47 protein-coding genes are annotated in these 57,671 nt (G+C 70.5%); 21 read left to right on the forward strand and 26 right to left on the reverse strand.

The genetic code is table 11. From position 1 onward, the window contains the following. Positions 1 to 135 precede the first annotated feature (135 nt). Together ABZ370_RS04035 and ABZ370_RS04040 are read right to left on the reverse strand one after the other, a co-directional pair. Positions 136 to 513 (reverse strand): RNA polymerase-binding protein RbpA, encoded by a 378-nt coding sequence (locus tag ABZ370_RS04035; protein WP_009713547.1) that lies wholly within the window; start codon positions 511 to 513, stop codon positions 136 to 138. 256 nt (positions 514 to 769) lie between these two features. Then, on the reverse strand, positions 770 to 1,402 hold the full coding sequence (locus ABZ370_RS04040; protein WP_358617398.1) for a hypothetical protein: 633 nt from the start codon (positions 1,400 to 1,402) through the stop codon (positions 770 to 772). Between the two features lie 211 nt (positions 1,403 to 1,613). On the opposite strand from ABZ370_RS04040, the gene ABZ370_RS04045 reads away from it, so the two are divergent. Continuing rightward, the gene (locus tag ABZ370_RS04045; RefSeq protein ID WP_358616112.1) at positions 1,614 to 3,164 is read left to right on the forward strand and encodes a PLP-dependent aminotransferase family protein; all 1,551 of its coding nucleotides are present in this window, start codon (positions 1,614 to 1,616) and stop codon (positions 3,162 to 3,164) included. 24 nt (positions 3,165 to 3,188) lie between these two features. On the opposite strand, the gene ABZ370_RS04050 is transcribed toward ABZ370_RS04045, so the two are convergent. Together ABZ370_RS04050 and ABZ370_RS04055 are read right to left on the reverse strand one after the other, a co-directional pair. Beyond that, on the reverse strand, positions 3,189 to 4,793 hold the full coding sequence (locus ABZ370_RS04050) for a hypothetical protein (protein ID WP_358616114.1): 1,605 nt from the start codon (positions 4,791 to 4,793) through the stop codon (positions 3,189 to 3,191). Position 4,794: 1 nt separating this feature from the next. After that, entirely contained in the window at positions 4,795 to 4,989 is a 195-nt protein-coding gene (locus tag ABZ370_RS04055) for a hypothetical protein (protein WP_039936790.1), read from the reverse strand. Between the two features lie 211 nt (positions 4,990 to 5,200). Between ABZ370_RS04055 and ABZ370_RS04060 the strand changes: the two genes are divergently transcribed. From ABZ370_RS04060 to ABZ370_RS04075, 4 genes are all read left to right on the forward strand, one after another. Continuing rightward, positions 5,201 to 5,620, forward strand: coding sequence for an ankyrin repeat domain-containing protein (locus ABZ370_RS04060; protein WP_358616117.1), 420 nt, complete (start codon positions 5,201 to 5,203; stop codon positions 5,618 to 5,620). A gap of 190 nt (positions 5,621 to 5,810) precedes the next feature. Continuing rightward, entirely contained in the window at positions 5,811 to 6,656 is an 846-nt protein-coding gene (locus ABZ370_RS04065) for a glycoside hydrolase family 16 protein (protein ID WP_358616119.1), read from the forward strand. A 41-nt stretch (positions 6,657 to 6,697) separates the two neighbouring features. Next, positions 6,698 to 7,984, forward strand: coding sequence for an amidase (locus tag ABZ370_RS04070; protein ID WP_358616121.1), 1,287 nt, complete (start codon positions 6,698 to 6,700; stop codon positions 7,982 to 7,984). Positions 7,985 to 8,020: 36 nt separating this feature from the next. Then, positions 8,021 to 8,329 (forward strand): hypothetical protein, encoded by a 309-nt coding sequence (locus ABZ370_RS04075; RefSeq protein ID WP_358616123.1) that lies wholly within the window; start codon positions 8,021 to 8,023, stop codon positions 8,327 to 8,329. A gap of 77 nt (positions 8,330 to 8,406) precedes the next feature. Here ABZ370_RS04075 and ABZ370_RS04080 read toward each other — a convergent pair whose 3' ends face one another. Beyond that, positions 8,407 to 9,609: an ROK family transcriptional regulator gene (locus tag ABZ370_RS04080; protein ID WP_358616125.1), complete on the reverse strand. Its 1,203-nt coding sequence runs from the start codon at positions 9,607 to 9,609 to the stop codon at positions 8,407 to 8,409. Positions 9,610 to 9,782: 173 nt separating this feature from the next. On the opposite strand from ABZ370_RS04080, the gene ABZ370_RS04085 reads away from it, so the two are divergent. The 7 genes from ABZ370_RS04085 to ABZ370_RS04115 all read left to right on the forward strand — a co-directional run bounded on the left by ABZ370_RS04085 (position 9,783) and on the right by ABZ370_RS04115 (position 18,097). Further along, entirely contained in the window at positions 9,783 to 10,694 is a 912-nt protein-coding gene (locus tag ABZ370_RS04085; protein WP_358616128.1) for a sugar ABC transporter permease, read from the forward strand. Positions 10,695 to 10,704: 10 nt separating this feature from the next. Then, the gene (locus ABZ370_RS04090; protein ID WP_358616131.1) at positions 10,705 to 11,652 is read left to right on the forward strand and encodes a carbohydrate ABC transporter permease; all 948 of its coding nucleotides are present in this window, start codon (positions 10,705 to 10,707) and stop codon (positions 11,650 to 11,652) included. A 9-nt stretch (positions 11,653 to 11,661) separates the two neighbouring features. Continuing rightward, positions 11,662 to 13,083, forward strand: coding sequence for a sugar ABC transporter substrate-binding protein (locus ABZ370_RS04095; RefSeq protein ID WP_358616134.1), 1,422 nt, complete (start codon positions 11,662 to 11,664; stop codon positions 13,081 to 13,083). A gap of 11 nt (positions 13,084 to 13,094) precedes the next feature. Further along, positions 13,095 to 14,291 (forward strand): Gfo/Idh/MocA family oxidoreductase, encoded by a 1,197-nt coding sequence (locus tag ABZ370_RS04100; protein ID WP_358616136.1) that lies wholly within the window; start codon positions 13,095 to 13,097, stop codon positions 14,289 to 14,291. Between the two features lie 75 nt (positions 14,292 to 14,366). Next, positions 14,367 to 14,822: a peroxiredoxin gene (locus tag ABZ370_RS04105; RefSeq protein WP_358616138.1), complete on the forward strand. Its 456-nt coding sequence runs from the start codon at positions 14,367 to 14,369 to the stop codon at positions 14,820 to 14,822. 231 nt (positions 14,823 to 15,053) lie between these two features. Beyond that, a complete protein-coding gene (locus ABZ370_RS04110; RefSeq protein ID WP_358616140.1) occupies positions 15,054 to 16,103 on the forward strand; it encodes a rhamnogalacturonan acetylesterase in 1,050 nt (349 codons plus the stop codon). 41 nt (positions 16,104 to 16,144) lie between these two features. Then, the gene (locus tag ABZ370_RS04115) at positions 16,145 to 18,097 is read left to right on the forward strand and encodes a DUF2264 domain-containing protein (RefSeq protein ID WP_358616143.1); all 1,953 of its coding nucleotides are present in this window, start codon (positions 16,145 to 16,147) and stop codon (positions 18,095 to 18,097) included. Positions 18,098 to 18,233: 136 nt separating this feature from the next. Here the strand turns inward: ABZ370_RS04115 and ABZ370_RS04120 are convergent, their stop codons facing one another. The 8 genes from ABZ370_RS04120 to ABZ370_RS04155 all read right to left on the reverse strand — a co-directional run bounded on the left by ABZ370_RS04120 (position 18,234) and on the right by ABZ370_RS04155 (position 28,760). Continuing rightward, positions 18,234 to 21,155 carry a glycoside hydrolase family 2 TIM barrel-domain containing protein gene (locus ABZ370_RS04120; RefSeq protein ID WP_358616145.1) on the reverse strand — a complete coding sequence of 974 codons (2,922 nt, stop codon included), beginning with the start codon at positions 21,153 to 21,155 and terminating at the stop codon, positions 18,234 to 18,236. A gap of 12 nt (positions 21,156 to 21,167) precedes the next feature. Beyond that, positions 21,168 to 21,983, reverse strand: coding sequence for a carbohydrate ABC transporter permease (locus tag ABZ370_RS04125; RefSeq protein WP_358617400.1), 816 nt, complete (start codon positions 21,981 to 21,983; stop codon positions 21,168 to 21,170). A 41-nt stretch (positions 21,984 to 22,024) separates the two neighbouring features. Further along, positions 22,025 to 23,011, reverse strand: a complete 987-nt coding sequence (locus tag ABZ370_RS04130; RefSeq protein WP_358616148.1) for a sugar ABC transporter permease — start codon at positions 23,009 to 23,011, stop codon at positions 22,025 to 22,027. 20 nt (positions 23,012 to 23,031) lie between these two features. Beyond that, on the reverse strand, positions 23,032 to 24,306 hold the full coding sequence (locus ABZ370_RS04135) for a sugar ABC transporter substrate-binding protein (protein ID WP_358616151.1): 1,275 nt from the start codon (positions 24,304 to 24,306) through the stop codon (positions 23,032 to 23,034). 195 nt (positions 24,307 to 24,501) lie between these two features. Next, the gene (locus ABZ370_RS04140; RefSeq protein WP_358616154.1) at positions 24,502 to 25,731 is read right to left on the reverse strand and encodes an ROK family transcriptional regulator; all 1,230 of its coding nucleotides are present in this window, start codon (positions 25,729 to 25,731) and stop codon (positions 24,502 to 24,504) included. A gap of 203 nt (positions 25,732 to 25,934) precedes the next feature. Beyond that, entirely contained in the window at positions 25,935 to 27,536 is a 1,602-nt protein-coding gene (locus tag ABZ370_RS04145) for a penicillin-binding transpeptidase domain-containing protein (RefSeq protein ID WP_358616157.1), read from the reverse strand. Positions 27,537 to 27,575: 39 nt separating this feature from the next. Continuing rightward, entirely contained in the window at positions 27,576 to 27,767 is a 192-nt protein-coding gene (locus ABZ370_RS04150; protein ID WP_009713521.1) for a hypothetical protein, read from the reverse strand. A 204-nt stretch (positions 27,768 to 27,971) separates the two neighbouring features. After that, a complete protein-coding gene (locus tag ABZ370_RS04155; RefSeq protein WP_358616160.1) occupies positions 27,972 to 28,760 on the reverse strand; it encodes a DeoR/GlpR family DNA-binding transcription regulator in 789 nt (262 codons plus the stop codon). Positions 28,761 to 28,833: 73 nt separating this feature from the next. Here ABZ370_RS04155 and ABZ370_RS04160 point away from each other — a divergent pair, with 73 nt between their 5' ends. Both ABZ370_RS04160 and ABZ370_RS04165 read left to right on the forward strand, forming a co-directional pair. After that, complete coding sequence (locus tag ABZ370_RS04160; protein ID WP_358616162.1) at positions 28,834 to 30,057, forward strand: MFS transporter; 1,224 nt, start codon at positions 28,834 to 28,836, stop codon at positions 30,055 to 30,057. Next, the gene (locus tag ABZ370_RS04165) at positions 30,054 to 30,935 is read left to right on the forward strand and encodes an aminoglycoside phosphotransferase family protein (RefSeq protein WP_358616164.1); all 882 of its coding nucleotides are present in this window, start codon (positions 30,054 to 30,056) and stop codon (positions 30,933 to 30,935) included. Before ABZ370_RS04160 ends, ABZ370_RS04165 begins: the two co-directional genes overlap by 4 nt. 5 nt (positions 30,936 to 30,940) lie before the next feature. Here the strand turns inward: ABZ370_RS04165 and ABZ370_RS04170 are convergent, their stop codons facing one another. From ABZ370_RS04170 to ABZ370_RS04230, 13 genes are all read right to left on the reverse strand, one after another. Next, on the reverse strand, positions 30,941 to 31,648 hold the full coding sequence (locus ABZ370_RS04170) for a haloacid dehalogenase-like hydrolase (protein WP_358616166.1): 708 nt from the start codon (positions 31,646 to 31,648) through the stop codon (positions 30,941 to 30,943). A 355-nt stretch (positions 31,649 to 32,003) separates the two neighbouring features. Continuing rightward, positions 32,004 to 32,525 (reverse strand): S1 RNA-binding domain-containing protein, encoded by a 522-nt coding sequence (locus ABZ370_RS04175; RefSeq protein ID WP_358616168.1) that lies wholly within the window; start codon positions 32,523 to 32,525, stop codon positions 32,004 to 32,006. A 5-nt stretch (positions 32,526 to 32,530) separates the two neighbouring features. Beyond that, positions 32,531 to 32,917: a hypothetical protein gene (locus tag ABZ370_RS04180; protein ID WP_358616170.1), complete on the reverse strand. Its 387-nt coding sequence runs from the start codon at positions 32,915 to 32,917 to the stop codon at positions 32,531 to 32,533. 20 nt (positions 32,918 to 32,937) lie between these two features. Beyond that, a complete protein-coding gene (locus ABZ370_RS04185; RefSeq protein WP_358616172.1) occupies positions 32,938 to 33,327 on the reverse strand; it encodes a hypothetical protein in 390 nt (129 codons plus the stop codon). Next, entirely contained in the window at positions 33,327 to 37,967 is a 4,641-nt protein-coding gene (locus ABZ370_RS04190) for a putative T7SS-secreted protein (protein ID WP_358616174.1), read from the reverse strand. Before ABZ370_RS04190 ends, ABZ370_RS04185 begins: the two co-directional genes overlap by 1 nt. Further along, positions 37,967 to 38,554 carry a hypothetical protein gene (locus tag ABZ370_RS04195; RefSeq protein ID WP_358616176.1) on the reverse strand — a complete coding sequence of 196 codons (588 nt, stop codon included), beginning with the start codon at positions 38,552 to 38,554 and terminating at the stop codon, positions 37,967 to 37,969. Before ABZ370_RS04195 ends, ABZ370_RS04190 begins: the two co-directional genes overlap by 1 nt. Positions 38,555 to 38,662: 108 nt before the next feature. Beyond that, positions 38,663 to 39,334, reverse strand: a complete 672-nt coding sequence (locus tag ABZ370_RS04200) for an LUD domain-containing protein (RefSeq protein WP_358616178.1) — start codon at positions 39,332 to 39,334, stop codon at positions 38,663 to 38,665. After that, a complete protein-coding gene (locus ABZ370_RS04205) occupies positions 39,331 to 40,812 on the reverse strand; it encodes a lactate utilization protein B (RefSeq protein WP_358617403.1) in 1,482 nt (493 codons plus the stop codon). The genes ABZ370_RS04200 and ABZ370_RS04205 overlap by 4 nt, the downstream gene beginning before the upstream one ends. 29 nt (positions 40,813 to 40,841) lie before the next feature. Further along, positions 40,842 to 41,594, reverse strand: a complete 753-nt coding sequence (locus ABZ370_RS04210) for a (Fe-S)-binding protein (protein ID WP_358616180.1) — start codon at positions 41,592 to 41,594, stop codon at positions 40,842 to 40,844. Further along, positions 41,585 to 43,123, reverse strand: a complete 1,539-nt coding sequence (locus ABZ370_RS04215) for a rhamnulokinase family protein (protein ID WP_358617406.1) — start codon at positions 43,121 to 43,123, stop codon at positions 41,585 to 41,587. Before ABZ370_RS04215 ends, ABZ370_RS04210 begins: the two co-directional genes overlap by 10 nt. A 258-nt stretch (positions 43,124 to 43,381) precedes the next feature. Further along, positions 43,382 to 45,421 (reverse strand): bifunctional aldolase/short-chain dehydrogenase, encoded by a 2,040-nt coding sequence (locus ABZ370_RS04220; protein ID WP_358616183.1) that lies wholly within the window; start codon positions 45,419 to 45,421, stop codon positions 43,382 to 43,384. Positions 45,422 to 45,495: 74 nt separating this feature from the next. Beyond that, positions 45,496 to 46,656, reverse strand: coding sequence for an L-rhamnose isomerase (gene rhaI / locus ABZ370_RS04225; protein ID WP_358616185.1), 1,161 nt, complete (start codon positions 46,654 to 46,656; stop codon positions 45,496 to 45,498). A 32-nt stretch (positions 46,657 to 46,688) separates the two neighbouring features. Continuing rightward, the gene (locus ABZ370_RS04230) at positions 46,689 to 49,898 is read right to left on the reverse strand and encodes an alpha-L-rhamnosidase (protein WP_358616188.1); all 3,210 of its coding nucleotides are present in this window, start codon (positions 49,896 to 49,898) and stop codon (positions 46,689 to 46,691) included. Positions 49,899 to 50,088: 190 nt separating this feature from the next. Between ABZ370_RS04230 and ABZ370_RS04235 the strand changes: the two genes are divergently transcribed. The 7 genes from ABZ370_RS04235 (at position 50,089) to ABZ370_RS04265 (ending at position 57,595) form a co-directional block, all read left to right on the forward strand. Further along, positions 50,089 to 51,606 (forward strand): sugar ABC transporter ATP-binding protein, encoded by a 1,518-nt coding sequence (locus ABZ370_RS04235; protein ID WP_358616191.1) that lies wholly within the window; start codon positions 50,089 to 50,091, stop codon positions 51,604 to 51,606. Then, positions 51,603 to 52,637 (forward strand): ABC transporter permease, encoded by a 1,035-nt coding sequence (locus ABZ370_RS04240; protein WP_358616194.1) that lies wholly within the window; start codon positions 51,603 to 51,605, stop codon positions 52,635 to 52,637. The genes ABZ370_RS04235 and ABZ370_RS04240 overlap by 4 nt, the downstream gene beginning before the upstream one ends. Before the next feature lie 17 nt (positions 52,638 to 52,654). Then, positions 52,655 to 53,599 carry an ABC transporter permease gene (locus ABZ370_RS04245; protein WP_358617408.1) on the forward strand — a complete coding sequence of 315 codons (945 nt, stop codon included), beginning with the start codon at positions 52,655 to 52,657 and terminating at the stop codon, positions 53,597 to 53,599. A gap of 86 nt (positions 53,600 to 53,685) precedes the next feature. Beyond that, entirely contained in the window at positions 53,686 to 54,774 is a 1,089-nt protein-coding gene (rhaS, locus tag ABZ370_RS04250; RefSeq protein WP_358616197.1) for a rhamnose ABC transporter substrate-binding protein, read from the forward strand. Between the two features lie 15 nt (positions 54,775 to 54,789). Continuing rightward, positions 54,790 to 55,110, forward strand: coding sequence for an L-rhamnose mutarotase (locus tag ABZ370_RS04255; protein WP_358616200.1), 321 nt, complete (start codon positions 54,790 to 54,792; stop codon positions 55,108 to 55,110). 31 nt (positions 55,111 to 55,141) lie between these two features. Continuing rightward, entirely contained in the window at positions 55,142 to 56,557 is a 1,416-nt protein-coding gene (locus ABZ370_RS04260; protein ID WP_358616202.1) for a BNR repeat-containing protein, read from the forward strand. A gap of 3 nt (positions 56,558 to 56,560) precedes the next feature. Next, positions 56,561 to 57,595, forward strand: a complete 1,035-nt coding sequence (locus ABZ370_RS04265; protein ID WP_358616205.1) for a LacI family DNA-binding transcriptional regulator — start codon at positions 56,561 to 56,563, stop codon at positions 57,593 to 57,595. Positions 57,596 to 57,671 lie beyond the last annotated feature (76 nt).

Here is a 57,671-nt window from a genome sequence, read left to right on the forward strand (position 1 = left end):
AACCCCCCACCCCCCCAAACCCACAAAACAAACAACGGCCCTGGTGTCCCGCCTTTCCCACTCCCCCCCCCGGGCCGGGCCCCCCCCCGCCCCCGGCCCCCCGGCCCTTGTGCGTCAGTACTGCCGTTTAACGGATCAGGCAGACTTACGGCTCGTGTCGCGCGGATGCACGGCGATGTTCATGGCACCCGAGCGCAGGATCGCCAGCCGCTCGGCCAGCACCTCCTCCAGCTCCTCACGGGTGCGCCGCTCCATGAGCATGTCCCAGTGTGTGCGCGCAGGCTTGCCCTTCTTCTCCTCAGGACCCTCGCCGTCCACCAGGAGTGCCATGGCGCCACACGCCTTACACTCCCACTCCGGCGGGATCTCCGCCTCTACCGAGAACGGCATCTCGAATCGATGGCCGTTCTGGCATGCGTACTCCACCGCCTGGCGCGGTGCCAGATCGATGCCGCGGTCGGTCTCGTAGCTGGTCACCACGAGTCGCGTGCCGCGGAGAGCTCGCTCACTCATGAATCGTGCCTCCCGGGCTTCTCGCCCACAGGACAGGTGTCGCTGTCGTCGTCATCCGGTCAACGTCCGGTCGGCGGTGAAGATTCCCGTTCTGGGACATGCGTCGCCCGTCGTGCCGCCCCGTTGTTGTACCCACAGGCGCCCGGTTTGTCACATCTGGCAGTAGATGTCACCCAGCGTTTCTCATGCTTTAGCGCGCAGTAACGGTCCGCCTGGTGGGCCAAAGGCGTACACTACCGCTCCGCGTGCACGAGGGCTAAATCAGGTCACGGATCGGACTCCGTGGACCGCCCTGTGCCACCACCGGTGAACCCTCCGTCGTCGGGCCGGGGGCGCCGCCGACCGTGTCGTCGGCCGCATCGCCGGTGGCCGAGGGTATCGCGAACAGGCCCAGGAAGTACTGCGAAAGCGGCCCGATGGCCAGCGCGTACAGAACCGTGCCCACCCCCACCGAGCCGCCCAGCGCGAACCCCGTGGCCAGCACCGCCACCTCGATCCCGGTCCGCACCAGCCGGACCGACCGGCCGGTGCGCTGGTGCAGCCCCGTCATCAGGCCGTCCCGCGGCCCCGGCCCGAACCGCGCCGAGATGTACAGCCCGGTGGCCGCGCCGCCCACCACGACCGAGATCACCAGCAGCGGAACGCGCCACGCCAGCGCCTCCGGCTGTGGTACGAGCCACAGGGTGGCGTCCACCGTGACCCCGATCACCAGCACGTTCGACACCGTGCCGAGCCCCGGCCGCTGCCGCAGCGGAATCCACAGCAGGAGCACGGCGGCCCCGACGATCATCGTCACCGTGCCGAACGACAGCGGGGTGCGCTTGACGAGCCCCTGGTGGAACACGTCCCACGGGTCGAGCCCGAGCGCGGCGCGCACCTGGAGCCCCATGCCCACGCCGTACAGCACGAGCCCTCCGTAGAGCTGGACGAGGCGACGGGTGAGGTGGCGGGAGCCCCCCGAGGGTTCCTTGGACAACGCGTACTCCTGTGGTGAGTGGCCACTTCTGGGTGGACTGGTGCCATTGGCCGGTGGCATGTCACTCTGATGCCTGGAAACAGTCCAGTTCCATGGCCAATCCGGGAAAGGTGGACCGCATCCGATGAGTCCCTGGACCTCCGCGGTGGGGGCACCTCAACTGGCCCGGCTGCTCGGCTCCCAGCACACCCGCGACGCCACGGCCGCGAGCCCGGCCGACGGCGCGGCGGCGAGCGGCCCGGTCGCGGTACTCAACGGCGGCCGCCGCGTCCCCGCCTACCGCGCGCTCGCCGACGGCGTACGGCTGCTCCTGCTGGAGGGCCGGGTCCCGGTCGCGGCCCGCCTCCCCGCCGAGCGCGAACTCGCCGCGGCGCTCGCCGTCAGCCGCACCACCGTGGCCGCCGCCTACGAGGCGCTGCGCGGCGAGGGGTTCCTGGAGTCGCGGCGCGGCGCCGGGAGCTGGACCGCCATGCCCGCCGGAAGCCCGCTGCCCACCCGCGGACTCGACCCGCTGCCCCCCGAGACCGCCGCCTCCGTCATCGACCTGGGCTGCGCCGCGCTCCCCGCCCCCGAGCCCTGGCTGACCCGTGCGACGCGCGGCGCCCTGGAGGAGCTGCCGCCGTACGCCCACACCCACGGCGACTACCCCGCGGGCCTGCCCGCCCTGCGCCAGGCCCTGGCCGACCGGTACACCGCCCGCGGCATACCGACCATGCCCGAACAGATCATGGTCACCACCGGTGCCATGGGCGCCGTCGCCGCCGCCTGTCGGCTCATGGTCCGCCCCGGCGAGCGTGTCGCCGTCGAATCGCCCAGCTACGCCAATGTGCTGCAGCTGATGCGGGAGGCGGGCGCCCGGCTGGTGCCCGTCGCGATGTCCGACAAGCTCGCGGGCTGGGACATCCCCGCCTGGCGCCAGGTCCTCGGCGCCGCCGCGCCCCGTATGGCCTACGTCGTCGCGGACTTCCACAACCCCACCGGCGCGCTCGCCACCGAGGAGCAGCGGCGCGGCCTCGTCGACGCCGCCCGCGCGGCCGGGACGGTCCTGATCGCCGACGAGACCATGACCGACCTGAGGCTGGACGACGACGTCGCGATGCCCCGCCCGGTCGCCGCCTTCGATCCGGCGGGCAGCACCGTCGTCACCGTCGGCTCCGTGAGCAAGTCCTTCTGGGCCGGGCTGCGCATCGGCTGGGTCCGCGCCGCGCCCGATGTCATCCGCAGCCTGGTCGCCGCCCGCGCCTACGCCGACCTGGGCACACCGGTCATCGAACAGCTCGCCGTGGCCTGGCTGTTCAACACCGGCGGCTGGGAGGAGGCCATCGAGATCCGCCGCGCCGACGCCCGCGACAACCGGGACGCGCTCGTGGCCGCCGTACGACGCCACCTTCCCGACTGGGAGTTCACCGTCCCGCACGGCGGCCTCACCCTCTGGGCCCGCACCGGCGGCCTCTCCGGCTCCCGGATCGCGGAAACCGGCGCCCGGCTGGGCGTCCGCGTCCCCTCGGGCCCGCGGTTCGGCGTGGACGGCGCCTTCGAGGGCTACGTCCGGCTCCCGTTCACGGTGGCGGGCGCGGTGGCCGACAAGGCCGCCGCGCGTCTGGCGGCCGCCGCGGATCTGGTGGCGACGGGCGCCACGGCGGAGGCGGAGACCCCGCGCACCTGGGTGGCCTGACAGAGTGACCCGCCGCGCGCGGGCTCACGTGGTCGTGGCCACCGCCGGCTCGCCCGGGGAGCCCGGCTCCGGGGCGGGCAGCAGCCGCAGCACCGCCCGCCGCTGTCCCTCGCTCGTCGCGTCGTCGTACGGATCGGGCGTGGCCGGGACCTGGAGCCGGTGCACCGGGCCCGCGCCGAGCCGGGCGTACCCCCGGCCCGCCGGAACCTCCGGCACCGGGGTGGTGGGCGGCGGGGCGCCCAGCACGGCGGTGGTCTGTTCGAGTGAGGCCGGGCCGAGGACCACCCGGGCGCGGGTGTGGAACCGTACGGCCTCGCTCAGGCCCTCCGCCGCGTCGAGCTGATCGGCCACCACGACCCGTACGTTCGCCGCCCGCCCGTGCCGCAGCGGCACCTGGAGCAGCTCCTGGGGGTCCGTACGGCCGTCCGCCGCCGCCACATGGCTGAGCGCCGACGGCCGGTCCAGCACGATCCACAGCGGACGCTGGACGTCCTCCGGCGGCGGGTGGCCGAACTGGCGGGCGCGGTTGGCGGCGAGCAGCCGCCGTTCCGTCTCATGCCCGGCCCACTCCAGCGTCGCCAGCACCCCGGCGAGCCCGCATTCGACGGCGAGCACCCCGGGGCGGCCGCCGAGGCACGCGTACTCGCCGGTTCCGCTTCCGTCCACCACCAGCACATCGCCGTGCGGCAGCGCCTGCAGCAGGATGGAGCGGAGCAGAGTGGTGATGCCGCTGCCGGGGCGGCCGAGCGCCAGCAGATGCGGTTCGGTGGAGCGCGGACCGGTGCGCCAGACGACGGGCGGCACATCCCGGGGCGTCGCCGCGCCATCCGTCCCGCTCGCGTCGGCGCCGTCCTCGGCCGCCTCGTCGTCGGCGCCCTCCAGCACCGGCAGGGTGCGCCGCACGGATGACGCGTCCGTGAAGCCGAGCACCGTCTCGCCCGGCGCGGTCACGAAGCGCTGGGCGCAGATCGTGGTGGACAGGGCGGGCAGCACCGCGAGGGTGAGCCGGTTCGCCTCCTCGTCCCAGGTGAACAGGTACTCCCGGTCGCGCCCCGACTTCGCGTACAGCAGCTGTTCGATCCGGGCCTGGCACTCGGGCTCGCCGTCCGTGAAGTACGCGGGGTACCGCAGCAGCAGCCGCGTCAGCCGCCCGTCCTCGTCGAAGGCGAACGACTCGAAGGGGCGCGACCACTCCCCGCCGTGGCTGTAGAGCGGGTCCGGGTCCTCGGCGGCGGCGAAGTACGGCACCAGCGCCTCGTAGAGCAGGCGCAGCCGCTCGATCTCGTCGGCGCCGGGCCCGGGGGAGGAGGGGGCGCGCACCCGCCCGGCCCAGCCCGCGGCGCCGAGCAGGCCGATCACCGAGGCCAGCGGCCCGTACGGCAGCAGGAAGACGACGAACACGCAGGCGGCCGCGACGAAGAACGCGGGCCCCCGCTGTTCGCCCGGAAGCTCCACCCACCGGCGCCGCCCGCCCACGGCGAGCACCCGCAGCCCGCGGGAGAGGGCGAACAGCGGGTGGAGGACGTCGGCGGCGCTGTCGGCCGCGGTACGGGCGAACTCCCGGCCGCGGCGGAACGGGGCGCGCCCGGCACCGCCGATGCGGAGCCGGGGAAGCGGTAGCCGGCCCACGTCAGATCTTGATCCCGCCCAGCAGACTGGCGAGGCTCGCGCCACCGGCCTTGATGCTCGGGGCGATGGCGGTGCTCGCGAGGTAGAAGCCGAAGAGGGCGCAGACCACGCCGTGGGATGCCTTGAGGCCGTCTTTGCGGAAGAAGATGAAGACGACGATGCCGAGCAGGACGACACCGGAAATGGACAGGATCATCTCGGTCTCCTGGCTGGGTGGGGACTCTCACCGTGAGTCATTCCAGGGTCACAGCATGTATCCATCCAGGGAAAGGTGCAAATGGGGGGAACGATGACGCAAGCCCCACAATGGTCACGTGCCGGTGATCACATGCACAGATGGCGCGTGCGGGGGTAGCGGCATGCACAGGCAGTGAACGCACAGCTAGCGAAGCCGGAGGCGATACGCGATGAGCGCACCGAACCCCGAGAGCGAGCCCGCTCACGACCCGGAGGTGCTGCAACTGGCGGCCAAGGTCTTCGACCTGGCCCGGCATGGTGACACGGACACGCTCGCCGCCTATGTGGACGCGGGCGTACCGGCCAACCTCACCAACGACAAGGGTGATTCGCTGCTCGTGCTGGCCGCCTATCACGGCCATGCCGCGGCCGTCTCCGCCCTGCTGGAGCGCGGGGCCGACCCCAACCGCGTCAACGAGCGGGGGCAGACGCCCATCGCCGGGGCGGCCTTCAAGGGGGAGGTGGAGGTGCTGCGGGTCCTGCTGGCCGCCGGTGCCGACCCGCGCGCGGGCTCGCCCTCGGCGGTCGATACGGCGCGGATGTTCGGGCGGGAGGACCTGCTCGCGCTGTTCGGGCCCACGAGTTCGTAGCGGCGCGACGGGACCGGTCCGGTGTGCGCCGGGGCCGGTCCCGTACGCGTTCCGGGAGTTGGCCTGTACCTATTTGGTCCAGACCTGTTGACATGAACTGTGCAGCGCTGGAGATTATGCCGCGCACCTTCCCACCCGGCCCGGTACACCCGCCGCGCCGGGACCCCCACACAGGAAGGCAACCGGCGCCATGCGAAGGACGCTGCGCACCACCCTGATCGGCCTGCTCTCGGCGACCGCGCTCGCCGCCACTCCCTGGTTCACCGCCCCGGCCGCCGCCGGGCCGAGCGCCCCCACCGCGGCCTTCACCGAAAACTTCGACGGTCCGGCGGGCGGCGCGGTCGACGGCGGCAGATGGGGCTACGAGACCGGCGACAACGTCAACAACCATGAGCGGCAGTACTACACGGACGGTACGAAGAACGCCGCGCTGGACGGTCAGGGCAACCTCGTCATCACCGCCCGCAAGGAGAACCCCGCCAACTACTCCTGCTGGTACGGCCGCTGCGAGTACACCTCCGCCCGCCTGTCCACCGCCCGCACCTTCACCACCGCCTACGGCCATGTCGAGGCCCGGATGAAACTGCCGCGCGGCCAGGGCATGTGGCCCGCCTTCTGGATGCTCGGCAACGACATCGGCAGCGCGGGCTGGCCCAACTGCGGCGAGATCGACGTCATGGAGAACGTCGGCTACGAGCCCAGTACCGTCCACGGAACGATCCACGGGCCCGGCTACTCCGGCTCGGGCGGCATCGGCGCGGGCTACACCCTGCCGGGCGGGGCGAAGTTCGCCGACGCCTTCCACACGTTCGCCGTCGACTGGTCGCCCAACAAGATCACATGGTCGGTGGACGGCAAGGTCTACCAGACCCGCACCCCCGCCGACCTGGGCGGCAACCGCTGGGTCTTCGACCACCGCTTCTACCTCATCCTCAATCTCGCGGTCGGCGGCTACTGGCCCGGCGACCCGGACGGCAGCACCACCTTCCCCCAGCAGCTGGTGGTCGACTACGTGAGGGTGACCGGCGGCAACTGACGCCTGCCCCCGGTCTCCGCGCGGCCGTAGCCTTGCTGTTCATGGAGACTGTGCTGCCCAGGCAGACCGTGCCGCCCAGGGAGATCTGTGACCGGATCGAGGCCGCCGACGGCCGCCTCCACGCCTTCGTCGACGAACCCGGCCGCCGGATACGGCTGCGGGACGAGGCGCGGGCGGCGGCCGAGCGGTGGCCCGATCCGGCCGACCGGCCGCCGCTGTACGGGGTGCCGGTGGGCGTCAAGGACAACGTGCGCGTCGACGGGCTGCCCACGCGCGCCGGTTCGGCCGTCCCCGCCGAGGTGCTGGCCGGTCCGCAGGCGTCCCTGGTCGACCGGCTGCGGGCGGCGGGCGCGCTGGTGGCGGGCAAGACCGTCACCGCCGAGTTCGCCGTCACCGCGCCCGGCCCGACCCGCAATCCGCACCATCCGGAGCACACCCCCGGCGGCTCCAGCAGCGGTTCGGCGGCGGCCGTCGCGGCGGGCATGGTGCCGCTCGCCCTCGGCACGCAGACGATCGGCTCGGTGATCCGCCCGGCCGCGTACTGCGGGGTCGTCGGCTTCAAGCCGACCCACGGCCGCATCCCGGCCGACGGCGTCATCCCCAACGCGCCGACCTTCGACACGGTGGGCCTCTTCGCCCCGGACATGGCCGGGCTGAGCGCCGCGGCGGGCGTGCTGTGCGACGACTGGCGGCCGGTCCCGGACGGCGGGGGCCCGGCAGAGGGGCGGCGTCCGGCGCTCGCCGTGCCGACCGGCCCGTACCTCGACCGGGCGGACGCGGAGGCGGCGCAGGCCTTCGAGGAGCAGGCGCGGCGGCTGGCCGACGCCGGATTCCCGGTCCGCCGGGTCCCCTTTCCGGCCGACTTCGACGACCTCGTCGCCCGGCAGCGGGTGATCAACCGCTACGAGGTCGCCCGCGCCCACGCCGAGTGGTTCCCGCTCCACGGCGCGCTGTACCGGGAGCAGACCGCCACGGCGATCCGGCAGGGGCAGCGGATCGGCCGCGAGGAGTACGCGTCGGCCCTGCGCGACCGCGACCGGTATCGGGACCGGCTGCTGGTGGCGATGGACGAGGAGGCCATCGACCTGTGGATCACGCCGGCGGCCACGGGCCCGGCGCCCCACGGCCTCGCGAGCACCGGTGACTCGATCATGTCCCTCCCCTGGAGCGTCGCCGGGACCCCGGCCCTCGGCCTGCCCGCGGGCCGGGCGGCCAACTCGCTCCCGCTGGGTCTGCAGTGCGTGGCCCGGCCGGGGGCGGACGAGCGGCTGCTGGAGTGGGGCCGCGGAATCGAGTTGGTCCTCGGCGGCCCTTCCGCACCCGTATGATCGATATCCAGTCCCATGTACGGAGTTGGGGGCGCGATGACTGCCACATGGCGGCTTATGCAAGGTGAGGCCACGGTCGGCGAATTACGGCAGTACGGGGTCGACCAGCCGGTCTTCCTCTGTCACTTCACGCCCGGACCGGCGTGGGAGAACGCCCGGGACAAGTTCGAGTCGTGGTCGGCGCTGCGCGGCCCGGACCCTGACGGGAGCCGTACCGCCCAGGTCATCAGGTCCATCATGGATCTCGAACTGCGGCTGGTCCCCACGGACGGCAGCCCCTCGATGGCGCTGTTCACGGAGTGCATCCTGCGGATCGACGGCCATACGGCCCGGCTGCGCTGTTGACCGTTCCCGCTGCTGACCGTTCGCGCCACTGATGGTTTGGACCACTGGCGGTTTGGGTCGCTGACCGTTTGGGCCGCTCAAACCCCCGTGCGGCTGGAGTGGTTTGGTGACCAGCCGTCCGTCTTGCCGAGGACCAGGACCTGGATGGCCAGCACGGCGGCCCCCCGTGCCCAGTCGTTGAAGTCGGAGACCTTGGTCTCCAGGTCCACCGGCTCCGCCAGCGGGTGGCGATGGGCGGCGATGGTCTCCTGGATGGTCTCGCCCGCCACGTCGACCAGGCCGACCCCCTCCCCGGCGAGCAGGATCTTCTGCGGCATCGCGAAGTTGGCGATCTGCGCCACCAGGACGCCCAGCCCCCGTGCCGCCTCGTCGATCACCCGGCCGGTGACCGGGTCGCCGGATGCGGCGAGGGCGAGGATGCCGGGGTAGTCGATCTCGCGGCCCAGCGCGGCCCGCACCTGGTAGCGGATGCTGGGGATGGACAGCAGGGCGACCGCGCTGCCGCGCTCCCCGTCCGGGGTGAGGGGGCCGTTCGGATTGATGATCCAGCGCTTGCCGAGACCGTGGCCGTCCTCCGCCCCGCGGACCAGGGTGCCGCCGATGACCAGGCCGTATCCGATGCCCGCCCCGATCGTGAGCACGACGAAGCGGTCCAGCCCGCGCCCCGCGCCGAACCAGGTCTCGGCCTCGGTGAGGGCCACCACGTCGTTCTCGACCACCACCGGCAGCCCGGTGCGCCGCTCCAGGAGCTCGGCGAACGGGACGTCGTCCCAGTCCAGGAAGGCGGAGTCGACGACGGTGGACCGGTCCCGGACATGGCCGCCCACGCCGACGCCGATCCCGGCCAGCCGGGGGAAGTCACGGCTGAAGTCCTGGACGAGTGCCTGGAGGAGGTCCGCGACCTCTTCGGGGGCATGGGTGCCCAGCGAACGGGTCCGCTGGGCCACGACCTGGTTCTTGAGCGTGGTCACCACTCCGTAGACCGCATCACCGGTGATCTTGAACCCGGCGAAGTAACGGGACTCGGCCACGATGTCCAGCGGCTGGGAGGGGCGCCCCTGCCCGGTGGGCCGGGCCGGACGGGATGAGGCCGGCCACGCCTCCTCGACCAGCAGCCCGGACTCGATCAGCGGTTTGGTCAGCCGGGTGAGGCTGCCGGCCGACAGATCCAGCCGTCTGGCGATCTCACCGCGGGAGAGCGGGCCGTGCGTCAGCACTTCGATCGCCACCGCCCGCTCGGCGGGACTCAGCGGTTCCCAACTGGCCGCAAGCGCACTCATCGAGCCCTCATCATCCACATCCGGAGCCTATATATCTTCCTCGACGAAAACAATGCCGGGGTCCGAGGCTGTGGACAACAGGTTTTCCCCACCTTGTGCACGGGTCTTGACAGGTCTATTTTTTCGTCACGAAACTAATCGGCCATGGACCACGTCATGGACAAGGGAGTCTTATGGCCATCGCCTCACCCCGTCGCGAGGGCGCCCACCGCGAGGGTGCCCGCGGCGACGGGCCACTCGCGGCAGCGTTCATCGCCCCCGCCCTGTTCGGGTTCCTCGTCTTCCTCCTCTGGCCGACCCTGCGCGGCATCTATCTGAGCTTCACCCGCTTCAACCTGCTGACCCCGCCGGAGTGGGTGGGCCTGGACAACTACGTGCGCATGGTCAACGACCCCATCTTCTGGGACTCGCTGCGCGTCACCGTCCTCTACGTGGTCATGAACATTGGGGTGCAGACGGTGGTGGCCCTGCTCATTGCCGTCCTGATGCAGCGGCTGACGCAGTCGGCGCTGGTGCGCGGCATCGTGCTCACCCCGTATCTGGTCTCGAACGTCGTCACCGGCATCGTCTTCCTGTGGATGCTCGACACCCAGCTCGGCATCGGCAACCAGCTCCTCGGCGCCCTCGGTCTCGGCCACATCGCCTTCTTCGGCAGCCAGGCGTGGGCCATCCCCACCATCGCGTTCGTCAACGTCTGGCGGCATGTGGGCTACACGGCCCTGCTGCTCTTCGCCGGGCTCCAGGCGATCCCGAAGGACATGTACGAGGCGGGCCGGATCGACGGGGCGGGGGAGTGGCGGATGTTCTGGCGGATCTCGCTGCCGCTGCTGCGCCCGATCCTCGCGCTCGTGCTCATCATGACCGTCATCGGGTCGTTCCAGGTGTTCGACACGGTCGCGGTCACCACCACCGGGGGCCCGGCCAACTCCACCAACGTGCTGCAGTACTACATCTACGGCGCCGCCTTCGGACGCTTCCAGTTCGGCTACGCCTCCGCGATGTCCGTCGCGCTGCTGATCGTCCTCAGCGTGATCACCATCATCCAGTACCGGCTCACCAAGGCCGGCCAAACGGACCTCGGTTAGGGAGCCCGTCATGGCACTGGCGACATCCACGAAAGTCGGCGCCCCCAGCCCGGCCACCACCCGGCCCGCGCTCACCGTGCGGCGCAGGCCCTCGCCCGGCCGCATCCTCGCCTGGGTCCTCATGGGCGGGGTCATGGTGGTGACGCTTTTCCCCTTCTACTGGATTCTGCGGACCGCGCTGTCCACCAACACCGCGCTCGCCGCCCACCCCTCCTCCCTGCTGCCCGTCGACATCAGCCTGGGCGGCTTCGCCCGGGTCTTCGGACTGCAGAGCACCAAGGACGCCCTCGCCCAGGGCGGCTCGGGCGGCAGCCTCAACTTCTGGCGCTATCTGCTCAACTCGATATTCGTCTCCACTCTGGTCACCGGCTGCCAGGTGCTCTTCTCCGCCATGGCCGCCTACGCCTTCGCCCGCCTCCGATGGCGCGGCCGGGACAAGGTGTTCGGGCTGGTGCTCGCCGGGCTCATGGTGCCCGCCGTCTTCACCCTGCTGCCGAACTTCGTCCTCATCAAGCAGCTCGGCCTGGTCGACAGCCTGCTGGGCATAGCGCTGCCCACGATGTTCATGACGCCGTTCGCCGTCTTCTTCCTCCGCCAGTTCTTCCTGAACATCCCCGCCGAGATCGAGGAGGCCGCTCTGCTGGACGGGGCGGGGAAGGTGCGGGTCTTCTTCCGGCTCATCCTGCCGATGGCGGGGGCGCCGATCGCGACCCTCGCCGTCCTCACCTACATGACGTCCTGGAACGACTACTTCTGGCCGCTCATGGTGTCCTACAGCGACAGCTCCCGGGTGCTCACCGTCGCTCTGAGCATCTTCCGCGCCCAGTCGCCGCAGACCGGGGTGGACTGGGCCGGGCTGATGTCGGCGACGCTGGTCGCCGCGCTCCCCATGCTCCTGCTGTTCGCCGCCTTCGCCCGGCGCATCGTCAACTCCGTCGGCTTCACCGGAATCAAGTAGGAGGCAGCGATGGCAACGGCACGGACCCCCCGGGCATCCCGCGCGTCCCGGACACCTCGCGCACCCCGCGCACCTCGCGCCCTCCGCACAGCGGTCGCGCTCGGCGGAGCCGCCGCGCTCACCCTCGCGGCGGGCTGCGCACCGCAGGGCGCCACCTCGGTCTCCGCGCAGCGGACCGTCAGCTACTGGCTCTGGGACGCCAATCAGCTGCCCGCCTACCAGGCTTGCGCGAAGGACTTCGAGAAGGACAACCCCGGGCTCACCGTCAAGATCACCCAGATGGGCTGGGACGACTACTGGACCAAGCTCACGGCCGCTTTCATCGCGGGCACCCAGCCCGATGTCTTCACCGACCATGTCTCCAAGTTCGCCCAGTTCGCCGACCTCGGCGTACTCGCCCCGCTCGACGAGCTGCCCGCCACCAAGGGCATCAGGAACGCCGCCTACCAGCCCAGTCTTGGCGCCTCGTGGATCGGGCAGGACGGCCACCGCTACGGCGCCCCGAAGGACTGGGACACCGTCGCCCTCTTCTACAACAAGAAGATGGCCAAGGCCGCCGGGGTCTCCGCCAAGGATCTCAACTCCCTGGCCTGGAACCCCCGGGACGGCGGCACCTTCGAGAAGACCGTCGCCCATCTCACCATCGACAAGAACGGGGTCCGGGGCGACGAGCCCGGCTTCGACAAGAACCACGTACGCACCTACGGCCTCGCCACCAACGACGCGGGCCAATCGGACGGCCAGACCACGTGGAGCGCCTTCGCCGCCTCGGCCGGCTGGCACTACACCAACAAGCGGCAGTGGGGCGATCACTACAACTACGCCCAGCCGGTCTTCAAGGACGCCATCCGCTGGTACTTCGGGCTCGCGAAGAAGGGATACCTCGCGCCGTTCACGGACTTCTCCGACTCCAACGGCCCCGAGGTGCAGCTCGGTTCGCGCAAGGCGGCCATCGCGATGCACGGCTCCTGGATGATCTCCACCTTCGCCGGGCTGAAGGGCATAGACGTCGGCACCGCCCTGACCCCTGTCGGCCCGTCCGGCCACCGCGCCACCATGATGAACGGCCTCGCCGACTCCATCAGCAAACACGCCAAGAACAAGAAGGGCGCCGAGAAGTGGGTGGCCTACCTCGCCTCGAACGCGTGCCAGAAGACGGTCGGTGAACACGGCATCGTCTTCCCCGCGACCAGGGCGGGCACGGCGGCGGCCACGGCCGCGTACAAGAAGGACGGCATCGACACCACGGCCTTCACCAAGCCGGTCGCCGACCGCACCACCTTCCCCTTCCCCATCACCGACTACGCCGCCGACGTCAACGCCCTGATGACCCCGGCGATGCAGGACATCTACGCCAACGGGGCGTCCGCGTCCGACGTGCTCGACCGCACCAACCAACAGATCAACTTCCTCTTCGACCAGGACCGATGAAAGGGCCCTCCATGCCGTTCACCCTTGGCATCGTCGGCGCCGGGCAGTTCGCCGGCCAGTTCGCCAAGCTCTTCCAGGCCCACCCGGGCGTCGGGGACGTCACCGTCACCGATCTGCTCCCCGAACGCGCGGACCGGCTGGTCTCCCAGTACGGGCTGGCCGGAACCCACCCCACGTTCGAGGCCATGCTGGAATCCGACGTGGACGCCATCGCGCTGTTCACCCAGCGCTGGACCCACGGCCCGCTCGTCGTCCAGGCGCTGCGCGCTGGGAAGCATGTCTACTCCGCCGTGCCGATGGCGATCAGCGAGGAGGAGATCGCCGCCATCATCGACGCCGTCCGGGAGACCGGGCTGACCTACATGATGGGCGAGACCAGCCAGTACAACCCGGCCACCGTCTACGCCCGGCAGAAGATCGCCGAGGGCGGTTTCGGACGGCTCTTCTACGCCGAGGGCGACTACGTCCACGACATGGACCTCGGCTTCTACGAGGCGTACCAGTACAGCGGCGGCGAGAACTGGAAGTCCACCGCGAGCTATCCGCCGCTGCTCTACCCGACCCACTCGGTCGGCGGGGTGCTGGGCGCCTGGCAGACCCACGCGGTGAGCGTGTCCGCGATAGGCGTCCGGGACGAGCGGGGGGACGGGGTCTTCGACCGCGAGGTCAGCCAGTTCGACAACGACTTCTCCAACGCGACCGCGCTCTTCGAGGTCGCCGGGGGCGGGTCGTTCCGTACCAATGAGTTCCGGCGGGTCGGCTACCCCTCGCACATCCGCGAGTCGCGGTTCCGCTTCTTTGGTACGGATGGCAGCCTCGAACAGCTCGCCACCGTCAGCTTCTGGCAGGACAAGAAGGGAGTCGAGGACGTCTCGGCGCACCTTCAGCCCGCGCCGACCCTGTCCGCCGACGATCCGTCGCTCGCCGAGGTGGCCCCCGCGCTGCGGGACGCCTTCACCTCGGGCAGCGCGCCCGTGCACGACCGGTCGGGGCTGCCGAAGGAGTTCGCCGAGCTGCCCAACGGGCACGAGGGCAGCCACCACTTCCTCGTCGACGACTTCGTCACCGCCGTCACCACCCGCACCCTTCCCACGGTGAACGCGTGGGTCGCGGCCCGCTACACCCTGCCGGGCATCGTCGCCCACCGGTCCGCGATCCAGGGCGGCGCCCGCCTGGACATCCCGGACTTCGGAGACGCCCCCGCGTAGCCGACGCGACGAGGAGCCGGACCGCCGGGGGCATCGCCCCACCGGACGGCGGTCCGGCCGTATAGCTTGATCCTCATGGACATCGGTGATGTGGTCGAGGACTTCGAACTTCCGGACGAGAGCGGCGCCACCCGCACCCTGCGCGGGCTGCTCAAGGACGGCCCGGTCGTGCTGTTCTTCTATCCGGCGGCCTTCACGCCCGGCTGCACGAAGCAGGCGTGCCATTTCCGCGACATCGCGGCGGAGTTCAGGGAGCTGGGAGCGCAGCCGGTCGGCGTCAGCGCCGATATGGTCGAGAAGCAGGCGGAGTTCGCCCGCGCGTACTCCTTCGGCTATCCGCTGCTGTCGGACCCGGAGGGGACGGTACGGGAGCGGTTCGGGGTGAAGCGCGGTATCGCGGCCGTACCGACCAAGCGGGTCACCTTTGTGATCGACACTGACAGCCGGGTGCTGGAAATCGTCAAGAGCGAGTTCCGGATGGCGGTGCACGCGGACCGGGCGCTCGACGCGCTCCGGCGCCGGGCGGCGTAGCCCAAGGCCGACTGGCACGGACGACTGGCACGGACAACCGGCACAGACGACCGACACACACGACGGGCACAGACGACTGGCATAGGCCCGAAAACACTTGCAGGGGCGGTGCGTTGCACCGCCCCTGCAAACCTTGTGAGACCTCTAGCAAGCGCTTGCCGAGCGGCGTAGGGTCGGGCCGCCCGACCCTACGCCCCGCCCGCGCCGCACGCGCCGAGCCGAGGAGCCTCCATGAGACGCGCCGGTACCGCACTACTGGCCGCCACCGCCTGCCTCGCCCTGCTGCCCGTCGCCCCCGCGTGGGCCGGGACCTCCGGCCGCCACCCCGGCCACCCGCTCCCGAACTGCACCGGCACCGCCCCCGTCACCTGCCACTTCGACGTCGCCCCGGGGACATACGACGTCACCGCCGTCCTCGGCGGCGCCGACGCGGGCAGTACCGCCGTCACCGCCGAGTCGCGGCGCACGCTGCTGCCCGCGACACCGACCGCCGCCCGGCACCGGCTGAAGGTGACCTTCAGCGTCGATGTGCGCGAGCCGGAAGGAGAGCCGACCGGCCCGAGCGGATCACCCGGGCTCGACCTCACCTTCGGCGGCGACGCGCCCCGCCTGGCCGATCTGCGGGTCGCCGCCAGCCGCCGGACACAGCTCTTCCTCGCCGGGGACTCGACCGTCTGCGACCAGATCGCCGCCCCCTACACCGGCTGGGGGCAGCAGCTTCCGCAGTTCTTCCGGGGCGGTCTCTCGGTCGCCAACTACGCCGATTCCGGCGAGAGTTCCGGCTCCTTCCTCGCCGACCCCCGGCTCTTCCCCACCATGCGGCTGCTGATCCGCAGGGGCGACACCGTCCTCATCCAGTTCGCCCACAACGACAAGCAGACGACCGCCGCCGACTACCGCGCCAACCTCACCGCGCTGCTCGACGGGGTACGGGCGCGCGGCGGCAAACCCGTCCTCGTCACGCCCATCGTGCGCCGCTGGTTCAACGAGGACGGCACCCTCGACAACGCCACCGCACTCCACATCAACGGCCTCGGCGTGAACCTGCCCGCCGAGATGCGCGCACTCGCCGCCGAGCAGCGCGTCCCCCTCGTCGACCTCACGGCCCTCACCCGGCAGCTGGTGGAACGGCTCGGGCCGGAGGACTCCAAGGCGCTCTACCTCTACAACGAGGCCCGCGACAACACCCACACCTCCGCCCACGGCGCCACCGAGTTCGCCCGGCTGGTGCTCGGCGAACTGCGCGCGCAAGCCCTGGTCCCCGGCAGGGTGATCCGGTGACGCCCACGCGGAGGAGCCACCCCCAGAGGAGCCACCCCCAGGTGACCTACCCCTTCCCGCTGCCCGCCGAGGACCGCGCCACCAGCCCGTACACCGGGTGGACCCGGGCCCACTGGGAGGCCGCCGCCGACGGGCTGCTCGCCGCCGTCACCCCGTACGCCACCCCCGGCCAGGCCCTCTACCAGCTGCCGGGCCTCCGTCCCAGCTGGTCGGGCCCCCGCTCCGACGGGCTCGAAGGGTTCGCCCGCACCTTCCTGCTGGCCGCGTTCCGCGTCGCGGGCGCGCGCGGCGCCGACCCGCACGGCCTGCTGGAGCGGTACGCGGCCGGGTTCGCCACCGGCACCCGGCGGCCCGGCGGCGACGCCCCCGAGGACTGGCCCCGGATCGCCGACCGCAGCCAGCCGCTGGTCGAGTCCGCCTCGATCGCGCTCGGTCTGCGGGTCACCCGCCCCTGGCTGTGGGACCAGCTGGACGACGGCGTACGCCAACGCGTCGGCGCCTGGCTCACGGACGGGCTGACCGCCACCCCCGTGCCCACCAACTGGGAACTCTTCCCGGTGGCCGTCGGCGGCTTCCTCGCCGAGGCGGACGTCGAACGGGACGCCGCTCGCGCCGCCGTCGCCCGGGGCCTTGCGCGCATCGAGCCCTGGTACACCGGCGACGGCTGGTACAGCGACGGCGCCAACCGCGCCTTCGACTACTACAACGGCTGGGCCCTGCACCTCTATCCGGCCCTCGACGCATGGCTCTCCGGCGACAGCGAACGGCTCACCCGCTACGGGCAGCGGCTGTCCGCCCATCTCGCCGACTACGCCCACCTCTTCGGCGGCGACGGAGCCCCGCTCCACCAGGGCCGCTCGCTCATCTACCGCTTCGCGGCCGCCGCCCCGCTGTGGCTGGGCGCCCTCACCGGGCACACCCCGCTCGCCCCCGGCACCACCCGCCGCCTCGCCTCCGGCGCCCTGCGCTACTTCCTCGACCGGGGCGCGGCGTCCGGCGGCGGGCTGCTGTCGCCGGGCTGGCACGGCCGCTACGAGGAACTGGCCCAGCCCTACTCCGGCCCCGCGTCCCCCTACTGGGCCGCAAAGGGCTTCCTCGGCCTGCTGCTCCCGGACGATCACGCGGTGTGGACGGCGCGCGAGGAGCCGGGGCCCGCCACCGCCGACGTCACCCGCGCCGTGCGCGGCCCGAACTGGCTGCTCCAGTCCACCGTGGCCGACGGCCTGGTACGCCTCCACAACCATGGCAGCGAACACCTCCCGCCACCCGGCGACCCCGACCAGGACGACCCGTACTACGCCCGGCTCGCCTACTCCACGGCCACCGGACCCGTCCCCTACGGCGCGGCGCCCGACAACCACTTCGGCCTGCTGAGCGACGGCGGCGACCGGGTCTCCCTGCGCACCGCGCTGGAGCCCCTGGGGGCGGGGGAGGGCTGGGCCGCCTCCCGCCATCGCGCACGCGTGGTGGGGGAGGAGCGGCCGGACGAGGTCCGGATCACCGGCCTGGTGCTGGCACACGGCGCGGCGGAGATCCGCGTCCACCTGGTGGCCGGGGCGGCCCCGGGCCACACCGTACGCCAGACCGGCTGGGCGGCCCCGGACACCTCGGACGGGCCGGGCGCCTCGGACGGGCCGGACGCCCTGGACGACCGGTACGACCGCCCGCGCTCCGAACTCCTTCCGCTGCACGGCCTGCTGACCGCCGATCCGCTGCCCGCCGCCACGGCCTTCACCGGCCGTGCAGTCGCCCCCGCCCTCACCGGCGAGACCACCGGCGGCGCGGCCGGTGACCTGTTCGTCTGCCTGGCCCGGCTGACGGCCGAACCGGACCCGCCCCCGCTGGAGACGCTCGCCCGGGTTGACGTGGCGCCCGCCGAGGACGGCTACGAGGTCCGGGTCGCCTGGTGGGACGGCGCTGCCTACCGCGCCCGCCTGTCGGCGCGGGCGGTACGGGTCGATCCGTCGATCCCCGCACCGCTCGGCCGAAGCTGAAGCCGAAGCCGAAGCCGAAGCCGAAGCCGAAGCCGAAGCTGCCCCGCTCCGGCCAGAAGCCGAGCGGCGCGCTCGCCATGGACCCCGCCGGCCATGTGGTTCTCATGGACGGCGGGGTCGGGCCGGGAACGGCGGATCAGCCCAGCGGGCCGAACGTGAACGAGAACTCCGCCGGGGCCGCGAGCAGCCGGTGCGGCTCCAGCACCCCCGGCCCACAGGACTGGCTGCCGATGCCCTGCTGACCGTGGTCGAGGTTGACCCACACCGTGTCGGGCGACGCGACCAGATCCGGGGTGTGCTCGGCCGCGTCCAGCTGCTCCGTGGTCCACCGGCGCGCGGTGAACCAGAACGGCGGGTGGCCCTCGATCCGCAGGCCCGTGCCGTCCGGGGCGGTCAGCCGGGCCCAGCGCACATCGGCCCGCGCCCCGTTCTCCTGCGGCCGCACGTACGGTGTCTGCAGCTCGTCCACCGACAGCGCCCAGCGCCCCAGCCGGGAGGCGGCCCGGGTGTCCGGGTACGCCTCGCCGGGACCGCCGCCGAACCACTCCGCCGCGCCCAGCGAACCCGGCACCGCGAGCCGTACGCCGAGGCGGGGCAGCGGGCAGGTCCACGTGCCGAGCGGGGTGACGGAGACGGCCAGCCGGAGCCGGTCGCCCTCCGCCGTCCAGCGGTAGACCGCCGTCAGCCCGATGTCGGTGGCTGCCGGGGCGACCCGGGTACGGACGGTCAGCTCCCGGTCCGTGAGATCCACCGCGTCGACCCGGTGCCGCAGCCGGTGCAGGCCCAGTTGCCGCCAGATGACCCCGTAGCGCTCGTCGGGCTGCCAGTACGCGCCGTTGTCGTTGTCGGTGGGGGCGCGCCAGATGTCGAGCCGGGGGCCGCTGAGCGCGAGCCCGCCGAGGTCGGTCAGGGTGCCGGTGGCGGCGTCGAACGTGCCCGGGCCGAGAACGATCCGGTCCCCGTCGCGACGCGGCGCCGCCGTGCCCGCGACGGGGGCGGGTGCGATTGTTGCCACGCCGGGCAGCTGGCCCCAGGCCACCACGTGCCCCGCCTCGCCCCATGCCGTCGCGGCGGCGAGCCGCGCCTCGACCGTCCAGCGGGTCTCGTCGTCCGGCGCGGTGTCCGTGGGCGCGGGCAGCTTGAGGTCGGCGGATTCGCCGGGGGCCAGCGGCGGCACCGCCAGTTCGCCGGAGCCGACCGCCACGCCCTCGGCCTCGTAGGTCCAGGTGAAGGCGAGATGCGACAGATCGGCGAAGTCGTGGCCGTTGGTGATCCGGACCGTCCCCGAAGCCCCGTCGCCCTCGATCTGTACCGGCTCGATGACCTTCTTGTACTCGATCAGTCCCGGGGACGGCGTGCGGTCGGGGAAGAGGAGCCCGTCGCAGACGAAGTTGCCGTCGTGCAGCTCCTCGCCGAAGTCCCCGCCGTACGCGTAGTAGGGCGTGCCGTTCGGGGTGTGCCGGGCGAAGCCGTGGTCGATCCACTCCCAGACGAAGCCGCCCTGCAGCCGCTCATGCGTCTCGAACAGCCACTGGTACTCGCCGAGCCCGCCCGGTCCGTTGCCCATCGCGTGCGCGTACTCGCACTGGATGAACGGCAGGCCCCGGCGCCGCGCGTCCAGCTCCGGGTCGCCCCACGGCGCCTCTGTACGGGTGCCGATCTGCGCGACCTCCTCGTGCGGCGCGTACATCCGGGAGTAGACGCCGGTGTCGGCGCAGGACAGATCGCCCTCGTAGTGGATCACCCGGGACGGGTCGCGCTCCTTGACCCATTCGGCCATCGCGGACAGCCCGCGGCCGGTGCCGCACTCGTTGCCGAGCGACCACATCACGATGGACGGGTGGTTCTTGTCCCGCTCGACCATCCGGGCGGCCCGGTCGATCAGCGCGGGCGTCCAGCGGTCGTCGTCGACCGGGTTGTTCCGCCAGTCGAGGTCGACGAAGCCATGGGTCTCCAGGTCGCATTCGTCGATGACCCACAGCCCCAGCTCGTCGCAGAGCCCGAGGAAGGCGGGGTGCGGCGGATAGTGGCTGGTGCGCACGGCGTTGATGTTGTGCCGCTTCATCAGCTCCAGATCGCGGCGCATGGTCGCCAGGTCCAGCGCGCGGCCGGTCTCCGGGTGGAACTCATGCCGGTTGACGCCCCGGAACAGCACCCTGTGGCCGTTGACCTTGAAGACGCCGTCCTCGACCAGAACCGTACGGAAGCCGATCCGCAAGGGGATGGTTTCGCCCGTGGTCGTCAGCGTGCCCTCGTACAGCCGGGGCGTCTCCGCAGTCCATGGCTCGACGGGAAGGGTGGCGCTCTCCCCGGTGGCCAGGTCGAGCCCCAGCTCGGGCACGGTGACCCGGCCGCCGCCCGGCCCGGCGTCGACCCGCAGCGTGCCCGCGCCGCCGACGTGGTCGTACGAGGCGTGCACGAAGAAGTCCGTGACGGCGCCCGCGGGGCGGTGCAGCAGCGTCACCTCGCGGAAGATCCCCGGCAGCCACCACTGGTCCTGGTCCTCCAGATAGCTGCCGGACGACCACTGGTGCACGCGCACCGCCAGCACGTTCCCCGACGGCTTCAGCAGCCCCGCGACCGCGAACTCGTGCGGCAGCCGACTGCCCTTGAAGGTGCCCAGCTCCTCTCCGTTGAGCCAGACCCGGGCGCACGATTCGACGCCCTCGAAACGCAGCACCGCCTGCCCACCCGCGGGCCAGTCGCCGGGCAGGTCGAAGACGCGCAGATGGTCACCGGTCGGGTTCTCGGTGGGCACGCGCGGCGGGTCCACCGGGAACGGATAGTTCACATTGGTGTAGATCGGCGCGCCGTGGCCGTGCAGCACCCAGTGCGCGGGCACCGGGATCTCGTCCCAGCCGGACGCGTCGTACCCGGGGCGGGCGAACGCGTCGTCCTCGGCGGCCGCCGTCGGCGACAGACGGAACGCCCAGGTGCCGCCCAGGCTCAGCCGGGCGGCGTCCGACCCGGGGGCCCAGGCGCGCGGCGGCAGACATCCGGTGCCGGGGGAGACGTCCTCGTAGTAGGGAAGCGGCGGTGTGTGCGCGCGCGAGTTCATCGTTCTCCTCGGTCAGCCCTTGATACCGGTCTGTGCCACACCCTGCACGAGCCAGCGCTGCAGAAACACGAAGACGAGCACAAGTGGCAGGATCGATACGGCCGTTGCCATGAAGATCAGATGGATATTGATCGTCTGTGCGGTCATATAGGAGGACAGCGCGACCTGCACGGTCCACGAGCTCTGATCCTGGCCGATCACCAGCGGCCACAGGAAGGCGTTCCAGCCGCTGATGAAGGTGATGACCGAGATGGCCGCGAAGAAGTTGAGCGAGTTCGGCACGACGATGCGCCAGTACGCGCCCCAGTAGCCCAGCCCGTCGACCCGCGCCGCCTCCTCCAGCTCCTTGGGGAAGCCCAGGAAGTACTGGCGGAAGAGGAACGCGGTGAAGCCGCTGAACAGCCCGGGGATGATCAGACCGCGCAGCGAGGAGACCCAGCCGAGCGACGAGACCAGGACATAGCTCGGTACAAAGGTCACGGCCGCCGGGACCATGAGGGTGAACAGGACGGTGTACAGCACCTTGTTGGCGTGCTTGTACGGGATGCGGGCCAGCCCGTACCCGGCCAGCGAGCACACCAGCAGGGTCCCGAGGGTGTGCAGCACGGCCACCACGGTGGAGTTCCACAGCGCCCGGGCGAACGGTACGGATGGGTCGTCGAACAGCTCCTTGACGTTCCCCCACTGGAGGTCGGTGGGCAAGAACTTCCAGTCCTCGCCGGTGATGTCCGAGTCGGTGGACAGGGCGTTGCGGATGATCAGATAGAAGGGGATGAGGAACAACACCGTCGCGAGGCCGAGCGCGACATACAGTCCGGTGCTGCCCATGACGGAGCGCGGGGTGCGCTTCCTGACGGGTGCCGTGAGGGTCACTTGTCGTCCCCCCTTCCGAGGCCGAGGAACTTGCCCTGGGCCAGGGTGACCATGGCGATCAGCAGGGCGAGGATGAGGGCGCCCGCGCTGGCGTGCCCGTAGTCCTGGTTGGCGCCGAGCGCCTGGAGGTACAGCTCGACCAGCGGCGGCCGTCCCCAGGTGGCGCGGCCCTCGTCCAGGATGTTGTAGAACTCGTCGAACGCCTGGTAGGCGGCGATGAGCAGCAGCAGGACGACCGCGACCGAGGTGGCGCGCAGCTGCGGCAGGGTGATGTGGCGGAACGTCTGCCAGCCGGACTTGGCGCCGTCGACGGCCGCCGCCTCGTACAGCTCGCGCGGGATGTTCTGCAGCGCGGCCAGGAAAAGGATCATGTAGAACCCGCACTGGAGCCACAGCCGGGCGGTGCAGATCACGAGCCAGTACCAGGGCGGATGGGGCGAGGCGAGCCAGGCGACGGAGTCGACGCCGAACCAGTCCAGCACGGTGTTGACCATGCCGTAGTGCAGCCCGTTGAACATCGACATCTTCCAGACCAGCGAGGCCACGACGAAGCTGCACGCGGTCGGCAGGAAGAACACCGAGCGGAAGAACGCCTTCATGAAGCGGATGCGGTGGACCAGCAGCGCGAGGGCGAGGGAGAGCGCGTAGGTGATCGGGACGATGATCGCGGCGAAGATCGTGAAGTTGATCAGGCTGTCCACGAAGTCGCCGTCGCTGAGCATGTCGGCGTAGTTGGCGAGGCCGACGAACTCGGTGGGCGCGACGGTGCCCTTCGCGTTGTACAGGCTGAGCCAGAGGCTCCAGCCGATCGGTACGTAGACGAAGACGATCAGCCCGATCAGGAACGGGCCGGTGAACAGCCAGAAGTTGAGGGCGCGGCCGCGGCTGCCGCCGAGTCCGCGCAGCCGTCGCCCGGTAGGTGCCGCCTTGCGGGGCGACGCGGGGCCGGGGGCGGCGCTCTGGGTGGGGGTGGTGGTCGCCATATCAGTGGTCCGGCCGCGGCCTAACCGAGCTTCTTCAGCTCGCGCTCGATCTTCTTGTCGGCCTTGTCGAGTTCGGCCCCGGGATTCTTGCTGTCGCGCACCGAATTGACCACCGCGTCGAGCACGATATTGAACATGCCCTCGGTCCAGTACGGGTCGTCGAAGATTCCGTGGCTGTTGAACAGCTCGACCGCCTCGGCCGCGACGCCGCCCTTGAGCTTGTCCGCCCCGGCGGCGATGCTCTTGCGCGCGGGAATGTGGAACCCGTAGTCCAGGGCCCATTCCTGCTGGTACTTCTTCTGCTCGATCCACAGCCACTTGACGAAGTCCTTGGCCCCGTCGACGTCCTTGGCCTTGGCGGATACGTAGGTGGACCAGCCGCCGTTGTAGACCACCGGGCGGCCCTTCTTCCCGGACTTGGGGAAGGGGAAGATTCCGAAGTCGTCGCCGAACGCCTTCTGGATCGCCGGTATCGCCCATATCCCGCACCACTGGATCGCGCACAGCCCCTGGACGAAGCTGGTCGGGTCCCAGGTCTCGGTCGGGGCGCCCAGCAGCAGCGACTTGCTCTTGTATAGCTCCCGCGCCTTGGTGAGGGTCTCCTCCAGCTCGTCCGTGTGATAGGCGATCTTGTGGTCCTCGGTGAGGTAATGGGTGCCGTTGGACCAGACGAGCGGCTTGCTGATGGTCTTCAGATTCTGGCCGATGTAGAGGCCCTTGACCTTCCCCTTGGTCAGTTTGTGGGCGGCGTCGATCAGTTCGTCGAAGGTGGTCGGCGGCTTGACCCCGGCGTCCTCGAAGAGGGACTTGCGGTAGAAGAAGAACTGCGGGTCGTCGATCATGCGGATTCCGTAGATCTTTCCGTCCACGGAATTCGCCGTCAGGTCCTCCGGCAGGAAGTCGTCCTTGACGTCGGCGATGATGTCGTCGAGCGGGACGATCTGCTTCGAACGCACCAATTGCAGATCGGGGTGGTATTCGAAGACATCCGGGCGGCCCGAACCCAGCAGCGAGGTCGCCAGCTTGGATTCGTACTCGCCCGGCACCCATTCGATGGTGACCTTCGCCTTGGAGTACGCGTCGGCGAACTTCTTGGCGGCCTGCTGGGTGCCCTGCTCCCCGTAGGCGTGGTACATCTGCTTGATCGACTTGCCGTCGCCGCCCGCGCGGCCGGTGTTCGAACCGCAGGCGGCGAGCCCGCCCAGGGCGGCCGCTCCGCCGACGGCGCGCAGCACGCTGCGGCGGTCCCAATCCCGGGCATCCCTGGCATCCCTGGCTCTGTTCAGTGCCGACATGTGATGACGTCCTTGTCTCGGTACACGTTCGCGGTTCACGGCCAAGTGCGTTGGTGCAGCGGGACGTTAGCCATAGACGAAGGCTTCGGCAAGGGGTTGGACGAAGTGGGCGGTGCGACTTTTGGGGCGGTTCGAGGGTTCGAACGACCGGGGGAATGGGAGCGCTCCCGCACCCCTTCGCGAAGGTGTGCCGAGCTACCTCGCGGTCGTCGCGCGACGGTGCTTCTGGCCCACCGACGCCAGCGAGCCCTCCAGGACGAAGGTCGCCGCGCCGAGGCTCACGGGGTTCGACGGGATCGGGCACAGCACGATCTCGGTGCTCGCCAGCGGACGGCCCAGCGCCCGCCCGGCCACCGCCTCGCGCACCTCGGTCAGCAGCCCTTCGCCCAGCGCGGCCGCCACCCAGCTGCTGAGCACGATCACTTCCGGGTTGAGCAGGTTGATCAGGTCGGCGAGGCCCGCGCCGAGATAGCGGGCGGTCTCGCGGACCACCCCCACGGCCACCGGGTCCCCGTCCGCGAGCCCCCGCCCCAGGGCCTCGATGGTCGCCGTCTGGTCGTCGGCGCGCAGCAGCGGGCTGTCCGGGCTCAGCTCGCGCAGATTCCGCATGATGCCCGGCGCGCCGACGTACGTCTCCACACAGCCCCGGTTGCCGCAGTGGCACTGCCGCCCGTCCAGGATGAGCGTGGTGTGCCCCCACTCGCCCGCGCTGTTGCTGACCCCGCGGTGCAGCGTGCCGCCGAGCGCGAGCCCGGCGCCCACGCCCGTACCGAGGTTCACCACCACCGCGTCACCCCGCCCGCGCGCCGCGCCGAACCACTGCTCGGCCACCGTGCACGCGCGCAGCGGGTTGTCCAGGTACAGGGCGTACGGGATGTGATCGGCGAGCAGTCGCAGCAGCGGTACGTCGTGCCAGTCCCAGTTGGGCGCGAAGACCGACACCCCGCCCTCCCGGTCCACCTGCCCCGGCATGCTGACCCCGACGCCCAGTACCCGGTCGGGCGCGATCTCCGCCTGCCCGACCACGGACGCCACGGCGGCGGCGATGTGTGCCACGACCTTGGTCGGATCGTTCTCCTCCGGGCGCTCGGGGCGCAACTCCTCATCCGCGCGGGCGAGCACGGTCAGGGCGAGGTCGAACAGCTCGACGTGGATGTACGTCTCCGCGACGTCCACCCCGATCAGCGCGCCGCCGGAGGAGTTGACGGCGACCAGCCCGCGCGGGCGGCCGCCGTCGGAGTCCTCGTAACCGACCTCGACCAGCATGCCCAGCTCCAGCAGCTCCCCGACGAGGTTGGCCACCGTGGCCAGGCTCAGCCCGGTCGCCGCGGCCACCTCCTGCCGGGACACCGGGGATTCGGCGACGATGTGGCGCAGCACCCCGTAGCGGTTGGCGGTGCGGATGTCGCGGGACGTGCGCTTCACGCCGGAATCCCCTCTGTGGCTCGCTGGCTCTCTCGGCTGATGCCGCGCCAGGCTAGAGCGTGCGCGGAACCATAGACAACCCCTTCGCACAACCCTTGTACGAAGCGTCGGGGACGAGGAGGCGCAGGGTCGAGGGCGAAGGAGACGCAGGGGAGACGGGGTGAACAGGCGCGCGGCTGACGGGGGAGGCCCGGGGCGTACCGTCAGCGGCCCGCGAGCACTTGCCGTACGACGGGTCCGGCGGCGTCGCCCCCGTGGCCGCCCTGGGTGACCACGGCCGCCGCGGCCAGGTCGTCCCGGTAGGCCGTGAACCAGGCGTTGGTCTGCGCCTGGCCGTCGATCTCGGCCGAGCCGGTCTTGGCGCCGATGTCGCCGCCGAGGCCCGCCATCGCCCTCGCCGCCGTGCCGCTCGTCGCCGTCAGCCGCATCATGCCCTTCAGCTGCTGCACGGCCGCGGGGCTCAGGCCGCGCTCGCTGGTGGCCAGCGTACGGTCGTCCACCGACTTCGGCACCAGCACGGGCTGCTGGAAGGCGCCGGTCCGCACGGTGGCCGCCACCGACGCCATCGTGAGCGGGTTCATCTGTACCGTGCCCTGCCCGATGACCGCCGCGGCCTTGCCGTCCCCGCCTTCCGTCGGCACCGAGCCGTCGAACGTCGTGACGCCCACCCGCCAGTCGAGCCCGATGCCGAACACGGCCCGCGCCTCCTGTGCCACCCCGCCGTCGGGTATGGAGCCCGCGAGCGAGACGAACGCGGTGTTGCAGGAGGCCGCGAAGTCCTGGGCGAAGGTGGCGCCCGGGTTCTCGCTGTCCTCCACGTTGTGGAACGTCATGCCCTGCGCGTACGCCGCCGTCTTGGGACACGGCACCGGCTGGGCGGGCGTCACCTTGCCCGACTCCAGCAGCGTGGCGGCGGTGATGATCTTGAACGTCGACCCGGGGGCCGTCTGCCCCTGTAACGCGGCGTTGAACTCGGCCTTGTCCGAGTTGGCCACCGCGAGGATCTCCCCGGTGCTGGGCTTGAGGGCCACCACGGACGCCCCGGTCCGCTCGCTCACGGCCGCCTCCGCGCGCCGCTGCACCGCCTCGTCCAGCGTCGTGCGCAGACTCCCGGGCCTGCCCTTCGCCACCACGTGCAGCGTCCTCCCGGGTGAGCCGTCGGCCCGGACCGCCGTCACGGCTATCCGGGCCGAGCCACCGGACTTGTCGCCGTATCTCGCCCGCAGCGCGTCCAGCACCGGATCGAGGGACGGATGGCCGCCGTGCTTCAGCACCTTGCCGCTCCGGTCCAGCACCCGGACCGGCTGATTGTCCGCCATGCCCGTCTGTAACGTTTCACCGGATGTCAGTTCGGGATGGAGGACGGCGGGCTTCCAGTCCACCAGCGGCTTACCCGTCGTTTGGCCCCGCACGATGGTCAGCTTCGAACCGTACGTCCAGGTCGTGCGCTTGCCCTGATAGGCGATCTCCGCCTTGACCCGGAACGGCACCGTGGCACTGTGGGCCTCGCCTGCCGTGAGCGTCAGCTTCTCCACCCGGCCGTCCTCGCGGTAGCCGCTCAACGCGGCGGTCGCGCTCTGGGCGTCGTTGGTGAACGCGGCGGCCCGCAGATCATTCTGGTCCGCCCACGCGGCGAGGAACTCCCGCGCCGTGTCCTTCGCTTCGGCCGGCGTCACCGCGCCGTCCGGCACCGACGGCCCACTGCCGCCGGTCACCCCCGTGTAGAGGTTGTACCCCCCGATCCCCGCAACACCGATGAACCCCGCTAAGGCCGTACCGAGTACGACTCTCCCCGCTGCACGCATGGCGTGACCCGCCCCCAGGTGTGGTCGGCGCCCCGCTTCTCAGGCCGCCTGCTCCATCTCACCGCGCAGCGCCCGCGTGTACACCCCGAGCAGTCGCCCGTACTCCGCCCGCTCGGCAGGCCGCAGGGCCCGCCCGGCCCGGGCCCGCAGGAACACGCGGATCGCCTCGTTGGCCTGGTCGGTGGAAGTGGTCAGTAAGGCAGGGCTCTGGGGAGTAGGAGTCGGACGCATGACCAATAGAGTAGGGGCAGCCACTGACAACCGCTGTGGTCCAAACCTCTCAACTGGCCTGTTACCGGCGGTATGTGAGGAACAACGCATCCTCTGCACGGGTGTTCCCCTGCCGAACGGCCTGGCATATGCCCCGGCTGCGCTGTGTGTTGGCGTATGGAAACGCCGCTGGTCAGCGATCGGTTGTGGGGCAGCTGCCGGTGGTCACACCGCCCGTACGGTCACACCGGCCGCGGCGAGCCGGTCCGTCTCCTCGGTCGGCGTGGTCCCGTCCGAGAAGTTCCCATGCGAGAAGTTCCAGTCCGTGACGACCGCGTCGAGGTCGGCGGCCGCGGTGACGAACGCCAGGGCGGTGCGGGTGAGTTTGGCGGCCTCCGCGACGGCGATCACGCGGCGGGACGAGGCGATGGCGGCGCGTTTCACAGCGGCGTCGTCCGTGTCGTAAGCGGTCAGCCCGTCCGCGGAGTTCAGTCCGCAGCAGCCGATCACCGCGGTGTCGAAGCGCAGCGCGGCCAGCGACGCCTGCGTCAGCGGGCCGGTCAGAGCCAGCTCACCCGGGCGGGGGCGCCCGCCGGGCACCAGCAGCGTCACCTGCGGGGCCCCGGCCAGCGCGTTCACCGCGTGCAGGGACAGCGGCATCACCGTCACCCGGCGGTGCTCCAGCGCCCGGGCCACCTCCAGGCAGGTGGTGCCGCTGTCGAGGACGACGGACTCCCCGTCGGCGATCAGCCCGGCGACCTCCGCGGCGATGCGCCGCTTGGCCTCCAGCCCCTCCTGGGCGCGCAGGGCGAACGGCGGCTCCTCGCCGCGCAGCAGCAGGCTCCTCGCCCCACCCCGGTAGCGCTCCAGGACGCCCTGAGCGGCCAGCGCCTCCAGATCGCGCCGGATGGTCATCTCCGAAGCGCCGGTGAGCGCGGCCAGTTCCGCGACCCCGGCGCGGCCCGCGCTCCGTACGGCCTCGGTGATCTGTCGCAGTCGCTCTGTGCCCGCCATGCCGCGATTTGAACACGTGTGATGTTCGAAAAGCAATCTTTCAAACGCAGACTTTGTTCGCTACGTTCGTGGCATGGAGCGTACGGAGAGATCGCTGCGGGCCGCCCGGCTGGCCACCTTCACCTATTTCGCCCTGAACGGCTTCCTCATGGGGATGTGGATCGTCCACATTCCCGGCATCGAGCACCGTGCGGGGACGGGCCATGCCGTGTTCGGCTGGCTCCTTCTCCTCCTCGGTGCCGGAGCCTTCGCGGCCATGCAGATCGCCGGTCCCCTCACCGACCGCTTCGGCGCCCGCGTCGTCGTATCGTTCGGCGCGGCGCTGTGCAGCGCCACCCTGATCCTGCCGGGCCTGGCCACGAACGCCTGGACACTGGGCGCCGCACTGCTGGTGTTCGGGGTGGGCAACGGCTGCCTGGACGTGAGCATGAACGCCCACGCCGTCCAGGTCGAACGCGGCTACGGGCGGCCGGTGATGTCGGCCTTCCACGCCACCTACTCGCTCGGCGGTGTCCTCGCCGCGCTCGTCGGCGCCCGCACGCTCGGCTGGGGCTGGAGCCCCGCGACGACCCTGGCCGTGGCGGCGGCCCTCGGGCTCGCGGTCGCGGCGGCGGCCTCCCGCGCACTGCTGGGGCGGCCCGCCGCCGTCCCGGGCGCCGACGCTCCGCTTGCGGGGACCCGGCACCGGACGCCCCGCCGCATCTGGTCGTTGGCCGCCCTGGCGCTGATGATCATGCTGTGCGAGGGCGTGGCCAACGACTGGAGCGTGCTTCATCTGCGCAACGTCCTGGACGCGCCCGCCGCCACCGCCGCCCTCGCCTTCGGAGCCTTCGCCACCGCCATGACGACCGGCCGCCTGCTCGCCGACCGAGTGGCCGCCCGGGTCGGCCCGGTGGCCATCCTCCGCTACGGCGCTTCAGCGGCCGCCCTCGGCATGACCGTGGCGGCGCTCTCGCCCTGGATTCCGCTGGCGCTGCTCGGCTGGACCGTGTTCGGTGCCGGGCTCTCCGGCTGCGTCCCCCAGCTCTTCAGCGCCGCGGGCCACACCGACCACTCCACCGCCGGTGCCAACGTCTCCCGCGTCGCCGGTCTCGGCTACCTCGGCATGCTCGCGGGCCCCGCGGTCATCGGCCCGCTGACCCACCTTGTGCCCCTCAACCTCACCTTCTTCCTCCCGGTGGCCTTCTGCGTCATCGCCGCGTGCGCGGCGGGCATCCTGCGGGTCCCCGGGACGGAACCACGGCCCGGAAAAGCAGTTGCCCCCGTGGGCGTACGGCGGTCGGATAGTGCCCCATGAGCCCAGGGCACTCCGAAACCCTCGTACGGCGGCTGATCGCCGAACAGTTCCCGCAGTGGGCGGGGCTGGATGTCGAACGGTTCCCGTCCGGCGGCACCGTCAACGCCGTCTACCGGCTGGGCGACGCCATGGCCGTACGGCTTCCGCTGGTGGCGGGCGGCGCCGCCGACGTCACGACGGAACAGCGGTGGCTGCCCCGCCTCGCGCCCCGGCTGCCCATGGCCATCCCCGAAGTGCTGGGCACCGGCGAGCCCGCCGAGGGATACCCATGGCGGTGGTCGGTGCACCAGTGGCTGCCGGGACAGAACCCCAGGGAGGGCGCCCTGAGTGAGCCGGTCCTGCTGGCCAAGGACCTGGCCGAGTTCGTGGCCGCGATGCGCGGCGTCTCCCTCCCCGGGGCCGCCCCCGATGCCTACCGCGGCGGCCCCCTCCCCTCCCTCGACGCGTCCACGCGTGCCGCGATCGAGCAACTGCGCGCCATCCCGGAGGAAGGCGTCGACTGCGACGCCGCAACCGCCATCTGGGACGACGCCCTGCGCACCCCCGACTGGCCCGGCCCACCGGTATGGCTGCACGCCGACCTGATGCCGGGCAACCTGCTGGTGGACGCCACCGGCCGACTCACCTCGGTGATCGACTTCGGATGCATGGGCGTGGGCGATCCGGCCTGCGACCTGTTCCCGGCCTGGGGCCTGCTGCCTGCGGCTGCTCGGGATGTCTTCCGCGAGGCGCTAGCCGTGGACGACGCCACGTGGAACCGCGGCCGAGGCCGCACCCTCTCCCAGGCCCTGATCGCGCTGCCGTACCACCGGACGAGGACCCCGGCGATGGCGCGCAACGCCCGACACGTGATCCGAGCGGTACTGGACGAGCGCTGAAGCGGCTACCCCCACCCCAGCGCTTCAGGGCTGAAATCGACGAGACTTTCCCACACAATGTCCGCCCCGGCCCCGCTCAACTCCCCGGCGGAGCTGCGGCCGCTGGCGACCCCCACGGCCAGAGCCTCGGCATCGAGGGCACCGCGAACATCGTGCGGGGTATCCCCGATGACAACGGTCTGCCGGCCGTCGAAGGCGTACCCGTACTTCTCCGACGCCCGCTTGCGCGCCCGACGCACGAGGTCGGCGCGATCGCTGCCGTCGTCGCCGTAGCCGCCGACCTCGAAGTCGAACCCATCACCCAGGCCGAGCGCGGCCAGCTTGGTGATGGCGACCGGGCGAAGATTGCCGGTAACCGCCGACTGCACGGCGCCCCGCCCGGCACACGAGGCGATGGCATCCCGAGCACCGGGCAACACGACCCCGACCTCCCGCATGCGCCCCTTCAGCTCTTCGGCTGCCGTCGTCAGGGCGGCGTAGAAGTCGTCGAACAGCGCTTCCGGATCATCAATGCCGTTGAGACGTAGCGTCTCCACCATGATGGCCTGCTCGGTGCGCCCCGCCATGTCCGCCAACTCCCCGAGCGGCTTGCCCGTCACCTTGGCGAAGGCCCGCTCATAGAGACTGCGGCTCACCCCACCCTTGATGCTGACCAACGTCTGGTCGACATCCCAGAGGATCAGAGAGGGCTCGGGGGTGAGGTCGTTAGGCATGGTGGCAGCGTAGACGTGGGAGGTACACGCGCATGCGCTGTCGTTGTGGCGGGGCCATGGCCTGCCGACGCGTTCGGCCGCGGTTGCCCGCTGGTGCGGACGATCTGCTCCAGGCGGCGCTGGCGGCGGATCATGCCGTCACCGTGGCGTGAGTACGGGCAGTGGAGGATCTCCAGCTGTGACGTCGTGAGCCCGTCCTCCGGGTCCCGTTGTTGCCTGAGGCGGTGAGGAACTCGGTCAGATCGCTGTCAGGTGTAGCCGGGCGAGGATGTGTTGTGAGCCTCTCGAACCAGGGCGCACAGCTGCCTGTGGTTCCTTGATCTCAGCGGTCCCGTGTCCGGCGGCTTGAGGGTGGTCATGTGTTCTCTACGGCTGCACTGGGCGAAAGAAACACCTGGCGGCGCTCAACGTTGATGTATGTGATTGTGCCGGTCAATGTATCGCCCACCTGTGCAGTAATCCTGCCGCTCGTGAACTCGGAATTGGGAAAGAATCCCAGGATGCCATCTTCCAGCTGAGTGAACACCCCTACAGGGGTCATTTTGGTGACGATCCCCATTACGGTCGATCCGAAACGGGTGCGTGCGAAGTTGAGAAAGGGGTCCTGCTGCAGCTCCTTCAGGGATAGCGACGCCTGCCTGTGGTCGAGGTCGACGCTCAACACGGTAACGATGACTTCTTGACCTACATTGGCCGCCTGTGAAGGATGGTCGATCCGCTTCCAGGAAAGGTTGGGTACGGTCACGATGCCGACAGCGTCACCGAGATCCACGAACACGCCGAAGTCCGTCACGGACTTTACGACCCCCCTGCAAACCTGGCCTGTCTGCAAGGAGCTGAGGAATGCGCTGGCGGAATCGTCTTCGGGCGTCTGCATGGGCTTCACTCGTGCGTGTGCCTCTCTCTCCAGTCGACAACCCAGTTACCTTCCGCGAAAAATCCTTGCAAGGACTCGTAATTCTCCACCCAGTAGTCGCCACAGCCGTCCTGGAAGTCTTGGTCGCGTGCCACTAAGATCAGGTAGCTCGGCGGGGAGTCGGCGAGCTCCTGCACCTTGACGTATTTCCCTGCCTCGTCCCCCCCGGCCCGGGTGTATCCGACCTTGTTGACCTCTACCACGTCAGCGAGCCCCTTACGCCACCATCGTCGAACGTGATGCCTAGGGCTAGGCTTCGGGCCTTTTTGGTCCTGAGCCGGGAGCGACTCTGAATCCGAGAGCAGATTTGACTTCGCGATTTCGGCAAGCTCGGAGTACTGCTTGACTTCCACAGCCTCTCGGCGGTGAGGGCTCACAGCTCGTATGGGTATAGCTCCAGGGCGCATGTCGTAAATGCTACGAAATCACCTTGTGTCACTTTTTGTGCGGCCTGTGAGGTTTCGAGTAGAACGACATCTGATTGGATCCTGAAGGAGATCACGCAATCTTCGTCCACTCTCTCTACCGTGCCTGAGATTGTCACGCCTTGCGCGTCTTCGCCGTATTCGCCCTTGATTTGCGCATGCGGGTAACTGGGGGGGAGCCATGCGGAAATCGGCTCGGAGATTTCAAGCTCTACATGAAAGACCCCGACTGTCGCTTCTTCGTCTCCCTTCCAAAACCCCCATGCATGTCCTGCGGGGCAGGTAAATTCCACTGCGCCAAGCCCGGGGTCAAGTACTCGGAGGATCTTTATCTCCATTATTTCAACCCCAAGGGCACTCGAACCATCGTGTTTCCTACCACCCATTCGTTGGTGGGGGAGACGAAGTTCCAAGTTTCCATATGGAAATGGAATTTCGTCGGTTTGCTGTTCATCTCGTGTGGGCCAAGCCGAATGCTGCGCTGGCCGTCTGCTGAAACGAGGCGGTTTGGGTCTACTTCCCCTGTCCGGGGGTGAATATTTGTATAAGGGCCTTCGCCTAGAAAGTCCTTCCAGGCGTCCATGGCTTGGTGGGGCTTAAGAGGCTTAGGGGCAGCGACTTCCGGGGTATTGGTGACGGTCACTTTTGGAGGATCGATGGGGTAGGGGCCGAGACCGAGTGGGTCACCCCAGGTGTGGGGGTTGTGAACGTAGGTTGTGGGGTTGGGTGCGGGGGTTAGGCCTAGAGGGTCGGGGGAGAGGTAGCGGGCGGAATCTGGGTCGTAGTAGCGGTGGAAATTGTAGTGGAGGCCGGTTTCCGGGTCGAAGTATTGGCCCGGGAAACGAAGCGGGGTGTAGGCCGTGCTGTTGGCGGCCCAGGTGGTGGTGCCCCAGAGGGTGGAGCGGGTGTGCCAGGCGATGGTGCCTGATTCGTCGACCAGTTCAGTGGGGGTGCCCACCAGGTCGGTGATGATGGCGAAGAATCGGGCGTCGATTTCGCGCTGAGTGGTGGCTTCGGTGATGCGTTCGGTCTGGGCTATGGGGCGTAGGCCGTCGTGGTCCCAGGTGAGGGTTATGGGGTTCGGGAGGTCCAGGGTGGTGGTTGTTTGCTCGATTAGGGTCGGGCCGTCCCAGGTGAAGTCGGTTTGTTCCAGGACGGTTTCGCCGTCGGCGGTGAGGCATTGTTTTGTGGTGCGGCGGCCGAAGGGGTCGTAGAGGTAGCGCCATACCGTGCCGTCGGGGGTGGTGACGTTGGTGAGGCGGTCTTCGGTGTCCCAGGTGTAGTGCCAGGTGTCGGGCTTCTTCGGGAGACGGGTTTTCTGGCGGAGGGTGAGGCGGCCCGCGTCGTCGTGTTCGTAGCGGATGGCGCCCGCGCGGGTGATGCGGGTGCCGGTGTAGGCGCGGGGGCCGGTGGCTTCCTGAGGTGCGCCCTTTGTGGGCCAGGTGGCTTGGGTTTGGTTGCCTGCCTCGTCGTAGGCGTACGTCTCGGTCCAGCCAGTGGCGCGGACTGTTGTCACGCGGCCTGCCGAGTCCAGGTCGAAGGTGCTCGGGCCGCTCAGACGGTCGTCGATGGCGGTGACGTTGCCGTCCGCGCGATAGGTGTAGGTGCGATGCTGGATGGGGGACGGGTCGGATGCGCCCGTCAGGGATTGTTCGGTCAGACGGCCCAGGGAGTCCCAGGCGTTGGTGACCGTCAGATTGTCGCCGATCCGGCGAGTTGTCTCGCGGCCCGCCTCGTCGTGTTCGGAGGCCAACGTGTGGCCACCGGCGGTGAGGGCGGTGCGGTTGCCTGCCGCGTCGTAGGTGTATGTGGTGATCGCGCCGCTTGGGGTGACGCGGCGGGTGCGGCGGCCCAGGGGGTCGTACGAGTGGGCCAGGACGCGGCCGTTCACCATCTCCGACTTGATGCGGCCCAGACGGTCGTGTTGGTGGACCACTTCGGTGTCGGGACCTGTCGCCGTGGTCAGGCGGCCTGCTGGGTCGTAGCTGAGGGTCGTCACCTGGTCGTCGGCGGTCTTGCGGGTGATCTGGCCGAGCACGTCGTGTTCGTACGCGACGGACTGGCCGAGGGGGTTGGTGCGGCGGATCAGCTGGGCGGCCGCGTCGTGTTCGTAGGTCAGCGTGCGGTCGTCGAAGTCCGTCTCCGACGTCAGACGACCTGCCGGGTCGTACTCGTACGACCAGGTCAGGCCCTGCGGGTTGGTGACCTGGGTGAGGCGAAGGGCTTCGTCGTGCTCGAACTCGTACCGCACGCCGTCCGGGCCGGTGCGGGCCGCGAGCAGGTCGAAGTGGGTGTATTCGAAGGTGGTGGTGGCACCGATGGCATCGGTGTGGGTGGTGCGGTTGCCTTCGCCGTCGTACGTCCAGGTTTCGCTGGAGCCGTCGGGGTTGGTGCGGCGGGTGAGTTTGCCTTCGACCGTCCAGGCGAGGTGGGTGTTGGTTCCGACCGCATCGGTGATCGTGATCGGGCGGCCGAAGGCGTCGCGCTCGTAGCGGGTCACCGCGCCCAGTGGGTCGGTGATCTTTACTGGTAGGCCTGCCTTGTCGCATTGGACCAGCGTGGTTTCGTCCAGCGCGTTGGTGACGGACGACAGGTGGCCGTACGAGTCGTAGGAATAGCGGGCCGTGTGGCCCGCCGCGTCGGTGGCCGAGGTGCGGCGGCCCGCCTCGTCGTACGTCTGGGTCCAGGTGGCGCCGTCCGGGCCTGTGATGGACGTCGGCTGGCCGAGGGCGTTGTACGTCGCCGTCGATTCGCTGCCGTCGGGGGCGGTGATCCGGGTGAGGTGGCCTGCCTCGTCGTAGACGAAAGCCGTGGTGCGGCCCAGCGCGTCGGTGCGCGAGAGGACGCGGTCGTTGCGGTCGTACTCGGTGCGGGTGGTGTGGCCCAGGGGGTTGGTCTCGGCGGCCACCTTCCCCGCGTCGTTGATGAAGTAGCGGGTGGTGTGGCCCTCGGACGTGGTCACCCTCGTGACGCGGTGGCCGGTCGCCTGATCCACCTCGTCGTACGAGATGTGGATGGATACGTGGCCCGCCTCGCCGCCCTCGGCGATGCAGCGGTCCTGGTTGTCGTACGCGTAGTCGTATCGACGGTCGTTGGTGTCGACCCACGCTATGACGCGGCGTTCTTCGTCGTACTCGAACTGGAGGGGCAGGCCGCTGGAGTTGATGACCTCGGTGAGGTTGCCGTCCGTGTACGCGTAGCGGATCAGCTCCTGGTCGCCGCCGTCCGCCGCGGCACCCGCCAGGTGGAGGGCGGTGATCCGGCCCTCGGTGGTGATGAGCTTCAGCTCGTACCCGGAACTGTGCGCGATGGCGGTCGGGGTGCCCTCGGCGTCGTACTCGAAGGTGATCCAGTGACCGGAGCGATCGGATATCTGCTCCAGCAGTGCGACCCCGTCACCGCCCGGGTCCACGTCCCGTGGGCCGTTGAAGTGGCGGACCCAGCCGGTGGCGGGATCGGTGAGCGTGTAGTCGCCGTGGGGGTCCCGCTCCAAGGGCCAGCGGGGGCCTGCCTCGGGGAGGGTCGGGACATCCGGGGCTGGGTGAGGGTAGGACAGCAGCAGGCCGTCCTCGCTCACGAAGATGACACCCTCGGCATCGATCTCCAGCCGCTGGTCCGCCGTGCTCGACCACGACGGGCCGAACCACCGGCCCACCCGGTAGCCGGATTCCACCTGGCGGCGGAACACCAGCGGCAGCGCGCCCGGCAGGGAGACGTCCGTCTGCGGGAGGTACATCTTCCCGGTGGCCAGGTCGACCGGGTCGGTTCCGTCGCTGCATTTGTTCTTGTGCTCGGTGGTGTTCTCGCCGTGTTTGCGGCCCTTTATCGCCTCGCGAGCCTTGTTCAGGAGACGACCGGACTTGCCGAGCGTGGCCCCCTTGCGAGCGGCGCCGAGACCCTTCGTGCCGAGCAGCTCGGGGAGGGCTCGGCCCAGGCCTTCCGAGGGGTCCTTGGAGAACTCGTTGTACATGTTCTTGAGGGCCGGGCCCGGGTTGCTCGCCACCGTGTGGAGCTGGGCCGCCGTGCTGTTCAGACTCGTGAGGTACTCGGCCGGGTGGGTCAGGTTGTACGGGTCCATCGGATTCAGGCTGCGCGCGAACGAGTTCAGCCCCGCGACGCCCTTGATGACTCCGCCCGTCAAGTGCATCGCGTCCGCGTCCAGCCCGTCCAGGCCGGCCCCGAACTGCTTGCCGTACGACGGCTTCGGCGGGGCCGCGTCCTTGGCCTGCTGGACTGCCTTGCGCGCCGCGATGACCGCCTCGTCCCGCTGGCGCCGCGCCTCGTCCAGCTTCTCCTGCGCGGCCTTCGCCTTGGCGGTGCCGGGGTCGTGGAACTCGCCCGGCTTGGTGGGTTTGGCGCCCGGGTGCTTGCCGGACTCCACCTTCTTGTCGTACGTCTCGGCGGCCGTGTTGTACGTGTCCACCTTCGCGTTGTGCGCGGAACGGGCTTCGTCGGACGCGGTCTTGGCCGCCTTGTACGCGTCGATCGCGTCCTGCGCCTGGCCCTGCGCCCACTCCACCGTCCCGGCGAAGTCCTCCAGCGCCCCGGCGGCCTTCTTGCACGCGTCCGCTGCCTTGAACCACTCCTTCGGCTTGACGGACACCTCGTCGCGGAAGGCGTCGGCCGCCTCGCCCTTCCAGTGGGAGGAATCCAGGGCCTTCAGACCGTTGCCGACCTTCTCGAACGCCGACTCGAAGTCCTTCAGGTGCTTCACCGTGGAGCGGATTCTGCTCACGCTGCCGTAGATCAGCTTCTTGGGGTCCTGTGTCTCCCCGAGCTGCATCTCGGCGACGTCCGCGCCCAGGTAGTTCGCGGCGGAACGGGACTTGTCGCGGACCGCGTCCGCCCCGCTCTCCCAGCCGACCTTGTCCAGCCCGTCCGCGGTCTTGTTACCGGCCCATTCGACGCCGTCACCGAGGGCCTCCTTGCCCTTCTCGACGGCGTCGTCCATCCAGTCGGGGGTCAGGTCGGGACCCATCAGTGCCCGCCCTTCTCGGCGCTCTCCTCGGCAGCCTGGTCGACGAAATGCTGAATGCCGGTCGATTTATACCGATGGCCCGCCTCCTCGCCGGCGGCGTCCCAGGCCTTCTCGGAGTCGGCCACGCTCTTCTCGAAAGACTCCTTGCTGTAGTCCGGCGTCCAGGTGTCGACCGAGATCAGATCCCCCATGTCCTTCTTCACGATCGTCTTCTCATCCAGGTGCGGGTTGCCCAGCATCGAGTTCGCGGCCACCTTGAACGTCCCCTGGGTGTACTGCTCCTGCTCCCACTGAGAGCCGGCCGCCAGTCCTACCTTCTCCGCGAGCTTGCTGGCGTCCTCGATCAGGCCGCGCACACCCCAGTCCCACAATTCGCAGAAGTCCTCGAAGTCCTTCGCCAGGCCGTTGTGTCCGGCCTCCATGGACGTCATGGACAGTTCCTCGAACCCCGCCCCCGTCTCGGCGTCCGACGCCGAGGCAATTTCCTTCAGTTCGCCGATCGCCGCCCGCAGCCCTTTCACGATCTGAGCCTGCGAATCCTTGTCGAAGGCCAGGTCTATGTTGCCGCCCTTGGCGCCGCCGCTCACCGCTCGTCCTCCCCATTCGACACGGTCCCCATCCAACCAGCACCGTACGACACACGATCACCGTGAGCGACGGAGGGTGTGCGGGAGTGATCGTGTTCGTGGAGGGGGTCAGTCCGTGACGAGGACCGCTTCCAGGGTGCGGGGGCCGTGGACGCCTTCTACGCGGTCCAGTTCGATGTCGCTCGTCGCCGACGGGCCCGAGATCCAGGTCAACGGGCGGGCCGGGTCGAGGCGTTCGAGGGCCTGCGGGACCGAGTCCACGACCTGGGCCGGGACGCGGATCACGCAGATGTGGTGGTCGGGGACGAGGGAGATGCGGCGGCGGCCCTGGTCGGTGTCGGCGTCCAGGACGATAGTGCCGGTCTCGGCGACGGCCACCGCGCAGGCGGTGACCACGCTGGACACGTCGTCCAGGTCATGGGGGGTCTGGGCGGGGGAGTCCGTCAGCCGTACGGCATCGGTGGCGGACAGCCACTCGGCGGGCAGGCCGGACGGGGCGACCACGCTCGTCGCGCCGCGCGCGGTGAGCAGGCTCGCGATGAGGGAGGGGAGGGCGGAGGCCGTGGTGCGGTGGACGATCGCGCGGTAGTCGGCGAGGTTCTCCGCGAGCAGGTCGACGGTCTCGGCGGTGGTGCGGTCGCCGTGTGCGCGGTGGTACGTACGGTCCACCGTCACCTCGGGCGGCGTCTCGGCGCGGGGGACGTCGGCCAGGGCGCGGCGGATACGGGCCATCACCAAGGCGCGGGAGCCGGAGGGGGAGCCGGGCGGGGAGGTGGTCATGGGGTTTTCCTCGCGTCGTGGGCGTCAGCGGCTTCGGCCGCGCCCCGGGTGCGTTGCCACCAGTCGCGGAACGACTCCGCCGGTACCTTCGGCAGCTCGCGGGTGTCGCTCCACGCCCGCCCCGGGCCGGGCAGTCGGCGCGGGTGGAAGCGGCGGGTGCGGGCGGCCAGGCGCTGGCCGGTGCGCAGCACGCCGGGGTGGTCCAGGGCCCAGCCCGCGGCCCGCATGGCGGCCCGTTCCGCGGCGTGGCCCTTGGCGGGCTTGACGACCGTGCGGGTGCCGCGCACCGACGCCGGGCCGCCCTCGACCACCCGCTCGCGCAGGTGGACCAGGATTTCGGGGATGTCGATGGCCACCGGGCACACCTCGTAGCACGCGCCGCACAGCGAGGACGCGTACGGGAGGGAAGCGTCCAACTCGCTCTGGGTGCCGCGCAGTTGCGGGGTGAGGATGGCGCCGATCGGGCCGGGGTACGCCGAGCCGTACGCGTGGCCGCCCGCCCGCTCGTACACCGGGCACACGTTGAGACACGCCGAACAGCGGATGCAGCGCAGCGCCTGACGGCCCACGGTGTCCGCGAGGGTGTCGGTGCGGCCGTTGTCCAGCAGGACGAGGTGGAAGGTGCGCGGGCCGTCGCCGTCCGTGGTGCCGGTCCAGGTGGAGGTGTACGGGTTCATCCGCTCCGCGGTGGAGGAGCGGGGGAGGAGCTGGAGGAAGACCTCCAGGTCCTGGAAGGTGGGGATCACCTTCTCGATGCCGACGACGGAGATCAGCGTCTCGGGGAGGGTCAGACACATCCGGCCGTTGCCCTCGGACTCGACGACGACCAGGGTTCCGGTCTCCGCGATCATGAAGTTGGCGCCGGAGATCCCCACCTTGGCGTTCAGGAACTTCTCGCGGAGGTGGAGGCGCGCCGCCTCGGCCAGATCGGCGGGCGCGTCGGTCAGCCCGTCGGGCGCCGGGCGGCCCCACTCGGCCATCTTCTCGGCGAAGATGTCGCGGATCTCGCCGCGGTTGCGGTGGATCGCCGGGACCAGGATGTGGGACGGGAGGTCGTCGCCGAGCTGCACGATCAGCTCGGCGAGATCGGTTTCGTACGCCGTGACCCCGGCGGTGGCCAGCGCGCCGTTCAGCCCGATCTCCTGCGTGGCCATCGACTTGACCTTGACGACCTCGCGCTCGCCTGTGGCCCGCACCAGCTCGGTGACGATCCGGTTCGCCTCGTCCGCGTCCGCCGCCCAGTGCACCTGGCCCCCGGCCGCCGTGACCGCGCTCTCCAGCTGCTCCAGATAGTGGTCGAGGTGGCGCAGCGTACGGTCCTTGATGGCCGCGCCCGCGGCGCGCAGCGGCTGCCAGTCGTCCAGCTCGGACACCGCCGTGGCGCGCTTCGCGCGGATGGTGTGGGTGGCGTGGCGCAGGTTGGCGCGCAGCTGGGTGTCGCGGGTGGAGGCGTTGGCCGCCGTCGGGAAGGCGGGCATCCCGAGGTAGGTGGCTTGGTGGGTTCCGCTCACCAGATGTCCCCTTCCGTGCTGGCCAGGATCTCGGCGATGTGCACGGGGCGGACCGTCGAACCCTGGCGGGCGAGCGTGCCGCCGATGTGCATCTGGCAGGAATTGTCGACCGTACAGACCGCCTCGGCACCGGTCGCCGTGATGTTGCGCGCCTTGTCCGCGCCCATCGCCGCCGACACGGCCGCGTTCTTGACCGCGAACGTGCCACCGAAACCGCAGCACTCCTCCGCGCCCGGCAGCTCCACCAGGTCCAGCCCCTCGACCGCGGTGAGGAGCGCGCGCGGCCGGTCGCCCAGGCCGAGCATGCGCAGACCGTGGCAGGTGGGGTGGTACGTCACGGTGTGCGGGTAGTAGGCGCCCACGTCCGTCACCTTGAGGACGTTGGTCAGGAACTCGGTCAGCTCGTACGTCTTCGGGACGGCGGCGGCCGCGAGGTCCGCCAGCTCCTGGCCACGGCCCTCGGCGGCGGCCTTCGCACCCATCCGCGGATAGTTGTCGCGCACCATCGCGGCACACGAGCCGGAGGGCGTGACGATGTAGTCGTAGTCGCGGAAGGCGGTGGCATAGCGGCGGAGAAGGGGTTCGGTGTCGTGGCGGTAGCCCGTGTTGAACTGCGGCTGACCGCAGCAGCTCTGTTCCGGCGGGAAGCCCACCTCCACGCCCAGCCGCTCCAGCAGGGCGACCACCGCCTGACCCGTGCGTGGATAGAGCGTGTCGTTGACGCAGGTGATGAAGAGCGCTACGCGCACGGTTCCTCCTCGGCCGCCTCGGTCTCGGTGACCTGTGCGCCTTCCAGGCGGGAGGCTGCCCTGTCCCACGCCGAATGATCACCTGTGGGCTCATACTGCCTCAGCGGCTGGGTGCTGTGAAGGAGCGCGCGCAAGTCGGACAGGCCGCCGCTGATCGTTCCGGCCGTACGCGCCTGCACCAGGATGTTCCCGAGAGCCGCCGCCTCGGCCGGGCCCGCGACCACCGGGAGGCCGCAGGCGTCGGCGGTGAGCTGGCACAGGAGCGTGTTGTGCGCGCCGCCGCCGACGATGTGCACGGTGTCGACCGTACGGCCGGACAGCCGGACGGCGTCCTCGATCGCGCGGCGGTGCGCCAGGGCGAGGGAGTCCAGGACACAGCGGGTCGTCTCGGCGGGGGTACGGGGCACGGGCTGGCCGGTGCGGCGGCAGGCGGCGGCGATGCGAGCGGGCATGTCGCCGGGGGCGATGAACGCGGGGTCGCCCGCGTCCACGACGGAGCGGAGGGGGGTGGCGTGGGCCGCCGCGTCCAGGAGGGCGGGGAGGTGGTGGGGTGTGCGGATTCCGGTGGTCTTCCTGGTGCTCTCGCTGGTGTTTCCCCCGGTGCTCGCCATGGTGTTTTTCCTGGTGGTTTCCCCGGTGTTTTCCCAGGTGCGCAGGCATTCCTGGAGCAGCCACAGGCCCATGATGTTGCGCAGATAGCGCACCGTGCCGTCCACGCCCAGCTCATTGGTGAAGTTCGCCCGCCTGCTCGCCTCGGTGAGGACCGGCGCGTCCAGCTCCAGCCCGGCCAGTGACCAGGTGCCGGTGGCGATGTACGCGAAATGGGGGCTCGTGGCGGGCACACCGACGACGGCGGAGGCGGTGTCGTGCGAGCCGACCGCCGTGACGGGGGTGGGGTGCGGGAGGCCTGTTTCGGCCAGGACGTCCGGGAGGAGGGTTCCGGCCGGGGTGCCGGGGTGGCGCAGGGGCGGGAAGAGGGCCAGGTCGATGCCGAGGGTTTTCGCCACGTGGGCCGACCAGGTGCGGGTGCGGGGGTCTATGAGCTGGGTGGTCGACGCGTTCGTCAGCTCCGTGCCCGCCTCGCCCGTCAGCCAGTACGCGATGAGGTCGGGGATCAGGAGCAGGCGGTGGGCGGCGGTCAGGGCGGGCGTGCCCTGGGCGGCGATGAGCTGGTAGATCGTGTTGAAGGGGAGGTGCTGCAGTCCGGTGGCGGCGTAGAGGGCCGGTGGCGGGAGGGCCGCCGCGACCTTTTCGGCCGCGCCGGTGGTGCGGGTGTCGCGGTAGTGGACGGGGGTGGCGAGGAGCGTGCCGGTGGCGTCGAGGAGGCCGTAGTCGACCGCCCAGCTGTCGATGCCGATGCTGGTCAGGGGGGTGGTGGCGGTTGCCGCTGCTGCTTTGAGGCCGTTCAGGACGCCCTGGTAGAGGGACAGGATGTTCCAGTGCAGGGTGCCGTTGAGGCGCACCGGTTCATTGGGGAAGCGGTGCGCCTCGTGGAGCGTCAGCGTGTCCGGGGTGACCTGGCCGACCATGACGCGGCCGCTGGACGCACCGAGGTCTACGGCGGCGAAGCGGTGTTCTTTGGGGGGCACCTTGACCTCGTGGTGGGTGGGTTCTTGGTTGCGGTGGTCCGGTAGGGGCGGGTGCCGGGGCCTCCGGGGCAGGGCCCTGGACTCGTATATTTTTGGCGCTGGTGCCCGGGGACGTGGGGTGGGCCGGGAGTGTGCGCCACAAATACACGTCATCGTCCAGGACCCCACCCCTGCGACCCCGTCCCCCTCACGCGCGCGTCAGCGCAGGAACGCCGCCGCGACCCCGGCGTCCACCGGGATGTGCAGTCCGGTGGTGTGGGACAGATCGCCGCCGGTGAGCGCGAAGACCGCGTTCGCCACGTGGGACGGGAGCACCTCGCGCTTGAGCAGGGTGCGCTGGGCGTAGAACTCGCCCAGCTTCTCCTCGGGCACGCCGTACACCGCCGCGCGCTGGGCGCCCCAGCCGCCCGCGAAGATGCCGCTGCCCTGGACGACGCCATCGGGGTTCACACCGTTGACGCGGATGCCGTGGCCGCCCAACTCGGCGGCTAGAAGGCGTACTTGGTGCGCCTGGTCGGCCTTGGTGGCGGAGTACGCGATGTTGTTCGGGCCCGCGAAGACGGAGTTCTTGGAGGCGATGTATACGATGTCGCCGCCCATGTTCTGGGCGATGAACACGCGGGCCGCCTCGCGGGAGGCGAGGAAGGAGCCGCGCGCCATGATGTCGTGCTGGAGGTCCCAGTCCTTGGCCGTGGTTTCCAGGAGCGGTTTGGAGATGCTGATACCGGCGTTGTTGACCAGGAGGTCCACGCCGCCGAAGGCCAGGGCTGCGGTGGTGAAGGCTTCCTTGATGTCGTCTTCCGACGTGACGTCTGCTGTTACGGGGATTGCTTTGTCCGGGCCGCCCAGTTCCGTGGCGACCGAGGCCGCTGAGTCCGGATTGATATCCGCCACCACCACGCACGCGCCCTCGGCCACCAGGCGCTGTGCGATCGCCTTGCCGATGCCCGAGCCCGCGCCGGTCACCAGGGCTATCCGGGTGGCCAGGGGCTTGGGCTTCGGCATGCGCTGGAGCTTGGCCTCTTCCAGTGCCCAGTACTCGATGCGGAACTTCTCCGACTCCTCGATGGGGGCGTACCTGGAAACCGCTTCGGCGCCTCGCATCACGTTGATCGCGTTGACGTAGAACTCGCCCGCGACCCGGGCCGTCTGCTTGTCCTTGCCGTAGCTGAACATGCCCACGCCCGGGATCAGCACGATGGCCGGGTCCGCGCCGCGCATCGCGGGGGAGTCGGGGGTGGCGTGGCGGTCGTAGTAGGCCGCGTAGTCGGTGCGGTAGGTGGCGTGGAGTTCCTGGAGGCGGGCGATCGTCTCGTCGAGGGGGGTGTCCGGGGGGAGGTCCAGGACCAGGGGGCGGACCTTGGTGCGGAGGAAGTGGTCCGGGCAGGAGGTGCCGAGCGCCGCCAGGCGGGGGTGTTCGGCGCGGGAGACGAAGTCCAGGACGGTGTCGCTGTCCGTGAAGTGGCCCACCTGCGGGCGGTCCGTGGAGGCCAGGCCCCGGATCGCCGGGGCGAGCGCGGCGGCGCGGGCGCGGCGCTCGGCCGGGGGGAGGGTGGTGTGGATGGTGGGGCCGAAGGGGGCCGTTTTGCCGCGTTCGGTCAGGAACGTCTCGGCGGTGCGGATGATGCGGAGCGAGTTCGCCTCGCATGCGGCGGAGGTGTCGCCCCAGGCGGTGATGCCGTGGCCGCCGAGGACGCAGCCGATGGCCTGGGGGTTGGCCTTCTTGATGGCGGCGATGTCCAGGCCCAGCTGGAAGCCGGGGCGGCGCCAGGGCACCCAGACCACTTGGTTGCCGAAACACTCCTTGGTGAGCGCTTCGCCGTCGGCCGCGCAGGCCAGGGCGATGCCGGAGTCGGGGTGGAGGTGGTCGACATGGGCGGCGTCGACCAGGCCGTGCATGGCGGTGTCGATGGACGGCGCCGCGCCGCCCTTGCCGTGGAGGCAGTAGTCGAACGCGGCGACCATCTCGTCCTCGCGCTCCACCCCCGGGTAGACGCCGGTCAGGGCGCGGAGGCGGTCCAGGCGGAGCGCGGCGAGGCCGGTGGGGGCGAGGGTGCCGAGGTCGCCGCCGGAGCCCTTGACCCACATCAGCTCGACGTCCTGGCCGGTGACGGGGTCGGTGTCGGTGCCCTTGGCGGACGTGTTGCCGCCCGCGTAGTTGGTGTTGCGCGGATCGGCACCGAGGCGGTGGCTCCGCTCCAGCAGCGTGGCCGCTTCGGGGTGGAGTTCTGCGGTCATGTCGTCCTCTGTGTGGAGTGCGGAGCTGTCTCAGTGGGGCGGAGCCCCGGGTTCGGGGAGGGGCGGCGCAGGCGTTACGCGCCCCAGCCCGCCTGTTCGCCGCCCACGCGCTCCTCGACGATCCGTTCCGCCCAGCCGGACGCCCGGTACGCGGCCATCGGGTCGGGGTCGATGCCCAGCTCCTCGCGGACCTCGGCGAGGAGGGGGCGTACGTCGGTGTTGTACGCGTCCATCAGGACCGCGTTGGCGCCGAGGACGTCGCCCGACCGCTGGACGGCGGCGAGGGCGTCCCGGTCGACCAGGAGGGCCTTGGCGGTGGCCTCCTGGACGTTCATCACGGAGCGGATGATCGCCGGGATCTTGGGCTCGATGTTGTGGCACTGGTCGAGCATGAAGGCGATGTCGGAGGCGAGGCCGCCGCCACGGATGACCTCGTACATGATGCGGAAGAGCTGGAACGGGTCGGCGGCGCCGACCATGAGGTCGTCGTCGGCGTAGAAGCGGGAGTTGAAGTCGAAGGCGCCGAGCTTCTTCTCGCGCAGCAGGAGGGCGACGATGAACTCGATGTTGGTGCCGGGGGCGTGGTGGCCGGTGTCGACGCAGACCTGGGCCCGGGGGCCGAGCTTGAGGCAGTGGGCGTAAGCCGTGCCCCAGTCCGGGACGTCCGTGGTGTAGAAGGCGGGCTCGAAGAACTTGTACTCCAGCAGCATGCGCTGGTCGTCGCCGAGGCGGTCGTAGACGGTGCTCAGGGCCTCGGCGAGACGGTCCTGGCGGGCGGCGATGTCGTCCTGGCCGGGGTAGTTGGTGCCGTCGGAGAACCAGAGCTTGAGGTCGCGGGAGCCGGTGGCGTCCATGATGCCGACGCATTCCAGGAGGTGGTCCACGGCCTTGCGGCGGACCGCCGGGTCGGGGTGGGTGACCGAGCCCAGCTTGTAGTCGTCGTCCTGGAAGACGTTGGAGTTGATCGCGCCCAGCTTCAGCCCGCGCTCCTGGGCGTACTTGGCGAGGGCCGCGTAGTCGTCGACCTTGTCCCAGGGGATGTGCAGGGCGACGGTGGGGGCGACACCGGTGAAGGCGTGCACCTGGGCGGCGTCGTCCAGCTTCTCCCGAGGGGTGCGGGGGACACCGGGCTGGGCGAACACCTTGAAGCGGGTTCCGGAATTGCCGTACGCCCATGACGGCGTCTCGATCGCCTGGCTCTTGAGGGCTGCCTTCACGGCCGGAACGTCAGACATGGGTCTCCTCGGTGTGAAACGATTCAAGAAAGCTAAGCGCGCAGGTCGGTGCGCGTCAAGAAGTGGTGGGAACCCGAGCCCGCGGCATATACCGCGCAGCCGTCCGCCAGGCGCAGGAAGCGGGCGCCGCGCTGGGTCACGTCGGACTCGCGGCGGGCGGGGACCCAGATCTCGGCGGTGGTGTTGACGGGGAGGGACACGGTGAGTTCGAAGTTTTCGTCCCGCTGGGTCCAGCGCGTGGTGATCGGGCCGTAGAGGGAGTCGTAGCGGCCCTCGGCCGAGCGCACCTCGCCACCGGGGCGGGGCCGGACGCGGATCGCGCGGAAGCCGGGGGCGGCCGGGGCGATGCCGGTGATGTTCTCGTACATCCACGCGCCGACCGAGCCGTAGGCGTAGTGGTTGAAGGAGTTCATCCCGACGTCCTGGAAGCTTCCGTCGGGCTTGATGGAGTCCCAGCGCTCCCACATCGTGGTCGCGCCCCGGTCGATCTGGTAGCCCCAGGAGGGGAAGGTGCGCTGGTGGAGGAGGCGGTGGGCGACGTCGGTGTGGCCGGTGTCGGTGAGCGTCGGCAGCAGCCGGGGGGTGCCGAGGAAGCCGGTGGACAGATGGCCGTCGCGGTCCTCGATGAGGGCGACGAGGCGGTCGGCCGCCGGTTCGCGGAGCGCGGCGGGGAGCAGGTCCATCGAGAGCGCCAGGACGTACGCGGTCTGGGTGTCGCCCTTGATCCGGCCCTCGGCGGAGACGTACGCGGCGGTGAACGCGCTCTTGACGCGGGTCAGCAGGCCCTCGTAGGGGCCGGGGTCCTCGCCCAGGACGTGTGCGGTGCGGGCGACGAGGTCGGTGGCGTGGGCGAAGTACGCGGTGCCGATGACGTCCTTGGGCGTCTCGTCGTCCACGTTGAGCCAGTCGCCGTAGCCCTCGGCGGGGCGCAGGAGATCGGTGCTGTGCTTCTCCAGGTACGCGATCCAGCCGCGCATGGCGGGCCAGTTCTCGCGCAGGACCCGGGTGTCGCCGTACGCCTGGTACAGGTTCCAGGGGACGGTCACCCCGGCGTCGCCCCAGCCCGCGGTGCCGCTGCCGAGGCCGCTGACGACCGGGGCCACATCGGGGAAGGCGCCGTCCGCGCTCTGGCCGTCGCGCATGTCCTGGAGCCACTTGGTGAGGAAGCGGGCCGACTCCATGGTGTAGGCGGCCGTGCTGGAGAACACGTTGATGTCGCCGGTCCAGCCGAGCCGTTCGTCCCGGGCCGGGGTGTCGGTGGGGATGGACAGGAAGTTGCCGCGCTGGCCCCAGGTGATGTTGGAGTGCAGCTGGTTGAGCAGGGGCGCGTCGGTGTGGAAGGACATGGTGAACGGGGCCGCGGTGTGCATGACCCGGCCGGTCACCGCGTCGAGGGGAGGCTTCCCGGGGTAGCCCGTGACCTCGACGTAGCGGAAGCCGTGGAAGGTGAAGCGCGGCTCGTAGGTTTCGGGGCCGCCGCCCGCCAGGGTGTACGTGTCGACGGGGCGGGCGGTGCGCAGGTTGTCGGTGTACGCGGTGCCGTCCGGGTTGAGCACCTCGGCGTGGCGGATGCGGACCGTGCGGCCGGCCGGGCCGGAGACCGTGAGGCGGACGCTGCCGACCATGTTCTGGCCCAGGTCGTACAGGTACACGCCGGGGGTGGGTTCGGTGACCTTGACGGGGGTGATCTCGCGTTCCACCCGGGTCGGTGCGTCGGCCTGGGCCACGACCTCGGCGGTGATGTCCGCGGCCGTGGTGGCGGGCCGCCAGCCGGTGTCGTCGAAGCCCGGTGAGGTCCAGCCCGGGGTCTCCCGGCGGGCGTCGTAACTCTCGCCCATGAGGGGATCGGCCGTCAGCAGGGGGCCGGTGGCCGCGCGCCACTGCTGGTCGGTGGTGACGCGCTCGGTGCTGCCGTCGGTGTAGGTGACTTCCAGCTGGGCGAGCAGCGCGGGGTTGTCCCCGTACTGGTCCTGGCCCAGCCAGGCGATGTTCCCGGAGTACCAGCCGGGGGCGAGGGTCACACCGAGGGCGTTGGCCCCGCGGCGGAGGGCGTCGGTGACGTCGTAGGTCTGGTACCGCACACGCGTGCGGTAGTCGGTCCAGCCCGGGGTCAGCTGGTCGCGGCCGACGCGGACGCCGTTGATGTGGGCTTCGTAGAGCCCGAGCGCCGTGGCGTAGAGCCGGGCGCGCGCGACGGGCTTGGTGAGCCGGAAGGCACGGCGCAGCTGGGCGGGGGCCCGGAGGGGGACCACCTTGCCCCACGGCCCGCTGCCCCAGGGTGCGAGCGTCCTGGCGGTGGACCAGCCGCCGTCGTCGTAGTCCGGGGCCGTCCAGGTGGCGGGGGGCTTCTCGTCGGCCGTCCGCCAGGTGGCGTCGGTGTGGTGGTGGGTGGTGCCGTCCTCGGTGGTGAGCTCCAGGGTGGCCAGCAGCCCGGCCGGGCCCTTCTGGGCGTTGGTGGCGGAGAGGGCGAGGGTGGCGGCGCCCTGACGCAGGAATTCGGTGACGTCGACGGTGGCCGGGTGGGCCCATGACTTCTGCGCGTCCAGCGCCTCGCGGGCGGCGACCTCGGTGCCATTGACATAGGCCGTGAAGCCGTTGTCGGCCGCCACCACCAGACGGGCGCGGTGGACCGTGCCGGTGGCGCGGACGGTGGTGCGGAACCACCGGGTGGCCGCGGGGGCGTCGTTGGCCGGGTCGCCCTCGGGGAACCAGATCCAGGAGGCTCCGTCCAGGGCCGGGGGCGCGGTCACCGCGGTGGGCGCGGCGATCCAGCGGGCCTGCCACTGCCCGGTGCTGAGCAGCCCGGTCTCCCACCAGGCGGGGGCGGACCAGGGGGACGGACGGCCGTGGCCGTCCCAGACGCGGACCGACCAGTGGTAGCGGGTGCGCGGGCGCAGCGCCGGGCCGTCGTAGGGGACCAGGACCGATTGGCGTGATGCCGTTCTGCCGCTGTCCCAGACGTCGGGGGAGCCGAGCTTGTCCGGGGAGGTGGCGACCCGGATGTGGTACGCGCTCTGCACCTGGTCGCGGGCGTCCGAGCCGAGGACCCAGCCGAGCCGGGGGCGGGGTGTGTCGAGGCCGATCGGGCGGGCGGCGTATTCGACCGTCGTGGACCGCACCCGCAGCCCCGGCCCCTCCCCGTCGGGGGCGGAGGCGGCGGCGGACGGGGCGAGGGCGGGCAGACCTGTGAGGGCCGTACCGGTACCGGCCGTAGTGGCGAGCAGATGGCGCCTGCTGATCACGAGCACCTCCAGGGCGACTGGATGAAAAACGATTCAATCCAAGGCGCCTGGACCGTAGGGCTGGCGCTGCGGGTTCGTCAAGGGTCCGCGTATGTAGTGGAGTTACCTGCCGCGCACCCCCTTGACGGGTCCATGGCGCGGGGCTAGCTTCCCGGAATCCGCGTTGAAACATTTCATTCTGGAGCCTTTCGTGAGTCAGTCTGTTCCGGTCCTCGCCCTCAAGGGGGTGAACAAGTCCTTCGGCGCCGTACGGGCCCTCCGGGACGTCTCGCTGGAGCTCTTCGCCGGTGAGGCGCACGCCCTGGCCGGGGAGAACGGCGCGGGCAAGTCGACGCTCATCAAGGCGCTGGCCGGAGTGCACCGGCCGGATTCCGGGCAGGTGCTGCTGGACGGCGAACCGGTGGTCTTCCACGGCCCCGCCGACGCCCGGGACGTGGGCATCGCCGTGATCTACCAGGAGCCGACGCTCTTCCCCGATCTGTCGATCGCCGAGAACATCTTCATGGGCCGCCAGCCCCGGCGCCCGCTGCGCCGGATCGACCACAAGGCGGTACGGGCCCAGGTCGCCGGTCTGATGACGCGGCTCGGTGTCGACCTCGACCCGGACCGGCCCGCGCGCGGGCTGTCCATCGCCGACCAGCAGATCGTCGAGATCGCCAAGGCGCTCTCGTTCGACGCCCGCGTACTGATCATGGACGAGCCGACGGCGGCGCTGACCGGCAGCGAGACCGCCCGGCTCTTCGCGGTGGTCGAGGCGCTGCGCGCGGAGGGCGCCGCGGTGCTGTTCATCTCGCACCGGCTGGAGGAGATCTTCGAGCTGTGCCAGCGGGTGACCACGCTGAGGGACGGGCGCCGGGTGGCGTCCGAGCCGCTGGCCGGGCTGACGCAGGACGACCTCGTACGCCGCATGGTCGGCCGGGACCTGGAGGAGCTGTATCCCAAGCAGCGGACCCGGGTCGGCGAGACCGCGCTGTCGGTGCGCCGGCTGACCCGGGAGGGCGTCTTCCGGGATGTGTCGTTCGAGGTGCGCCGTGGGGAGATCGTCGCGCTCGCGGGGCTGGTCGGCGCCGGGCGCAGCGAGGTCGCGCAGGCCGTCTTCGGGGTGGACCGGGCGGACGCGGGCGAGGTGCGGGTGGGCGGCACGGTGCTGCGGCCCGGTTCGCCGACCGCCGCCATGGCGGCGGGGCTCGCGCTCGTCCCCGAGGACCGGCGCCAGCGCGGCCTGGTCATGGAGATGTCCATCGAACGCAACATCGGGCTGACCGGCCTGGACCGGCTGGGCCGCGCGGGGATGATCAAGCGCGCGCTGGAGCGCGGCCGGGCCTCGGACTGGGCGGTACGGCTCCAGCTGAAGTACGGCAGCCTCGGCGACCACGTCGGGGTGCTGTCCGGCGGCAACCAGCAGAAGGTCGTGCTCGCCAAGTGGCTGGCCACCGAACCGGCCGTGCTCATCGTGGACGAGCCGACGCGCGGCATCGACGTCGGCACGAAGGCCGAGGTGCACCGGCTGCTGTCGTCGCTGGCCGCCGACGGGCTCGCGGTGCTGATGATCTCCTCCGATCTGCCCGAGGTGCTCGGAATGGCCGACCGGGTGCTGGTGATGCACGAGGGACGGCTCGTTGCCGAGATCCCGCGCGCCGAGGCCACCGAGGAGTCGGTGATGGCCGCCGCGACAGGGCTGGGCGGCAAGGGGAGGAGCGCGGCGTGACGGTCACTGTCGAAAAACCGGCCGCCCCGGCGGAAGGGGCGCGCTCGGCGCGCTCGCTCGTCGACGCCGTCTTCCGGGCGCGGGAGATCAGCATCGCGGGCGCGCTGGCGCTGCTGGTGCTGTTCACCTGGGTCGCCGAGCCCCGCTTCCTGAACGACCAGGGCGTCAAGGACCTACTGCTGAACGCCGCGATCCTGGTGCTGCTCGCGGTCGGGCAGTCCGTCGTGGTCATCACCCGCAACATCGACCTGTCGGTGGGGTCCGTGGTGGGCCTGTCCGCCTTCGCCTGCGGGAAGTTCGTCTCCGGTACGGACCACGGGGTGCTGACGGTGCTGCTCCTCGGCGTCCTGGTCGGCGCGGTCTGCGGCGCCGTCAGCGGATCGCTGGTCAGCTTCGGCAAGGTGCCCGCGCTGGTGGTCACGCTCGGGATGCTCTACATCATCCAGGGCCTGGACTACTGGTGGGCGCAGGGAGAGCAGATCAGCGCCGCCGATGTGCCGCAGTCCGTGCTGGACCTGGGCAGCGGCAGTGTGCTGGGCATCCCGTATCTGCCGCTGATCTCCGTGCTGGTGCTCGCCGGGACCGCCTACTTCCTGCGGATGTACGCGAGCGGCCGGGAGCTGTACGCCATCGGCTCCAGCCCCGAGGCCGCCCGGCTCGCCGGGGTGCCGATCCGGCGCCGGGTGCTGGGCGCGTACCTCTTCTCCGGCGCCGTCTCGGGCTTCGCGGGGGCGCTGTGGCTGGCCCGCTTCGGGACCGTCGTCGCGGACAACGCGCACGGCTGGGAACTGACGGTCGTCAGCGCGGTCGTGGTCGGCGGAGTCGCCATCGTCGGCGGCACCGGCACCGTGTGGGGCGCGGCGCTGGGGGCGCTGCTGCTCACCACCATCGTCAGCGCGCTGGCCGTGCTGAAGGTCGACTCCTTCTGGGCGGACGCCATCGCGGGCGCCCTGCTGCTGGCCGCCATCAGCGTGGACCGGATCGTGAACGTGCGCATGACCCGTGCGCTGAGGAAGAGGAGCGCACGTTGAACAGGGCGCTGAACAGGGTGCTGCTGCGCTGGGACACCGCCGTCGGGGTGCTGCTGGTCGCGGTGTTCCTCACCGGGCTCGGCACGACGGACGGCTTCGCGAGCCACGACAACCTCGCCTTCGCCTTCAACGACATCGCCGAGGTCGCGCTGATGGCGCTGCCGATGACGCTGCTGGTGGTGGCCGGGCAGGTCGATCTGTCGGTGGCCTCGATGCTCGGCCTGTCCAGCGCGCTGACCGGTGAACTGTGGGAGAGAGGCTGGGCGTTCGAGACGATCGTGCCGGTCGTGCTGCTGGTCGGCGTGGCCGGCGGGCTGCTCAACGGCTGGCTGGTCACCCGGGTCGGGCTGCCGTCCCTCGCCGTTACCATCGGCACGCTCGCGCTGTACCGGGGGCTGGCCTCGGTGGTGCTCGGGTCGAACGCCATCACCGACTTCCCCGAGACGTACGCGAAGTGGGCGGTCGACACCACCACCGTGCCCGGGACCTTCCTCACCTATCCGGTGGCGCTGTTCATCGTGCTGGCCGTGGTCGCCGCCGTGGTGCTGCACTGCACCGGGCTCGGCCGGTCGCTGTTCGCCATCGGTGCCCAGGAGGACGCCGCGTACTTCGCGGGCATCCGCGTCAAGCGGTTCAAGCTGCTGCTGTTCGTCGTGGCGGGGCTCGTCTCCGCCTTCGCCGGGGTGGTGTTCACCCTGCGGTACGGGAGCGCCCGCGCCGACAACGGCCAGGGCTTCGAAATGCTGGTCATCGCCGCCGTCCTGCTGGGCGGGGTCGACTTCGACGGCGGCAAGGGCACCCTGTTCGGCGCGGTCGCCGGGGTGCTGCTCATCGGCGTCCTGAAGAACCTGCTGACCCTCAACGACGTGGCCAACGAGGTCCAGGTGATCGTCACCGGGCTGCTGCTGGTGGCGTCCGTCCTGACTCCTCGCATGGTCAAACGGCTGGCAGTTGACGGATGACAGCTAGCAGCTGACGGATAGCAGATGACGGCTGACAGATTTCAGATTTTGACTTTCAGATGTTGATACACGTGAAAGGTCCGCCCATGATCCAGCGTTCCTCTTCGCGGCGCCGCGCCGCCGCCACCGCCGCCGCGGTCTGCGCCCTCGCCGTCACCCTCGCCGGATGCGGCGGCACCACCAAGAAGGACAGCGACAACAGCGGCAAGGCCGACAGCGGATCGCAGGCCAAGGCCAACCCCGACGCCCCGCTGAAGAAGGGGCTCAAGCTCGCCTTCCTGCCCAAGCAGATCAACAACCCGTACCTGAAGATCCTGGACACCGCCGGGATCGGCGCCGCCCGGGAGTTCGGCGGCAAGGGCAAGGAGGTCGGGCCGTCCGACGCCAGTGCCTCCTCCCAGGTGTCGTACATCAACACCCTGGTCCAGCAGCGGCAGGACGCCATCCTCATCGCCGCCAACGACCCCAACGCGGTGTGCGGACCGCTCAAGCAGGCCATGAAGAAGAACATCAAGGTCGTCGCGTACGACTCGGACACCGCCCCGGCCTGCCGCCAGCTGTTCATCAACCAGGCCGGCTCCGAGGAGATCGGCCGCAGCCAGGTGCGGCACCTGGCGAAGCAGCTCGACTACAAGGGCGAGATCGCGATCCTCTCGGCCACCCAGAACGCGACCAACCAGAACACCTGGATCGGGTTCATGAAGGACGAGCTGAAGAAGCCCGCCTACAAGAACATGAAGCTGGTCAAGACCGTGTACGGGGACGACGACGACCAGAAGTCGTTCCAGGAGACCCAGGGCCTGCTGAAGGCGTACCCCAAGCTCAAGGGCATCATCTCGCCCACCACGGTCGGCATCGCCGCGGCCGCCCGCTACATCAGCGACTCCTCGTACCGGGGCAAGGTCGTGCTGAACGGCCTCGGCACGCCCAACCAGATGCGCAAGTACGTCAAGGACGGCACCGTCGAGCAGTTCGCGCTGTGGGACCCCAAGAAGCTGGGATACCTGGGCTCGTACGCCGCCGCGGCGCTCGCCTCCGGGCAGATCACCGGGGCCGAGGGGGAGAAGTTCAAGGCCGGGAAGCTCGGTGAGTACACGGTCGGCAAGAAGGGCGAGGTCATCCTCGGCCCGCCCACCGTCTTCGACAAGTCCAACATCGACAAGTTCCACTTCTGAGGCGGGCGGCCCGTGATGCGGCGTGTGTGTTTTCTGCTGAAGGTCCGCCAGGAGCGGCTGGCCGAGTACCGCGAGCGGCACGAGGCCGTGTGGCCCGAGATGCTGGAGGCGCTCTCGGCCGCCGGATGGCACAACTACTCGCTCTTCCTGCGGGAGGACGGACTGCTGGTCGGCTATCTGGAGACCGAGGACTTCGCGGCGGCGCAGGCCGCGATGGCCGCCACCGACGTCAACGCGCGGTGGCAGGCGGAGATGGCGGGCTTTTTTGAGGAGTTGGACGGCGCCAAGCCCGATGAGGCGATGACACCGCTCACCGAAGTGTTCCACCTCGCCTAGCCTCGCCCAGAACACGGAGGACACCCCCGACATGAGACCCCTGCTCGTGACCGCGCTGGCCGCGACCCTCCTCGTGGCCGCCACCCCGGCGGACGCGACCGCCGCGGCCCCCGGCCCGGCGGTCAGCAAGGTCGCCGACACCCAGCTCGACCCCCAGGCCGTCTACTTCGAGTCGTACAACGGCCTCGTCAACAACAACGCGTTCCAGAAGAACGGGCTGCTCACCTATAAGGGCTACCAGTACGCCGTCTGGTACACCGGCGACCGCACCGCCGTCATCGGGCGCCGCGCGCTGGGCCGGTCGGACTGGCAGACCGTCCGGCTGCCGCACAAGCTCACCGCCGACGACTCCCACAATGTGATCTCCATGGGGATCTCGCGCGTCGACGGCCGGCTGCACCTCAACATGGACTCGCACAGCAGCGGCTTCTTCTACGTGAAGTCGGTGGCCGGGCTGCTGGACGACCCCGCCGGACACCCGTGGAACAGCGGCCAGTTCGGCGGCGTGCAGACCACCCTGGACGGGCTCGCGCTCACCTCCCAGTTCACGTATCCGCAGTTCGTGGCCACTCCCGAGGGCCGCCTCCAGCTCAGCTACCGGGTCGGAGTCTCCGGGAACGGCCGCAACGCGCTGGCCGAGTACGACGGCACCAAGTGGACGGCGCTCGGCGAATGGTCCGCGTCCACCGGTACCTACACCAGCGAGCACGGTTCCAGCACCGCCCGCAACATGTATCTGCACGGCATCGACTACGGCGCCGACGGCAGGCTGCACGCCTTCTACACCTGGCGCGAGCAGAACAACGCGGTGATGTGCGACGCCGGTGGCCTCACCAACCACGACACCGGCTACGTCTACAGCGCGGATCGCGGCCGCACCTGGCGCAACGCGGCGGGCACGGTCGTCGGCACCACCGGTGGCGCCGACAAGGTGACCGTGAACGACACCGGCACGGTCGTCGATCCGCTGAACCCCGACCACTCGCTGATGAACCAGGAGAGCCAGGCCACCGACTCCGCCGGGCGCCCGCACGCCCTCATCAGCTACGTCCCCGGCCGCTTCGGTCAGTGCACCACCGACTACGTGGCCGACCGGACCACCAACGGCCGTGCCTTCCACCTCTTCAAGAACGCGACGGGCGCCTGGAAGAAGACCGAGATCCCGGTGGCGCCGAACTCCAGCCAGCGCACCCACCTGGCCTTCGACAAGTACGACAACGCCTACGCCGTCATGCCGTACGGCCGCATCGTCGGCGCGTCCAGCGCCTCGGGGTACACCGACTGGAAGACGCTCTTCGACGGCAGCGGGCTGGACGCCTTCGGCGAGGTCGTCGTCGACGACACCCGCCTCGCCCAGGACGGCGTGCTGTCGTTCATGTACCAGCGGAAGTCGAGCGGCACCACACCCTCGGCCCTCCGCGTCATCGACTTCCGACTGCCGGGTTAGGGCTTGAGCGCTCACGGCGTCGGCATCAAGGAGGTGGCGAAGGAGGCCGGGGTCTCGGTCGGCACGGTCTCCAACGTCATCAACCGCCCCGATGCGGTGTCCGAGGAGACCCGGGCCCGGGTGCTGGCCACCATCGAGCGGCTGGGGTACGTACGCAGCGAGTCGGCGCGTCAGCTGCGCGCGGGCCACAGCCGCATCGTCGGGCTGCTGGTGCTGGACATGGCGAACCCGTTCTTCGTGGACGTGGCGGGCGGCGCCGAGCGCGCGGCGCGCGAGGCGGGCCTCGGGGTGATGGTGTGCAACAGCGCCCAGAGCGTCCGGGAGGAGGCCGACTACCTGGAGCTCTTCACCGAACAGCGGGTGCGCGGCGTCCTCGTCACTCCCGCCGACGCCACCGGGCGCAACCTGGAGTCGTTCCGGCGGCACGGCATCCCGTTCGTCTTCGTCGACCGCGAGGTGCCCGGTGCCGAGGGCTGTTCGGTGTCGGTCGACGACGTCGAGGGCGGCGCGCTCGCCGCCCGCCACCTCCTCGACCAGGGGCACCGCGCGCTGGCGTACGTCAGCGGCCCGATGCGTCTCGCCCAGTGCCGCGACCGCCGCACCGGCGCGCTGAGCGCCCTGCGGGAGGCCGGGGTCGGCGAGTCCGCGCTGCGCCATGTGGAGGTGGAGCGGCTGGACGTGGCGGGCGGCCGGGACGCGGGGGCGCGGCTGCTGGGCATGTCGCCGTGTCCGACCGCGGTGTTCTGCGCGAACGACCTGCTGGCGCTGGGGGTGTTGCAGGCGCTGTACGGGGCGGGGGTGTCGGTGCCGGGTGAGGTGGCGTTGGTGGGGTACGACGACATCGAGTTCGCGGCGGCCGCGGCGGTGCCGCTGACCTCCGTGCGGCGGCCCGCGTTCCGGATGGGGCGTACGGCGGCGGAGCTGCTGATCGAGGAGACGGGGGAGGCGGCCGAGGCCCACCGCCACCGGCGGATCGTGCTGCGGCCCGAACTCGTCGTCCGCGGATCGAGCCTGGCCCGTACCGTTCACGGCAGGTGACCGTGGCGGCGGGGTGGAGGAAATACGTGCCGCGCACGCCATAGCATGGGTACCGCGGCCGAGGTGGGCCGCGGAA

Source organism: Streptomyces sp. NPDC005962, from assembly GCF_040629205.1.
GTDB lineage: Bacteria > Actinomycetota > Actinomycetes > Streptomycetales > Streptomycetaceae > Streptomyces.

Bases quoted from the DNA above. Each gene is read 5' to 3' on its own strand.
- ABZ370_RS04035 (WP_009713547.1), bottom strand. From the start codon at position 513: ATGAGTGAGCGAGCTCTCCGCGGCACGCGACTCGTGGTGACCAGCTAC.
- ABZ370_RS04040 (WP_358617398.1), bottom strand. From the start codon at position 1,402: ATGGGGCTCCAGGTGCGCGCCGCGCTCGGGCTCGACCCGTGGGACGTG.
- ABZ370_RS04045 (WP_358616112.1), top strand. From the start codon at position 1,614: ATGAGTCCCTGGACCTCCGCGGTGGGGGCACCTCAACTGGCCCGGCTG.
- ABZ370_RS04055 (WP_039936790.1), bottom strand. From the start codon at position 4,989: ATGATCCTGTCCATTTCCGGTGTCGTCCTGCTCGGCATCGTCGTCTTC.
- ABZ370_RS04060 (WP_358616117.1), top strand. From the start codon at position 5,201: ATGAGCGCACCGAACCCCGAGAGCGAGCCCGCTCACGACCCGGAGGTG.
- ABZ370_RS04065 (WP_358616119.1), top strand. From the start codon at position 5,811: ATGCGAAGGACGCTGCGCACCACCCTGATCGGCCTGCTCTCGGCGACC.
- ABZ370_RS04070 (WP_358616121.1), top strand. From the start codon at position 6,698: ATGGAGACTGTGCTGCCCAGGCAGACCGTGCCGCCCAGGGAGATCTGT.
- ABZ370_RS04075 (WP_358616123.1), top strand. From the start codon at position 8,021: ATGACTGCCACATGGCGGCTTATGCAAGGTGAGGCCACGGTCGGCGAA.
- ABZ370_RS04080 (WP_358616125.1), bottom strand. From the start codon at position 9,609: ATGAGTGCGCTTGCGGCCAGTTGGGAACCGCTGAGTCCCGCCGAGCGG.
- ABZ370_RS04085 (WP_358616128.1), top strand. From the start codon at position 9,783: ATGGCCATCGCCTCACCCCGTCGCGAGGGCGCCCACCGCGAGGGTGCC.
- ABZ370_RS04090 (WP_358616131.1), top strand. From the start codon at position 10,705: ATGGCACTGGCGACATCCACGAAAGTCGGCGCCCCCAGCCCGGCCACC.
- ABZ370_RS04095 (WP_358616134.1), top strand. From the start codon at position 11,662: ATGGCAACGGCACGGACCCCCCGGGCATCCCGCGCGTCCCGGACACCT.
- ABZ370_RS04100 (WP_358616136.1), top strand. From the start codon at position 13,095: ATGCCGTTCACCCTTGGCATCGTCGGCGCCGGGCAGTTCGCCGGCCAG.
- ABZ370_RS04105 (WP_358616138.1), top strand. From the start codon at position 14,367: ATGGACATCGGTGATGTGGTCGAGGACTTCGAACTTCCGGACGAGAGC.
- ABZ370_RS04110 (WP_358616140.1), top strand. From the start codon at position 15,054: ATGAGACGCGCCGGTACCGCACTACTGGCCGCCACCGCCTGCCTCGCC.
- ABZ370_RS04120 (WP_358616145.1), bottom strand. From the start codon at position 21,155: ATGAACTCGCGCGCGCACACACCGCCGCTTCCCTACTACGAGGACGTC.
- ABZ370_RS04125 (WP_358617400.1), bottom strand. From the start codon at position 21,983: ATGGGCAGCACCGGACTGTATGTCGCGCTCGGCCTCGCGACGGTGTTG.
- ABZ370_RS04130 (WP_358616148.1), bottom strand. From the start codon at position 23,011: ATGGCGACCACCACCCCCACCCAGAGCGCCGCCCCCGGCCCCGCGTCG.
- ABZ370_RS04135 (WP_358616151.1), bottom strand. From the start codon at position 24,306: ATGTCGGCACTGAACAGAGCCAGGGATGCCAGGGATGCCCGGGATTGG.
- ABZ370_RS04145 (WP_358616157.1), bottom strand. From the start codon at position 27,536: ATGCGTGCAGCGGGGAGAGTCGTACTCGGTACGGCCTTAGCGGGGTTC.
- ABZ370_RS04150 (WP_009713521.1), bottom strand. From the start codon at position 27,767: ATGCGTCCGACTCCTACTCCCCAGAGCCCTGCCTTACTGACCACTTCC.
- ABZ370_RS04155 (WP_358616160.1), bottom strand. From the start codon at position 28,760: ATGGCGGGCACAGAGCGACTGCGACAGATCACCGAGGCCGTACGGAGC.
- ABZ370_RS04160 (WP_358616162.1), top strand. From the start codon at position 28,834: ATGGAGCGTACGGAGAGATCGCTGCGGGCCGCCCGGCTGGCCACCTTC.
- ABZ370_RS04165 (WP_358616164.1), top strand. From the start codon at position 30,054: ATGAGCCCAGGGCACTCCGAAACCCTCGTACGGCGGCTGATCGCCGAA.
- ABZ370_RS04170 (WP_358616166.1), bottom strand. From the start codon at position 31,648: ATGCCTAACGACCTCACCCCCGAGCCCTCTCTGATCCTCTGGGATGTC.
- ABZ370_RS04175 (WP_358616168.1), bottom strand. From the start codon at position 32,525: ATGCAGACGCCCGAAGACGATTCCGCCAGCGCATTCCTCAGCTCCTTG.
- ABZ370_RS04185 (WP_358616172.1), bottom strand. From the start codon at position 33,327: ATGGAGATAAAGATCCTCCGAGTACTTGACCCCGGGCTTGGCGCAGTG.
- ABZ370_RS04190 (WP_358616174.1), bottom strand. From the start codon at position 37,967: ATGGGTCCCGACCTGACCCCCGACTGGATGGACGACGCCGTCGAGAAG.
- ABZ370_RS04200 (WP_358616178.1), bottom strand. From the start codon at position 39,334: ATGACCACCTCCCCGCCCGGCTCCCCCTCCGGCTCCCGCGCCTTGGTG.
- ABZ370_RS04205 (WP_358617403.1), bottom strand. From the start codon at position 40,812: ATGCCCGCCTTCCCGACGGCGGCCAACGCCTCCACCCGCGACACCCAG.
- ABZ370_RS04215 (WP_358617406.1), bottom strand. From the start codon at position 43,123: ATGGTCGGCCAGGTCACCCCGGACACGCTGACGCTCCACGAGGCGCAC.
- ABZ370_RS04220 (WP_358616183.1), bottom strand. From the start codon at position 45,421: ATGACCGCAGAACTCCACCCCGAAGCGGCCACGCTGCTGGAGCGGAGC.
- rhaI (WP_358616185.1), bottom strand. From the start codon at position 46,656: ATGTCTGACGTTCCGGCCGTGAAGGCAGCCCTCAAGAGCCAGGCGATC.
- rhaS (WP_358616197.1), top strand. From the start codon at position 53,686: ATGATCCAGCGTTCCTCTTCGCGGCGCCGCGCCGCCGCCACCGCCGCC.
- ABZ370_RS04255 (WP_358616200.1), top strand. From the start codon at position 54,790: ATGCGGCGTGTGTGTTTTCTGCTGAAGGTCCGCCAGGAGCGGCTGGCC.
- ABZ370_RS04260 (WP_358616202.1), top strand. From the start codon at position 55,142: ATGAGACCCCTGCTCGTGACCGCGCTGGCCGCGACCCTCCTCGTGGCC.